56 protein-coding genes and 4 tRNA genes (1 of these 60 cut by a window edge) are annotated in these 55637 nt (G+C 71.8%); 32 read left to right on the top strand and 28 right to left on the bottom strand.

Annotated elements, in window-relative coordinates:
* Positions 1–150: 150 nt before the first annotated feature.
* The 4 genes from ABRQ22_RS16825 to ABRQ22_RS16810 all read left to right on the top strand — a co-directional run bounded on the left by ABRQ22_RS16825 (position 151) and on the right by ABRQ22_RS16810 (position 3654).
* On the top strand, positions 151–654 hold the full coding sequence (locus tag ABRQ22_RS16825; protein WP_353707551.1) for a MarR family winged helix-turn-helix transcriptional regulator: 504 nt from the start codon (positions 151–153) through the stop codon (positions 652–654).
* 151 nt (positions 655–805) lie between these two features.
* Positions 806–2515, top strand: a complete 1710-nt coding sequence (locus tag ABRQ22_RS16820) for an MDR family MFS transporter (protein ID WP_353707550.1) — start codon at positions 806–808, stop codon at positions 2513–2515.
* 151 nt (positions 2516–2666) lie between these two features.
* Positions 2667–3170 carry a MarR family winged helix-turn-helix transcriptional regulator gene (locus ABRQ22_RS16815; RefSeq protein WP_353707549.1) on the top strand — a complete coding sequence of 168 codons (504 nt, stop codon included), beginning with the start codon at positions 2667–2669 and terminating at the stop codon, positions 3168–3170.
* A gap of 19 nt (positions 3171–3189) precedes the next feature.
* Positions 3190–3654: a DUF2809 domain-containing protein gene (locus ABRQ22_RS16810; RefSeq protein WP_353707548.1), complete on the top strand. Its 465-nt coding sequence runs from the start codon at positions 3190–3192 to the stop codon at positions 3652–3654.
* Here ABRQ22_RS16810 and msrB read toward each other — a convergent pair.
* Positions 3623–4051, bottom strand: a complete 429-nt coding sequence (gene msrB / locus ABRQ22_RS16805) for a peptide-methionine (R)-S-oxide reductase MsrB (protein ID WP_253055262.1) — start codon at positions 4049–4051, stop codon at positions 3623–3625. The two genes, ABRQ22_RS16810 and msrB, sit on opposite strands and share 32 nt — an antisense overlap.
* A gap of 137 nt (positions 4052–4188) precedes the next feature.
* Positions 4189–5700 carry a DEAD/DEAH box helicase gene (locus ABRQ22_RS16800; protein ID WP_353707547.1) on the bottom strand — a complete coding sequence of 504 codons (1512 nt, stop codon included), beginning with the start codon at positions 5698–5700 and terminating at the stop codon, positions 4189–4191.
* Between the two features lie 374 nt (positions 5701–6074).
* Between ABRQ22_RS16800 and ABRQ22_RS16795 the strand changes: the two genes are divergently transcribed.
* On the top strand, positions 6075–6791 hold the full coding sequence (locus tag ABRQ22_RS16795) for a M50 family metallopeptidase (protein ID WP_353709567.1): 717 nt from the start codon (positions 6075–6077) through the stop codon (positions 6789–6791).
* A 144-nt stretch (positions 6792–6935) separates the two neighbouring features.
* Here the strand turns inward: ABRQ22_RS16795 and ABRQ22_RS16790 are convergent, their stop codons facing one another.
* Positions 6936–7217, bottom strand: a complete 282-nt coding sequence (locus ABRQ22_RS16790; RefSeq protein WP_253055260.1) for an iron-sulfur cluster biosynthesis family protein — start codon at positions 7215–7217, stop codon at positions 6936–6938.
* A 368-nt stretch (positions 7218–7585) separates the two neighbouring features.
* On the opposite strand from ABRQ22_RS16790, the gene ABRQ22_RS16785 reads away from it, so the two are divergent.
* Positions 7586–7661 (top strand) — tRNA-Lys (locus ABRQ22_RS16785).
* Positions 7662–7736: 75 nt separating this feature from the next.
* Here ABRQ22_RS16785 and ABRQ22_RS16780 read toward each other — a convergent pair.
* Together ABRQ22_RS16780 and ABRQ22_RS16775 are read right to left on the bottom strand one after the other, a co-directional pair.
* Positions 7737–8183, bottom strand: a complete 447-nt coding sequence (locus ABRQ22_RS16780; protein ID WP_353707546.1) for a hypothetical protein — start codon at positions 8181–8183, stop codon at positions 7737–7739.
* Between the two features lie 49 nt (positions 8184–8232).
* Positions 8233–9486, bottom strand: a complete 1254-nt coding sequence (locus tag ABRQ22_RS16775) for a site-specific integrase (RefSeq protein WP_353709566.1) — start codon at positions 9484–9486, stop codon at positions 8233–8235.
* A 175-nt stretch (positions 9487–9661) separates the two neighbouring features.
* On the opposite strand from ABRQ22_RS16775, the gene ABRQ22_RS16770 reads away from it, so the two are divergent.
* The gene (locus ABRQ22_RS16770) at positions 9662–10432 is read left to right on the top strand and encodes a hypothetical protein (RefSeq protein ID WP_353707545.1); all 771 of its coding nucleotides are present in this window, start codon (positions 9662–9664) and stop codon (positions 10430–10432) included.
* Positions 10433–10459: 27 nt separating this feature from the next.
* Here the strand turns inward: ABRQ22_RS16770 and ABRQ22_RS16765 are convergent, their stop codons facing one another.
* Together ABRQ22_RS16765 and ABRQ22_RS16760 are read right to left on the bottom strand one after the other, a co-directional pair.
* On the bottom strand, positions 10460–11521 hold the full coding sequence (locus ABRQ22_RS16765) for a hypothetical protein (RefSeq protein ID WP_353707544.1): 1062 nt from the start codon (positions 11519–11521) through the stop codon (positions 10460–10462).
* A gap of 585 nt (positions 11522–12106) precedes the next feature.
* Positions 12107–12433: a hypothetical protein gene (locus ABRQ22_RS16760; RefSeq protein ID WP_353707543.1), complete on the bottom strand. Its 327-nt coding sequence runs from the start codon at positions 12431–12433 to the stop codon at positions 12107–12109.
* Between the two features lie 274 nt (positions 12434–12707).
* On the opposite strand from ABRQ22_RS16760, the gene ABRQ22_RS16755 reads away from it, so the two are divergent.
* The 6 genes from ABRQ22_RS16755 (at position 12708) to ABRQ22_RS16730 (ending at position 22620) form a co-directional block, all read left to right on the top strand.
* Entirely contained in the window at positions 12708–12887 is a 180-nt protein-coding gene (locus ABRQ22_RS16755) for a hypothetical protein (protein ID WP_353707542.1), read from the top strand.
* A 406-nt stretch (positions 12888–13293) separates the two neighbouring features.
* The gene (locus ABRQ22_RS16750; RefSeq protein WP_353707541.1) at positions 13294–18105 is read left to right on the top strand and encodes a hypothetical protein; all 4812 of its coding nucleotides are present in this window, start codon (positions 13294–13296) and stop codon (positions 18103–18105) included.
* Complete coding sequence (locus ABRQ22_RS16745) at positions 18102–18470, top strand: hypothetical protein (protein WP_353707540.1); 369 nt, start codon at positions 18102–18104, stop codon at positions 18468–18470. Before ABRQ22_RS16750 ends, ABRQ22_RS16745 begins: the two co-directional genes overlap by 4 nt.
* Positions 18471–18845: 375 nt before the next feature.
* Positions 18846–20306 (top strand): DEAD/DEAH box helicase, encoded by a 1461-nt coding sequence (locus tag ABRQ22_RS16740; RefSeq protein ID WP_353707539.1) that lies wholly within the window; start codon positions 18846–18848, stop codon positions 20304–20306.
* An 87-nt stretch (positions 20307–20393) separates the two neighbouring features.
* The gene (locus ABRQ22_RS16735) at positions 20394–22121 is read left to right on the top strand and encodes a hypothetical protein (protein WP_353707538.1); all 1728 of its coding nucleotides are present in this window, start codon (positions 20394–20396) and stop codon (positions 22119–22121) included.
* Positions 22122–22302: 181 nt separating this feature from the next.
* Complete coding sequence (locus ABRQ22_RS16730; RefSeq protein WP_353707537.1) at positions 22303–22620, top strand: hypothetical protein; 318 nt, start codon at positions 22303–22305, stop codon at positions 22618–22620.
* A 63-nt stretch (positions 22621–22683) separates the two neighbouring features.
* Here ABRQ22_RS16730 and ABRQ22_RS16725 read toward each other — a convergent pair whose 3' ends face one another.
* The 3 genes from ABRQ22_RS16725 to ABRQ22_RS16715 all read right to left on the bottom strand — a co-directional run bounded on the left by ABRQ22_RS16725 (position 22684) and on the right by ABRQ22_RS16715 (position 24237).
* Positions 22684–23130, bottom strand: coding sequence for a hypothetical protein (locus ABRQ22_RS16725; RefSeq protein ID WP_353707536.1), 447 nt, complete (start codon positions 23128–23130; stop codon positions 22684–22686).
* 271 nt (positions 23131–23401) lie between these two features.
* On the bottom strand, positions 23402–23644 hold the full coding sequence (locus tag ABRQ22_RS16720; protein WP_353707535.1) for a hypothetical protein: 243 nt from the start codon (positions 23642–23644) through the stop codon (positions 23402–23404).
* Between the two features lie 242 nt (positions 23645–23886).
* Entirely contained in the window at positions 23887–24237 is a 351-nt protein-coding gene (locus ABRQ22_RS16715; RefSeq protein WP_253055259.1) for a hypothetical protein, read from the bottom strand.
* Positions 24238–24351: 114 nt separating this feature from the next.
* Between ABRQ22_RS16715 and ABRQ22_RS16710 the strand changes: the two genes are divergently transcribed.
* Together ABRQ22_RS16710 and ABRQ22_RS16705 are read left to right on the top strand one after the other, a co-directional pair.
* Positions 24352–24591, top strand: coding sequence for a hypothetical protein (locus tag ABRQ22_RS16710; RefSeq protein WP_353707534.1), 240 nt, complete (start codon positions 24352–24354; stop codon positions 24589–24591).
* Between the two features lie 229 nt (positions 24592–24820).
* On the top strand, positions 24821–25108 hold the full coding sequence (locus tag ABRQ22_RS16705; protein ID WP_353707533.1) for a DUF4287 domain-containing protein: 288 nt from the start codon (positions 24821–24823) through the stop codon (positions 25106–25108).
* A gap of 171 nt (positions 25109–25279) precedes the next feature.
* On the opposite strand, the gene ABRQ22_RS16700 is transcribed toward ABRQ22_RS16705, so the two are convergent.
* On the bottom strand, positions 25280–26929 hold the full coding sequence (locus ABRQ22_RS16700; protein ID WP_353707532.1) for a beta-1,3-glucanase family protein: 1650 nt from the start codon (positions 26927–26929) through the stop codon (positions 25280–25282).
* Between the two features lie 198 nt (positions 26930–27127).
* Here ABRQ22_RS16700 and rlmC point away from each other — a divergent pair, with 198 nt between their 5' ends.
* The gene (gene rlmC / locus ABRQ22_RS16695) at positions 27128–28252 is read left to right on the top strand and encodes a 23S rRNA (uracil(747)-C(5))-methyltransferase RlmC (protein WP_353707531.1); all 1125 of its coding nucleotides are present in this window, start codon (positions 27128–27130) and stop codon (positions 28250–28252) included.
* A gap of 104 nt (positions 28253–28356) precedes the next feature.
* Here the strand turns inward: rlmC and ABRQ22_RS16690 are convergent, their stop codons facing one another.
* Positions 28357–28971: a DinB family protein gene (locus tag ABRQ22_RS16690; protein WP_353707530.1), complete on the bottom strand. Its 615-nt coding sequence runs from the start codon at positions 28969–28971 to the stop codon at positions 28357–28359.
* A 48-nt stretch (positions 28972–29019) separates the two neighbouring features.
* Between ABRQ22_RS16690 and ABRQ22_RS16685 the strand changes: the two genes are divergently transcribed.
* A complete protein-coding gene (locus tag ABRQ22_RS16685; protein WP_353707529.1) occupies positions 29020–29646 on the top strand; it encodes a pyridoxamine 5'-phosphate oxidase family protein in 627 nt (208 codons plus the stop codon).
* A gap of 43 nt (positions 29647–29689) precedes the next feature.
* Here the strand turns inward: ABRQ22_RS16685 and ABRQ22_RS16680 are convergent, their stop codons facing one another.
* Positions 29690–30286, bottom strand: a complete 597-nt coding sequence (locus tag ABRQ22_RS16680) for an ASCH domain-containing protein (protein WP_353707528.1) — start codon at positions 30284–30286, stop codon at positions 29690–29692.
* 159 nt (positions 30287–30445) lie between these two features.
* Complete coding sequence (locus ABRQ22_RS16675; RefSeq protein ID WP_353707527.1) at positions 30446–32056, bottom strand: class I SAM-dependent methyltransferase; 1611 nt, start codon at positions 32054–32056, stop codon at positions 30446–30448.
* A gap of 211 nt (positions 32057–32267) precedes the next feature.
* Here ABRQ22_RS16675 and ABRQ22_RS16670 point away from each other — a divergent pair, with 211 nt between their 5' ends.
* Positions 32268–32450, top strand: a complete 183-nt coding sequence (locus ABRQ22_RS16670; RefSeq protein ID WP_353707526.1) for a hypothetical protein — start codon at positions 32268–32270, stop codon at positions 32448–32450.
* On the opposite strand, the gene ABRQ22_RS16665 is transcribed toward ABRQ22_RS16670, so the two are convergent.
* On the bottom strand, positions 32437–33582 hold the full coding sequence (locus tag ABRQ22_RS16665) for a VanZ family protein (protein ID WP_353707525.1): 1146 nt from the start codon (positions 33580–33582) through the stop codon (positions 32437–32439). The genes ABRQ22_RS16670 and ABRQ22_RS16665 overlap by 14 nt on opposite strands.
* Positions 33583–33889: 307 nt before the next feature.
* Here ABRQ22_RS16665 and ABRQ22_RS16660 point away from each other — a divergent pair, with 307 nt between their 5' ends.
* From ABRQ22_RS16660 to ABRQ22_RS16640, 5 genes are all read left to right on the top strand, one after another.
* A complete protein-coding gene (locus tag ABRQ22_RS16660) occupies positions 33890–34948 on the top strand; it encodes a 2,3-butanediol dehydrogenase (protein WP_353707524.1) in 1059 nt (352 codons plus the stop codon).
* 140 nt (positions 34949–35088) lie between these two features.
* Complete coding sequence (locus tag ABRQ22_RS16655) at positions 35089–35652, top strand: TIGR03086 family metal-binding protein (RefSeq protein WP_353707523.1); 564 nt, start codon at positions 35089–35091, stop codon at positions 35650–35652.
* Between the two features lie 91 nt (positions 35653–35743).
* Positions 35744–36607, top strand: coding sequence for a glycerophosphodiester phosphodiesterase family protein (locus ABRQ22_RS16650; protein WP_353707522.1), 864 nt, complete (start codon positions 35744–35746; stop codon positions 36605–36607).
* 9 nt (positions 36608–36616) lie between these two features.
* Entirely contained in the window at positions 36617–37627 is a 1011-nt protein-coding gene (locus tag ABRQ22_RS16645; protein WP_353707521.1) for a PfkB family carbohydrate kinase, read from the top strand.
* A 78-nt stretch (positions 37628–37705) separates the two neighbouring features.
* Positions 37706–38473 (top strand): 5'/3'-nucleotidase SurE, encoded by a 768-nt coding sequence (locus tag ABRQ22_RS16640; RefSeq protein WP_353707520.1) that lies wholly within the window; start codon positions 37706–37708, stop codon positions 38471–38473.
* Between the two features lie 45 nt (positions 38474–38518).
* Here ABRQ22_RS16640 and ABRQ22_RS16635 read toward each other — a convergent pair whose 3' ends face one another.
* Positions 38519–40174: a mechanosensitive ion channel domain-containing protein gene (locus tag ABRQ22_RS16635; protein WP_353707519.1), complete on the bottom strand. Its 1656-nt coding sequence runs from the start codon at positions 40172–40174 to the stop codon at positions 38519–38521.
* 85 nt (positions 40175–40259) lie between these two features.
* Here ABRQ22_RS16635 and ABRQ22_RS16630 point away from each other — a divergent pair, with 85 nt between their 5' ends.
* The 3 genes from ABRQ22_RS16630 (at position 40260) to ABRQ22_RS16620 (ending at position 43831) form a co-directional block, all read left to right on the top strand.
* Complete coding sequence (locus ABRQ22_RS16630) at positions 40260–40676, top strand: hypothetical protein (RefSeq protein ID WP_353707518.1); 417 nt, start codon at positions 40260–40262, stop codon at positions 40674–40676.
* A gap of 32 nt (positions 40677–40708) precedes the next feature.
* A complete protein-coding gene (locus ABRQ22_RS16625) occupies positions 40709–42010 on the top strand; it encodes a threonine/serine exporter family protein (protein WP_353707517.1) in 1302 nt (433 codons plus the stop codon).
* A gap of 357 nt (positions 42011–42367) precedes the next feature.
* The gene (locus ABRQ22_RS16620) at positions 42368–43831 is read left to right on the top strand and encodes a M15 family metallopeptidase (RefSeq protein ID WP_353707516.1); all 1464 of its coding nucleotides are present in this window, start codon (positions 42368–42370) and stop codon (positions 43829–43831) included.
* 87 nt (positions 43832–43918) lie between these two features.
* Here the strand turns inward: ABRQ22_RS16620 and ABRQ22_RS16615 are convergent, their stop codons facing one another.
* The 9 genes from ABRQ22_RS16615 to ABRQ22_RS16575 form a co-directional block, all read right to left on the bottom strand.
* Positions 43919–44788, bottom strand: coding sequence for a prenyltransferase (locus ABRQ22_RS16615; RefSeq protein WP_353707515.1), 870 nt, complete (start codon positions 44786–44788; stop codon positions 43919–43921).
* Complete coding sequence (locus ABRQ22_RS16610) at positions 44785–45129, bottom strand: lycopene cyclase domain-containing protein (RefSeq protein ID WP_353707514.1); 345 nt, start codon at positions 45127–45129, stop codon at positions 44785–44787. The genes ABRQ22_RS16615 and ABRQ22_RS16610 overlap by 4 nt, the downstream gene beginning before the upstream one ends.
* Positions 45126–45467, bottom strand: a complete 342-nt coding sequence (locus ABRQ22_RS16605; RefSeq protein ID WP_353707513.1) for a lycopene cyclase domain-containing protein — start codon at positions 45465–45467, stop codon at positions 45126–45128. The genes ABRQ22_RS16610 and ABRQ22_RS16605 overlap by 4 nt, the downstream gene beginning before the upstream one ends.
* On the bottom strand, positions 45464–47140 hold the full coding sequence (gene crtI, locus ABRQ22_RS16600; RefSeq protein ID WP_353707512.1) for a phytoene desaturase family protein: 1677 nt from the start codon (positions 47138–47140) through the stop codon (positions 45464–45466). The genes ABRQ22_RS16605 and crtI overlap by 4 nt, the downstream gene beginning before the upstream one ends.
* Positions 47137–48051 carry a squalene/phytoene synthase family protein gene (locus ABRQ22_RS16595; protein ID WP_353707511.1) on the bottom strand — a complete coding sequence of 305 codons (915 nt, stop codon included), beginning with the start codon at positions 48049–48051 and terminating at the stop codon, positions 47137–47139. The genes crtI and ABRQ22_RS16595 overlap by 4 nt, the downstream gene beginning before the upstream one ends.
* A gap of 88 nt (positions 48052–48139) precedes the next feature.
* The gene (galE, locus tag ABRQ22_RS16590; RefSeq protein ID WP_253055235.1) at positions 48140–49159 is read right to left on the bottom strand and encodes a UDP-glucose 4-epimerase GalE; all 1020 of its coding nucleotides are present in this window, start codon (positions 49157–49159) and stop codon (positions 48140–48142) included.
* Between the two features lie 66 nt (positions 49160–49225).
* Positions 49226–50149 (bottom strand): cation diffusion facilitator family transporter, encoded by a 924-nt coding sequence (locus ABRQ22_RS16585; protein WP_353707510.1) that lies wholly within the window; start codon positions 50147–50149, stop codon positions 49226–49228.
* 92 nt (positions 50150–50241) lie between these two features.
* Positions 50242–50559 carry a metalloregulator ArsR/SmtB family transcription factor gene (locus tag ABRQ22_RS16580; RefSeq protein WP_204539642.1) on the bottom strand — a complete coding sequence of 106 codons (318 nt, stop codon included), beginning with the start codon at positions 50557–50559 and terminating at the stop codon, positions 50242–50244.
* Positions 50560–50599: 40 nt separating this feature from the next.
* Positions 50600–50944: a metallopeptidase family protein gene (locus ABRQ22_RS16575; RefSeq protein WP_170227325.1), complete on the bottom strand. Its 345-nt coding sequence runs from the start codon at positions 50942–50944 to the stop codon at positions 50600–50602.
* 186 nt (positions 50945–51130) lie between these two features.
* Here ABRQ22_RS16575 and ABRQ22_RS16570 point away from each other — a divergent pair.
* The 5 genes from ABRQ22_RS16570 (at position 51131) to ABRQ22_RS16550 (ending at position 52450) form a co-directional block, all read left to right on the top strand.
* Positions 51131–51203 (top strand) — tRNA-Glu (locus ABRQ22_RS16570).
* A 163-nt stretch (positions 51204–51366) separates the two neighbouring features.
* A tRNA-Asp gene (locus ABRQ22_RS16565) sits at positions 51367–51440 on the top strand.
* A gap of 50 nt (positions 51441–51490) precedes the next feature.
* Positions 51491–51563: transfer RNA gene (locus ABRQ22_RS16560), tRNA-Phe, on the top strand.
* Between the two features lie 159 nt (positions 51564–51722).
* On the top strand, positions 51723–52145 hold the full coding sequence (locus tag ABRQ22_RS16555) for a phage holin family protein (RefSeq protein ID WP_353707509.1): 423 nt from the start codon (positions 51723–51725) through the stop codon (positions 52143–52145).
* Positions 52142–52450: a DUF3618 domain-containing protein gene (locus ABRQ22_RS16550; protein WP_353707508.1), complete on the top strand. Its 309-nt coding sequence runs from the start codon at positions 52142–52144 to the stop codon at positions 52448–52450. The genes ABRQ22_RS16555 and ABRQ22_RS16550 overlap by 4 nt, the downstream gene beginning before the upstream one ends.
* 100 nt (positions 52451–52550) lie before the next feature.
* Here the strand turns inward: ABRQ22_RS16550 and ABRQ22_RS16545 are convergent, their stop codons facing one another.
* On the bottom strand, positions 52551–52763 hold the full coding sequence (locus ABRQ22_RS16545) for a BldC family transcriptional regulator (RefSeq protein WP_024839011.1): 213 nt from the start codon (positions 52761–52763) through the stop codon (positions 52551–52553).
* Between the two features lie 397 nt (positions 52764–53160).
* Here ABRQ22_RS16545 and ABRQ22_RS16540 point away from each other — a divergent pair, with 397 nt between their 5' ends.
* Positions 53161–53370, top strand: a complete 210-nt coding sequence (locus ABRQ22_RS16540) for a DUF3073 domain-containing protein (protein WP_047231363.1) — start codon at positions 53161–53163, stop codon at positions 53368–53370.
* A 279-nt stretch (positions 53371–53649) separates the two neighbouring features.
* On the opposite strand, the gene purM is transcribed toward ABRQ22_RS16540, so the two are convergent.
* On the bottom strand, positions 53650–54783 hold the full coding sequence (purM, locus tag ABRQ22_RS16535; protein WP_253055231.1) for a phosphoribosylformylglycinamidine cyclo-ligase: 1134 nt from the start codon (positions 54781–54783) through the stop codon (positions 53650–53652).
* Positions 54784–54865: 82 nt separating this feature from the next.
* Positions 54866–55637, bottom strand: partial view of an amidophosphoribosyltransferase gene (gene purF, locus ABRQ22_RS16530; protein ID WP_253055230.1) — the end only. 776 nt of this gene lie beyond the right edge of the window; only the last 772 of its 1548 coding nucleotides appear in the window; the start codon falls outside the window, past its right edge; it ends in the stop codon at positions 54866–54868.

Raw genomic sequence — 55637 nt, 5'->3', positions numbered from 1 at the left:
GCTCCCCACGGCGTCCGCCACCTGAGGAGCGACCCCGGGTTCGGCCGTGTCCGGGTCCTGTGAGCCCGGTCGGGAATTCCTTGCTCCGCACAATGGTTGCTGAAAGCAACTGCGAGGAGTATGCTTGCCTGCAGCAACCAAGGAGTGCCCGTGCCCGTCATCACCCCCGCCGCGACCACCGCGGACCCCGAGCTCGCACCCGACCCGTCCCCCGCGGCGGGCCTCATCCGCGCGCTCGACGAGCTGGCCCGCGCCCAGCGCGAGTCGGCCGTCCGCATCGCGCGCGACCTCGACATCCCGCGTTCGTCGTTCGGCCTGCTCCGCATGCTCCAGCGGTGCGGTCCCGTCCAGCTCGGGGACATCGCCGCGAAGCTCCGCGTCGACCTCTCCGTGGCCAGCCGCCAGGTGAGCCACCTGGTCGACGAGGGCCTCGTCCGCCGCACGGTGGACGACGACGACCGGCGCGCCCGGACCGTCGAGCTCACCGACGCGGGGCGCGGGCTCGTCCTGCGGGCGTACGAGCACATCGACTCCCTCGCCGCCACGACGTTCGCCGAGTGGCGCGACGAGGAGATCGTCGAGGCCACGCGCCAGATCGAGCGTGTGGCCTCCGCGGTCGTCGCCGGCCACGGCGCACCCCGCACGACCGGGTGACCGACGACGCCCGGCGGCACCACCGCCGTCGGGCACGTCCCCCGACCGCCGACCGCGCCGCCGCGCGGACCGGCCACCAGACCACCTGACACCGCCCCACGACACGCCGGCCCTCCGACACGGCCCCGTGAGCAAGGAACCTCAGCGCCTCATGACCAGCACCACCCCAGAACGCACCGCCCCGCCCGGCGGCGTCGAGTCGTCCATGACCCGTCGCGAGGTCATGGAGTCCCTCTCCGGGATCCTCCTCGGCATGTTCGTCGCGATCCTCGCGAGCTCGATCGTCTCCAGCTCGCTCCCCAAGATCGTCAGCGACCTCGACGGCTCGCAGTCGTCCTACACCTGGGTCGTCACGTCGACCCTGCTCGCCATGACGATCTCCACCCCGATCTGGGGCAAGCTCGCCGACCTCACCAACCGCAAGGTCCTCATCCAGGTCGCGCTCGTCGTCGCGGTCGTGTCCTCCGCGCTCGCGGGCCTGTCGCAGAACGTCGGGACGCTCATCGCGCTCCGCGCCTTCCAGGGCATCGGCGCGGGCGGCCTCATGGCCCTCGCCACCGTGCTCATCACGGACATCATCTCGCCGCGCGAGCGCGGCAAGTTCATGGGCCTCATGGGCGGCATCATGGCCGTGAGCCAGATCGGCGGACCGCTCCTGGGCGGCGTCCTCACCGACGCCGTGAGCTGGCGCCTCAACTTCTTCGTCGGCCTGCCGTTCGCGATCGCCGCGATCATCGTGCTCCAGCGCACGCTGCACCTGCCGAAGGTCGCGCGCCGCGTCGTCCGGATCGACTACTGGGGCGCGATCCTCATCAGCGCCGGCGTGTCCTCGCTCCTGCTGTGGGTGACGTTCGCCGGGCAGAACTTCGAGTGGCTCTCGTGGCAGACCTTCGCCATGGTCGGCGGCGCGGTCCTCGCGCTCGTCGGTGCCGTGCTCGTCGAGCGCGTGACCCCCGAGCCCCTCATCCCGCTGCACCTCTTCAAGAACCGCACGTTCGTCCTCGCGGTCGTCGCCTCGGTCGCGGTCGGCGTCGCGATGTTCGGCACCGCCGTGTTCCTCAGCCAGTACATGCAGGTGGCGCGCGGCAAGACGCCGACCGAGTCGGGTCTCCTGACGGTCCCGATGATCATCGGCACGTTCGTCGCGTCGACCCTGTTCGGCCAGCTCATCACGCGGTACGGCCGCTACAAGGCCTTCATGGTCACGGGTGGCGCGGTCCTCGTGGCGTCGCTGTTCGCCCTGTCGACGATCGACTACCACACGAGCTTCACGCTCATCAGCGTCTACCTGTTCTTCCTCGGCGTCAGCATGGGCATGCTCATGCAGAACCTCGTGCTGGCCGTGCAGAACACGCTCGACGTCGACGAGATGGGCGCCGGCACCTCGACGGTCGCGTTCTTCCGCAGCCTCGGCGGCGCGATCGGCGTGTCCGTGCTCGGCGCGGTGCTCGCGACCAAGGTCACGACGTCGATCCAGGACGGCCTGACCAAGCTCGGCATCCCGGCCGACTCGATGGGCGGCGGCAACGCCGTGCCCGACGTCTCGACCCTGCCGGCGCCGATCAAGGACCTCGTCGAGAAGTCCTACGGCGACGGGATCGCCGAGATCTTCCTCGTCGCGGTGCCGCTCGCGCTGATCGCGCTGATCGCCGTGGCGTTCCTCAAGGAGGTGCCGCTCGGGACCAAGACCGGCCTGCAGGAGCGCCTCGAGAAGGAGGCGGCGCTCGCCGGCAGCGAGTCCCCGGTCGACGCGACCCCGGACCGCGTGACCCTCACCGAGGAGACGGAGTCCACCCTCCTCGAGGCGTTCGAGCCGGCGGGCGTGGTCGACGACGAGCGGACGGCCCGCTCGTCCCGCTGACCCACCCCGCACGCTGGGTGCAGGGAATATGCGGTCTCGAATCGGTTCGGGGCCGCATATTTCCTGCACTCGGCGTGTTGGTCGGCCGTCCAGCGGGTGAGGTTTTCGGACGGGCGTGACCGTTTGCCGTCCCGGGCGTCATGATGGGCGTGTGCCCGCCGAGACCGCTCCCACCCGCACCGTTCCCGACGCCACGCGCGGCGCAGAGCCGGACGTCGCGTACGTCGACCTCGAACGTGAGCTGCGGGTCCTCCTGCGCCGCGGCGGGGCGGCCGCGACCGCCATGGCACGCCGGATCCACCCGGACCTGGAGGCCAGCGCCTACCCGCTGCTCGCGCACATCGCCGACCACCCGGGCGTCCGCGGCTCGGAGCTCGCCGCGCACTTCGGCGTCGGGCGGGCGACGATCTCGCGCCAGCTCAGCCGGCTCCACGCCCTGGGCCTCGTCGCGCGCGAGGTCGACCCCGACGACTCGCGCGGACAGCTCATCACCCTCACGCCCGACGGCGAGACGCGGCTCCACGCCGCGCACAGCGGTCGGGTCACCTCGATCACCGAGGCGCTGGAGGGGTGGGACCGGCGCGACGTCGCGACGCTCGCGTCGCTCCTGCACCGCTACTCCGAGGACGTCGTGCGCTGGTCCGCGAACCGGTGACGGCTCGCACCCCCGCGGCGTGACCGTGCCCGACGGCGACCGTCCGGCCCGCGGCCTCGTCGCGCCCGCGATCTCAGGGCCTCGGCGACGGCGTCGGATCCTCGTCGCCCTCGTCCTCGGGCTGGTCGTGCTCGCGGGGCTCGTCGTCGCGACGCGCGTGCCCGACCCGTGGGGGGACGTCGGCGGTGACGTCCTGTACGCCGTCGCGACGTACGTCCTGGTGGTCCTGGTCCTCGCGCGCGTCCGCCCCGTCGTCGCGGGCGCCGTCGCGCTCGGCTGGTGCTGGGCGGTCGAGGCGCTGCAGGCGACGGGCCTGGCCGCGGCCGTGAACGACGCGGTCCCGCCCGCGGCGTGGCTGCTGGGCAGCACGTTCGCGGTGCGGGACCTGGTCTGCTATCTGGTGGGCGTCGGCCTCGCGTGCGCGGTCGACACGGGGGCCGGCGCCCGGTCGGCTACTCCGACGCGGCCTGGAAGGTCAGGCTGACCGAGTTCATGCAGAACCGGTCACCCGTCGGGGTCTGGGGCGCGTCGTCGAACACGTGGCCCAGGTGCGACCCGCAGCGCGCGCAGCGCACCTCCGTGCGCACCATGCCGAGGCTGCGGTCGGTGAGGAGCTCGACGCGGTCTCCCGCGAGCGGGCTGAAGAAGCTCGGCCACCCGCAGTGCGAGTCGAACTTGGTGTCCGACCGGAACAGCTCGTTGCCGCACGCCCGACACGCGTAGACGCCGACGCGCTTCTCGTCGAGCAGCTCGCCCGTCCAGGCGCGCTCCGTCCCCGCCTGCCGCAGCACGGCGAACTCCTGCGGTGACAGCTCGGCGCGCCACTCGTCGTCGGTCTTGACGACCTCGTAGGGCTGGTTCTCGTGGGTCTGGCTGGTCATGATCCACCTCCGACCATCCCAACCGCGCGCCCCGCCCCCGTGTTCCCGCCTTCCCCCACCGCTGTGGGCATGAGATGGGCCCGGTCTCGACGAGAAGACCGGGCCCATCTCATGCCCACAACCGGGTGGGCGACGAGTCAGCGCGGGCTGGACGTCGAGTAGACGGTGCTCGAGCCGCCGGCCGGGCGCTGCGCGCGGCCGCGGCCGCCGCGGCGGCGACCTGCGGACTGGCCCGTCGAGCCGTTCCCGGTGCCCGAGGCGCCGCGTCCGTCCCGGCCGCCGCCCTCGGGGCGACCCGCACCCGACGCGCGCTGGCCGCCCTGGCCGCGCTGCGTCGTCGTGCCCTGACCGGCGCCCTGGGCCGCGGGACGGCCGCCGCCCTGGCTGCCGCGGTTGCGGCGCGACGCGCGCGACCCGCCGTTGGTGGACGTGGTGCCGCGCTTCGCCTGCGTCTGCGGCGGCGTGATGTCCGCCGGGCGCACGTACTCCGCGACCTCGCCGACGAGGCCCTTGATCGTCGCGTCGCCGGGCGCGACCGGCTTCGGCTGGGCGGTGATCTTCGCCTTGCGCGTGAGGTCGCGCACGTCGCCGCGCTGCTCCGGGAGCATGACGGTGACGACGACGCCCTCCGACCCGGCGCGCGCGGTGCGGCCCGAGCGGTGCAGGTACGCCTTGTGCTCGGCCGGCGGGTCGACGTGCACGACGAGCTCGACGTCGTCGACGTGGATGCCGCGCGCCGCGATGTCCGTCGCGACGAGCACCTTGACCGCGCCCGACGAGAACGCCTCGAGGTTGCGCTCGCGCGCGCCCTGGCCGAGGTTGCCGTGCAGGTCGACGGCCGGGACGCCGTTCGCGGTGAGCTGCTTCGCGAGCTTCTTCGCCTGGTGCTTGGTGCGCATGAACAGCACGCGGCGGCCCGTGCCGGACGCGAGCTCGTGCACGATCTGCTTCTTCGCGTCCGCGTCGCGCACCGCGAGGATGTGGTGCGTCATCTGCGGGGGCGCCGCCGCGGCGTCGTCCACCGAGTGGCGCACCGGGTTGCTGAGGTAGCGCTTGACGAGCTGGTCCACGCCGTTGTCGAGCGTCGCGGAGAACAGCATGCGCTGACCCTGCTTCGGCGTCTTGTCCATGATGCGCTTCACGCCGGGCAGGAACCCGAGGTCGGCCATGTGGTCGGCCTCGTCGAGCACCGTGATCTCGACGCCGTCGAGCGTGAGCAGGCGCTGGTTGAGGAGGTCCTCGAGGCGGCCGGGGCACGCGATGACGATGTCCACGCCCTTGTCGAGCGCGGCGACCTGGCGCGACTGCGCGACGCCGCCGAAGATCGTCGTCGTCACGAGGCCGAGCGCCTTCGCGACCGGCTCCATCGTGGCGTTGATCTGGTTGGCGAGCTCGCGCGTCGGGCACAGCACGAGCGCGCGGGGGCGACGCGGCTGGCGCGACGACTTGGCCCACGACAGGCGCGAGACGGTCGGCAGCGAGAACGCGAGGGTCTTGCCGGAGCCCGTGCGGCCGCGGCCGAGGACGTCACGGCCCTTCAGCGAGTCGGGCAGCGTGGCGGTCTGGATGGGGAACGGGGAGTCGATGCCCTGGCGCGAGAGCTCGCGCACGACGGGGGTGGGCAGGCCGAAGTCGGCAAAGGAAGTCACAGGTGATGGGCCTCTCGGGGCTCAAGGTCGGGGTCCGCCGCACGCAATCCGGGGGGATCTCCACGACGCGGGGCGCGCGGGATCGCGCTGCCCTCGAACCTCCAGTGTCTCATGCCGGACGCCGGAGCACTGGTGAGGTGCGTCTCGTCGCCGGTGCACGCGCCGGGTCCGCCGCCGAACACGACATGGAGGACGTCAACGGCGTCTTCGCGACCGCCATGTGGTGCTCGACCGCGCGCGGAGTCGTTCTCGGCGGGCTCCGAGCCGTCTGTGGTGGAATGGCGCGCGTGCACGCGCCGACGCCCTCCCTCGCCGTAGCCCGAGCCGTGCTGTCCGACGGCGGGACCACCTCCGGAGGCGACGTCGCCTCCTCCGTGGGGGACGTCGTCGGGCAGGTGTGGGAGGCCGCGACGACACCCGTCGCGCCCCCGGCGACCGCCGTCGTCGTGGCGATGGGCGTGCTCGCCCTGGCGGTCGTGCTGGTCACGCCGGTCTGGCGCGTCGCGCGGCACGTCGTGACGATCGCGCACGAGGCCTCGCACGCGCTCGCCGCGCTGCTCACCGGACGGCGCCTCTCGGGCATCCGGCTGCACTCCGACACCTCCGGCCTCACCGTGTCGTCGGGCCGACCGCGCGGGTTCGGCATGATCCTCACCGCGTTCCTGGGGTACGTCGGACCGGGCCTCATCGGGCTCGGCGCCGCCGCGCTCCTGCGCCAGGGCTACGCCGTCGGGCTGCTGTGGCTGCTCGTCGTGCTGCTCGCCCTCATGCTGCTGCAGATCCGCAACTGGTTCGGGCTGTGGTCCGTGCTCGTCACGGGCGCGGCGCTCGTGGGCGTGTCGTGGTGGGCGTCGCCCGACGTGCAGAGCGCCGTCGCCTACGCGGTCACGTGGTTCCTGCTGCTCGGGGCGGTCCGGCCCGTGCTGGAGCTGCAGAGCGAGCGGTCGCGCGGACGGGCGGCGACCTCCGACGCCGACATCCTCGCGCGCCTCACGCACCTGCCCGGGCTGTTCTGGGTCGGGGTGTTCCTCGTCGTCACGCTGGGCGCCGCCGTGCTCGGCGGCTCGTGGATCGTGGGGCCAGCGGCCTGAGGACGGCGCGAAGAGGCTGCCGCCGTCCGGCACGACGACGGGCCGCCCGCCGGAGCGGACGGCCCGTCGTGCGACCAGAGACGCGCCTGGAGGAGGAGGCGTCGTCGAGATCGTCCGGCGCGGGCGCCGGGAGAACTGGTGGGGTCAGCCCTGAGGAGTCAGGACGAACGCCGGGCCCTGCGCGTTCGGGTCCGTGTCGAGCGTGAGGTTCGCGAGGGTCGGGGCCGTGGCGGACTCCACGAACACCTTCGCCTCACCGTCCTCGACCACCGTGTCGTCAGGCTGCGGGCCGGGCACGAGCGCGAGCTCGAAGCTGCCCGCCTGGTCCGCGGACTCGGCGATCCGCAGACCGCCTCCCTCCGGGACACCGGCCTGGGTCTGCAGGTCGTGGACAGCGGTACGGGCGTTGTCGGTCAGGGTGAGCACGAGAGCTCCTCTCGTCGCCGGGCGGGGCCTGCGGGACACGTCCGTGCGGCTCACGCCTGGCCGGCGTGACCTGCCGTCGGTGCACCCTCCCGCGGGCCCCTCGGTCCACTCCACCGAAACAAGAACGGGCTCGACTCGCAAGCGAATCGCCCGATTCTCACCGAATTTCTCACGGACCAAGACCGCGCGTGACAGCGCCCGACGACGCGCGTAGGGTCCGCGCCCGCGCGCCCGCTACACCCGCGGTCGGCAGCTCCTGCCGAGATCGGCGCTCCCGGTTGCCGATATCGGCAGGGACCGCCGACGTCGTGGCGAACTGCCGACCCGGGCGCGCGGGTAGCCTGTGCCTGGACGCCGCCGGGCGTCCAGGGCCTCTAGCTCAATTGGCAGAGCTGCGGACTTTTAATCCGTAGGTTGTGGGTTCGAGCCCCACGGGGCCCACCAAAGATGGCGGATTCACAACAGTTGCTGCCGCCCATCAGTACGCAGCGAGGCTCTCGTCCCCCGAAAATCCCCCGGTTACTCGCCCTGAACGCTCTTCACGAGCACCAACCGGCCGTCTCGGTGACGCTTCCAGGATCGACCGGCTGCGTCCTGGAACTCGATGTCCACGGGTATGACCCTGAGGACCGGCCGGTCGTACTCAAGGTAATACTCCTGCGTGGTCTCAGGGGCGATGGCCCCGTCGATGGTGCCCAGCGCCCCGTCGTGGAGATGAACTCTCACCCCATAGACCATGGCTCCGGAGTCGTTTCGCAGGAACAACCCAGCATCAGTTGAGCTAGTGCTCACGGTCGCGTCCCCAATCCATGCCGATACGCGCTCGGCCTGGCCCCATTTGCTCTCGCGGCGTCGTCGGCGAACCTCGGCCCCGTACGCGAGCGCTGCGATCAACAGAGCGCCGACGGTCCCGATCGCAGCTACGACGTCGGTCAAGGACGTGCTGACATCGACCTCTATCGCCATGGCGTGACTGTATCCGGACGACCGCTCTCGGCAAGGATTGGGCTTGCGGCTACAGAACCTCGGCCGCACGTGTCGTCGCGGGACGGCGGTCCATGTACACGTCGGTCGTGATCGACGGCGATGCATGCCCGAGCTGGCCCGCAATCTCCCGCGCTGTCAGGCCGCGCTGATCCATGAGCGTCGCCGCCGTTCGACGGAACGTGTGCGACGTCGCCCACTCGAACCCCGCCCGGTCCAGCATGCGCCGGATCGTCTTCGTCGTGTTCGACGGGTCGCGGAGCTTCCCGCCCGGGGACGGGAACACCACGTCGTCCGGTTCGGTGTGCTTCATCGTGTCGCGACGGACGCGCAGCCGGTCCGCCAGCCACTCGGGCAACTGCACCACGCGGCGGCTGGAGTCGGACACATGACGCTTCGTCTTCGTGCCCTCCTGGATCGAGACCCCTTCCCCCGGGACGCGGACAAGGGTGGCGTCGATGCGCGCCGTGGCCTTCCGAGCGTCGAGGGAGACCCGCGACCACCTGAGAGCACACGCTTCGCCCAGACGCGCACCTGTGCCCGCCAGGAACGCCATCAGGTCACCCAGGTCGTGCGCGAGGGCGTGCTCGTCGGTGTCCATGAACGTCAGGACCGCAGCACGCTCCTCCACCGTGAACGCCCGTGTGGTGTCGCGGGTCGCGCCCTTCCGCTTCGGGGCGCCCTTTTGCTTGATGCGGTCGACCTCGCGCACGGGGTTGGCGGGGATGGCGCCGTTGCGAACGGCGAGGCCTAGGATGCCGGACAGGACGGTGCGGGCGGTCTTGGCGACCGCCGGCCCACCCTCCTTGTTGATGTCCTGGAGCGCCCGGTTGATCGCGGCCACGTTCAGCTCGCGCACGGTCCAGCCGGCGAGGGGGCCCCGCGACTTCGGGTCGGCGGGGCTGCCGGTGACGTACCGGTGCAGGATCGAGGAGTACACGGCCTTCGTATTGGGCGAGCGTGACTCGTCGCCCTGAAGCTCCTCCTCCCACGCTGCCGCCAGGTCCGAGAACGTCGTAGCCGGGGTGATCGTGCCCTTAGTCACCGGGGTGACTCGCTCGCGTAGGGCCTCTTCGAGCAGGCGGCGGGCCTCAACCTTCGTCCCGCCGTAGCGCTCGACGTCGCGGACGATGCCGTCTGTGTCGCGCACCTTGGCGCGTGCACGCCAACGATCCGCCTTCCGCGTCCCCGCGGGGGCTGCACGGTACTTGCCGTCATCGGCCAGGAGCTGGGGCGTAGTAGCGACGTTGCCCCACTCCCCGAGCTTCATCCGCGGACGCGCCATACGATCCACCGTAGCAGTATGCGGGGGATGAAAAAAGGTCCAGTTCAAGGGCATAGGCGGCGGGGCACCGGGCACTGAAGAGCTTCGCCCTGGACGCGCCCGGTCGGATAGACGACACTAGCCCCGTGACCAGCACGTTCGTCGTGCAACCAGAGACGCAGGAGAGTGACGCCCCGTGGTTGACCCCGTCTCGACCGTCGCGCTCACCGGAGCAGCACTCGCTACTGGACGAAAAGTGCTCGGTCCCACCATCGACCAGTTCGCCAAGGACCTCGCGGCCGTCTACTCCGCGTGGCGCGCGGAGAACTTCGCGCGAATCCTGCAACGAGTATCGCGAAGGTCCGAGCCGATGCCCGATGGGGAGGCGGTCCATCCGCGGGTCGCACACGAAGTTCTTGACGCGGGCTCGTGGATCAATGACGACGTACAGCAGGAATACCTTGCAGGCCTTTTGCTCACGTCGCGTTCGCCAGGCGGTGCGGACGACAGTGGGACGTATTACGCCGGGATCGCTTCCCGCATGACGGCCGCCCAGACTCGACTGCACTTCCTGATATACGCAAGCCTCGAAGGAACAGCGACAGGCGACCAGAATCCTATTTCCATCGCGTTTAATGAAGCCAAAGAGCTTTGCGTTATAACAGAGACCAGCGAGCTAGAAAAGGCCTCGGGCGTAACGGGCCAGGCGGTCGTGGAAGCTCTGGACGCCCTCTGGCGCGCAGGCCTAATCGGGCAGTGGGGTACCGGCCGCGTCACACCCGACCGACCGGAACCCATGAGTTGGGCCGAACCAACGTCCATCGGCGCACGCCTATACCTTCGCGCTCGTGGAATCAAAGATGTGTTCGTTGACATGGTTCGTTCCAGCGAGTTGAAGTACGAGCCATTCGACCCCGAACCCGAGAGGCTGACTAGCGCAACGCTCGGACTCCCACCCGTCAACTAGGCGGTAACCAATTGCTCCACCACTGACTCAGCGCGGATCGAAAGGCACCTCGGGGCATAGTTCTGCCCACATCTCGCCGATGACAGGTAGAACCTCTTGCTGCGGCAGAGAAGGGAATTGGGTCGCGATGTCGCGCCATCCCTCGCCTGCGGTGAGCGAGTCGCAAGCAAGGTGCCCGAAGCGGAGGAACTCGGCGGCCTGCTCATCCGAAAAGTGAGGATCGACACCGGGCAATCCGGACCGCAACTCTTGAACTGCACGCTTCTCGGCGTCGGTCCAGGTCGCAGGGTCCGAGTATGGCGCAGACGGCTCGGGCAACGGAGTCTCCGGTTGGACACTTTCTGGCGAAGGGGTCGCCTCATTCGCGAGACTGGGGTCAGTGGCGGACATCTGCGGGGGATTTAGTGCCACGGCCACTTGGACCGCACCCACTACCACGGTGACTCCAACCGCCACCCAAGCCGCGACCAATGCGTGCCTTGTCTTGCGAGCGGCATCGCTTGCATCTTTTCTGGCGGCATTGGCTTCGTCCCGCGCAAGGTCGGCCATTCCGCTAAGAATCTCGTTCGCGTCCGAGGCCAAGCCGTTTGCCTTTTGCTGCTCCACAAGCACGTCATAGGTCGGATTGTGCACGGGCTCGAGGTCAAGCAATCGGGAGCCCTCGCCAGCGCCCGTAATAGGCGCCATTGGCGGGGTCGGATAGGCTAAGGCCGCGAGGTCAACGCTGCCGCGGGCAGCCTCCCCCAAGCTATCCAACACCGACTTCGCGGCGGCGGAAGGGGAAGCACCTAAGGCCTCACCGATTCGAGCGGCCCATCTCTTGTTGCGAAGGCCACGCAGCCTTTCATATTCTAGCGCCGCCGCGTGTCGCGGGTCATCTTTGTTCTCGATGATCGCCGCAACATCCTCTTGCTTCAAGAGGCCAATGGCAGCAATCTCGGGGTCGTCGATATCGATTGGAGGCGCCGGTTCAATCTCCTTCCACTCGCCATCTCCCCGCCGAACTCGCAACTTCCGCCGCTTCTCGCCTTCTCCAGCGCCATCCGTTCGGTCGCGGGCATCGCCGGCGCGGTTTGATTCATCTTCCATCTCTATACCTCATTGGCTCCCGGCGTTGATCGCTTCGTGTTTCGACACGCGCGGCACCGACGTCGCGCGTCCGACGGAAAACCGATCGTGTTCTCTTCCGTGTACTCGTGGCCGTGCGGGCAATGCGTCTTGGCGCGCTGATGCTCGGAGCCGTCGCGCTTCTCAGCGGACCCGTGCCGGTCCCACCGGTTGTAGTGCATCCAGTACGACTCAAACACGCTGCGCCACCGGCTCGCGTGTGTAGCGGCGTCCCTGCCACGACCTGCCGCCGGCAACGAACCCGAGAAGAACCACGTCGTACTGGTTCGCCGTCGCGGCCACTGCATCGAACGTGACCCGCGTCCCGGTCGCGTCCGCCTGGGCCAGCAGCGGACCCACCAGTGCCTCTCGCAGTCGCTTCCCGTGACCCTGCCCGATCGCCAACCCGATCATTACGAACGTGACGTTTAGGGAGCCCGGGCGAGCGCACGAGCTTCCACAGTGCGTGGCCTGACAGGCGCATCAGCGCACCGACGTCGGCGGTCGTCCCAACTCGCACGCCAGGTACTAGCTGCGGCAGCGCTGCATCCCCCATGAGCGAGGAGACTACTGGGGTGGCGTGGGTGGGAACAGCACTGCCAAGTAGGTGCGTGCGGGCATGCCGTGGTGCTGGCGACGCACCTGCAACCAGCCCGAAAACAGCTCCTGCGCATCTGTCGCCGTCAGCGTCGACCAGATGCCAGCATCCATGGCAGCGGCACGGAACTCGGCGGCGTCACGACGCCGGCGAGGGTTCAGCAAGTGCCATGGCACCAAGGTCCACGCCCCACCCCCGATGACGAGGAAGGCGATCACAGCCCATACGGGGTGGCCCGAAGTCCAGAGCGCCACGGCCGCAACCCCTCCGACCGCTGCTGATATGAGGACCTTCATGTAGGTGACGGTACGCCGCACCTGGTAACGCACACCAGGTCCAAAGCGGGTGAAAACACACCCTTTCGGCCCGGCCCCCATGGTCATCCAAAATCTTCACAAACGCTTGATTCTCGAGAGTCGTCGCAGGTCGCTCCGCAACGCTGTATTTGAGGCCTCGCGTCGCAGCTCCCAAAGACCCCCAGGAAAGGGGGTCGTGTCATAGGGACCGGCTTAGATGTGTGGTATGGCGAAGTCATCCACAAGCAGTAACGCCGCTCCCATCTCCTCCAACTTGCTGACCGAAAAGGAACTAGCGGCCCGGTGGCAAGTCAACCCGGGCTGGCTCGCCACACTCCGCTCGCAGAGGCGCGGACCCGTCTACCGCAAGATCGGCTTCAACGTCCGCTACCGCGTGTCCGACGTCGAGGCGTACGAGGACAAGCACGCCGTGAACACGAGCGGGACCGTATGACGGAGACGGCCCGCCAGAAGCAGCACGAGACCCCCTCCCAGGCTCGGAACTGGGAGCGGATCAAGAACCTCTACCTCGCCAACGGCCTCTGCAACCGTTGCGCCAGCCAGGCCGCCTACGGCCACCAGCTCGGCTACACCTCACTCCAGCACGAGCCCTGCCCCACCTGCCGACCCAAGGTCGACAGATTCCCTCGCGAGCGCGCCAACGGCTGGCGCTCGCTCTCAAACGCACAGCGCTGATGAGTTTGAAAGTGCGCGCCAGCGTTCGGGGCACCGCAGATACCCGGATGCGCTGAGACGCGCACCAGAGAGCCGTACAGACAGCAATTCGCGGGCCTTTGGCGTGCCCGCACACTCCCCGACAACACGGAGGACCACTCTTGCCTGCCAAAAAGCACGACCTCATGACCCGAATCGGCGCCGCCTTCGAGGCCGGCGCACCCCTCGGTGCGTCCATCGGAATCGCCAAGGTCACCCGAGACCAGGACCAGGCGCGGACAGCCGGAGGGCTGGCGCAGGGTTCGTCGTTCTTCGGTGTCCGGCAGCCGACGCTGCGGCAGTCGTTCGAGGGCGCTGGCGCCCAGGCGTCGTTCCAGCGGGAGCAGGCGAAGGTCGCGGCGAACCCTGAGCTCCGCTCGGATGGTGCGGGGAACTGGCTTCTGGAGGCCATGGGTGCCCCGGTGCGCTGGACGGGCGACTACTACGGCGCGGCCTTCCGCTACCAGAACGACCAGATGACGCAGGGCGGCCCGGTCAACGCGTTGCAGTCGTTGGGTGCGGTGCTGCCGGGGTTCGCGTTCACGGACCCGGAGTTCCGCGAGAACTACTGGTCGCAGGAGTTGCAGAACGAGTCGTCGGTGGCGCAGGCCGTGTGGGAGCAGGGTCGTGCTGCGTTCCAGCCTGAGGGTGAGAACGCTGGTTCGTTCGACCCCCGCACTGGCCGCACGGCCCTGCCGCTGCTGGACGACCCTGCGTTGGTCGGTGCGCGTGCCGAGTATTTCGGTGGCGGGGGCCAGAAGTGGGTTACGGGGATCGCGGACGCCGCGTTCAACATCTACGCCGACCCGCTGGTCCTGGCGACCGCGGGCGGTTCCAAGATCGCCACGGCTGCCCGATCGATCGACGCCGTGGACGTGGCGGCTGCCGCGAACGCTTCCCGCCTGAACCGTGCCGCAACGGAGACGGTCGAGGCCGGGTCGTTCAAGGCGAACCGCTTCCAGTCCGCTGTGGAGCGGACCACGGACCGGTACTACGACGTCCTGAACCAGCCCGGCGGCCTCGCCGCCGTGGCGAAGGACCCGCTGATTTCGCAGACCACGGATGCGGGGGCGGTGGCGTTCATGATGCGCCGCGCCCGCGAGGTCGGCGCGGACGAGGCGGACGCGAAGAACCTGATGGATCAGGTGATCTACGCGGGCGCCGGAGACCGGAAGGCCCTGTCGACGCTGCGCGACCGGTCCGACATGCTGTCCCTGGAGTTGGAGCGCATGGTGGGCCCCAACGCCGACACAGCGGCGGCCGAGATTCTGGGCAACCCCGCCATCTCGCACAAGGACTCCCTCGCCCTGCTGGACAAGGACACCCTCGTGCAGCGCCAGGTGGACCTCCAGCAGCAGCAGATTCGTGACGAGCTGGGTGCGATTCAGCGTGTGATCGACTCGGGCACTGGTGGCCTGGGTGTGGACGCGGTCTCTGCGACGGTGAAGCGCGGGCAGGCTGCGACGGTGCGCGAGACGCCCGGCATGGTGGCGTCGTTCCGCGCGGACCGCAACGCGGCGTCTGTTGTGAAGACGTTGGCGGGTTCGCCGGCCCTGCACCCGGTGCACCTGGTCGCGGGGCGTCACATCCCGCAGACGCTGAAGCTCTCGTCAGATGATGCCTACGAGGGGTTCGAGGCGGCGACGGGTCGTGTGGAGCGCATGCTCCGCAAGGACAAGAACGACGCCGCGCTGGGTGCGCTGGCGGAGTTCCGTGACCGGTTTGTCTCGGCTCGGTCCGCGGTCGACCCGGGCCTGGCCCGTACGCAGCGGCACGAGGTGGTGCGCGACTTCAACAAGTTCGCGGAGGACTACATGGTCGTGCGTCATGGCGGCCGGAACGGTGTGAGCGCACCCGAAATCCGTTGGGCCGTGCGCGACATCGTCGGACGACGCAACGAGGAGATGGCGCGACTTGGTCTCAGCGCCAAGCAGGCGCTGGACGCGGAGCGCGCAACCACCATCGCCTCCGACGATGGCATCTACGCCCTAACCGACGAACTCGCGCGGTCCGTCGCGACGTCCCAGTTCCAGGACGTCGTATCCGTCGTGGACTGGAAGGCGGTCGACAACGCACTCGGGACCAGGCTCACGCCCGGCATGATCCGCAAGACCGCGACCGGCGCATACCAGTGGGCGGAGGCGGGCCTTGCCTCCTTCAATGACCTCTGGAAGTTCGTCGCGCTACTGCGTCCCCTCGGCTACCCCGTCCGCGTCCAGGTCGACACGCAGGCTCGTGCGCTCGCGCACATCGGCGTGATGCGTCACGGCCTGACCGCCATGCGCGGGCTCGGGAACAGCCTCCGCAATCTGGAGCGCGTCGATAAGGCTGCCGTCGAGCTGTTCCAGCAGAAGATGCTGGCGCACGCCCGCCTGGAGGAACTGGACGAGACGATCCCGGCGCTGTCGGGCAAGCGCCTGAAGGCCGCGACCGCGGAGCGGGCACGCCAGCAGGCGATCGTGGACAAGACGCTGGACGACTTCAAGGTGGAGCGCCCCGACATCGAGGGCTCGGTTCGCCGCGGGAAGACGGACCTGAAGGCCTTCCAGGGTTCGACGGCGGGCCTCGACGTCAAGACCGGGGAGTTCACCGCCCCGTCCATCACCGACCCGTACATGGGCGGCCAGGAGGCCTACACCCGGGTGCACGACCTCACCGACGCTCGTGCGTCGATCCTCGGGCTGATGGACACGCGCCGGACCCTCGCGCTCCGTAGCCTCCGAAGCTCCGGTCGCTACGCGCTCGTCGACGCCAAGAACCCCGCGTGGGCTGACGCCTACCTGGATGCGGTGAACCGGCACGTGCGCAACGACCACGTCCTGAAGTCGCTGGCCGGCGGAGCCGACGACCAGACGCTCCTCGCATGGATGCGCGAGACCCCAGAAGGACGCGAGTACTGGGCCGCGTTCGCCACGAACCAGCAGGGCGAGACCAAGTGGCTCAGCGAACTCGACCTGCTCAACGCCCAGCGTGAGCACGTGGACGCGCTCCTCCCCACCGAGGAGATTCGCAACCGCGCCATTGCCGGCAACCTCCGCGCTGACGACATCGACGTCGCCTTTCCCGAAGGGACGCCGCGACCCGTCGTGCCCCACAACCTGAAGGAAGCCATCGACCAGGGCAACCCCCTCGTCAACGGCTACAACAAGGCACGCAGCACCTACTTCAAGTACGCCGCCGAGATCCCCGAGACCGTCATGGGCCGCCACCCCTTCTATCGTGACGCCTTCTCCCGACGCCTCGAACACCTCATCTCCCAGACCGGCCGAGAGTCCGCCACCCTCACCCGCGCCGAGGTGCACCAGCTCCGCAACCGTGCGGACATCTTGGCTCGTCGTGACGTGGCGAAGGTCATGTTCGACACGTCGAGGCAGTCGAACCTGGGTTACCACATGCGGTTCCTGATGCCGTTCTATTCGGCGTGGGAAGACACGATGTCGAAGTGGGCTCGCATCTTCGGTGAGCATTGGGAGGCTGCGCCTCTGATGCTGAAGGCGTACCAGGCTCCGAACAAGATGTTCGAGGTGACGGACGAGGACGGTAACCGCATCCTGCCGAACGGCGACGTGGTGCGCGTCAACGAGGATGGGTCCCTGGGTGAGGTGATCGGCCACGAGGCCGACCCGACGAAGGGGTACATCCACATCCCGATCCCGAGGGCTCTCGCTGACTGGGCCGGTGTCGACGACAACGTGCGCGTGTCCAAGGGGTCGATGAACGTCATCTTCCAGGGTGAACCGTTCTGGCTCCCGGGACCCGGTCCGCTGCTGTCGATCCCGGCAAACGAGGCGCTGGTGCAGGCGTTGCCCAGCGAGTGGGCCGATCACCCCATCGGGAAGTGGCTCCTCCCCTACGGCCCCACGGCCGACAGCCCAGCCGAGCAGGCGCTACCCCAGTGGGTGCGCAACGCGCGCACCGCCATCGACCAGTCCATGAGCGAAGACCGGTTCGCGCAGACCTACGCGCAGCTCCTGGCCGAGGAGATGCAGGCCCAGACCACGGGCGAGAGCGAGCCCAAGGCGAAGGCCGACACCATGTCCCTCGTCGCCCGCCGAACCCGGAACTTCTACATCATGAAGGCGTTCGGCTCGCAGGCACCGTTCTCCACCAGCCCTCAGGGCCGGTTGGAGTGGTACCGGCAGGAGTGGAACCGGTACATCGAGGAGTACGGGTCTGACGCGGAGGATCGTTTCCGTGAGGACTACCCGGACTATTTCGACATGACCATCTCGCTGTCTCTGAACGAGACGGGGGTGCGTGCGTCGGATGCCGCGATGGACGAGGTGAAGAAGTACCGGGACCTGGTCGCGCAGACACCCGAGTACGGGTGGGCGTTCGCTGGTGCGGCGAACCTGGGGGGTGAGTTCTCCCAGGGGGCGTACCAGCAGCAGAAGCGTCAGAAGATCGGTGTGGGCACGTCGAAGACGTGGCGCACGATCAAGGACCCGGGGGACGCGTACAACGAGGTTCAGGTCTCGAAGGGCTGGGCCGAGTGGAACAAGTTCTCCACGGAGATGAACCTCCAACTGGAGGACGCCGGACTGACGATCCGCTCCAAGGGGGCGGAGAGTGTCCGAGAAGTCAAGGCGCAGTTCCTGTCAGACCTGAAGCGGGAGAACCCCGCATGGGCTGACGCGTACGAGTCCGGTTTCACGGGCGACAACGCGGTCCGGTTCCTGTCGACCATGGGCACCGCGATCCGGGACAACAAGTCCCTGGCCGGCCGATCCGACATGAAGCAACTCGACCTCTACCTGGAAACGCGCAAGATGATGCGCGATGCCATGGCACAACTCGGTATCTCGTCGCTGGACTCTCAGAAGGCCGAGGACTCCGGACTCGCTGAGGTCTGGGCCGAGTGGGTCCAGGCACTCGCCGCTGAGGACGTGGGGTTCGAGCAGATGGTGAACCGCACGATCGCCGCAGACGACCTGTCGGCAGAGGTGGTGATCGGTTGACCGCCCCGAAGAAGACGTCCCGCACCGAGGCCGACCGGCGGGCGGTCCAGCCGCTCGTCTGGCTCACGAAGCTCCGCGACCACCGCGTGCCAAACAAGTCGCCCACGCTGCTCGGGACCGCCGCCGTGCTCGTCACATACGCCGACTCGTCCAACCCGGGGCGTCCGATCTGGGCGGGGAACAAGACCATCGACGACCGGATGGGGCTCTCCGCCGGCGGGCGGGGCAAGTCCGCCGAGGCCTCCATCCGCAAACTCCGCGACTGGGGGTTCCTCGTGGCCGTGAACCCCCGCGACTACCCCGAGGTGTCGGAGCTCCAGGCACTCGATCGGCGCAAGCTCGTGTACGTCCTCACCACCCCCTAGCGGGGATCACCCCCAAAATCGGGGTAGAAGATCACCCCCAGAATCTGCCCACTAATCTCTCCATAGTGAATCTCCCCAAAGAGATTCACTCTATGTAGAACTACATGTTAGATAGACCCCCAATTCTGGGGGTCATCTCCGGGACCGGTCGCGGACCACAAGGTGATGGGTGTGTCTTGGGGCCACCCATCACCGTCCCGGGTCAAGCGGCGAAGCCGCTACCTCGACCCATCCCGTCACGGGAATCAGAGCGGCCGGCGGAGCCGCCGCTCCCCCACCACCCACCGTCACGGCCTACAGCGTCGCGCCCACGCGACGCCACTACATGGTCGGCGGCACGCGGCACGCGCGTGCCCACACACCCGTAAGGAACCCATGACCAACCAGACGTTCGGCGTCGTCCCCCACCCGCACCAGGTCGCGGGTGCCGACTTCCTCGACACCCACCCCCGCGCGATCCTGGCCGACGAGGTCGGCCTAGGAAAGACCATCCAGGCTGCGCTCGTCATCGAGCGCGCCTCCCACCACGGCACGTTCTCGGCACCGGGCCGACCCGACGGCCCGGCCGTCGTTTGGGTCACCGACGCCTCGCTCATCAACCAGACTCTCGACGAGCTGCGGCGCCTCCTGCCCAACCTCACCATCGACGCATCCACCCACCGCGCGTGGTCCACCAACCCATCCAAGAAGGCCACCCAGGAGTGGGCGGCCCTCGCCGCCAACCTGCACGTCGTCGTCATCTCCTACGACACGCTCCGCACCCGCCTCGACACCGCTCTCGTGTCGCACTGGCGACCCCACATCCTGGTGCTGGACGAAATCATGGCTGTGAAGGGTGGCAAGACGAACTGGGAAGCCGTCCGCACCCTGTCAGCCCGCGCCCACCGGTGCATCGGCCTCACAGCCACCCCCGTCGAGACCGTGCCCCCCGAGACATGGGCCGCCCTCGCCGCCGTCGGCACACCCAACCTCTGGGATCAGGAGACGTTCGACCGCGAGTTCGTCGAATGGGCACCCACCGGGACGAACATCCTCGGTGATCCCATGCCACCCCGCGCCGTCGGATTCCTCCCCGGCGCCGAGACGCGCCTACGCGAGTACCTCAGAGGCGTGACGCTCCGCCGCACCGCCGAGGACATCGGCCTTTCGCTCCCGACCCTGGTTCGCAAGACCACATTCGTGCCGCTCACCCCACCCCAGCAGAAGCAGCACGACCGGTACGCCACCATGCCCGGACTCCACGGCCACCAGAAGCGAGCCAAGGCCGCCCGGTACGTCGCAGGCAGCTCCGCGACAGCGAATGAGTTCATACGTCTCGTTACGACTGCTGACTATCACCAGACTCCGAAGGTGATTGTGTATTCGGAATTTCAGGATGTGTTGAATGTGGTGTGTGAACGTCTGCGTTCGGTGGGTGTGTCGTTTGTTCGAGTGGATGGTGGCGTGGATCGCGCGGGGCGTGCAAGCGCGGTGGCTGCGTTTCGTGATCCGGTGGGGCCGCGGGTTTTGGTGGGGTCGTCGGTGTTGGAGCGTGGGCTGAATCTTCAGACGTGTGGGGTCTTGGTGTCGTTGGATTCTTCTTGGAATCCTGCGCGTGAGGTGCAGCGGGAGGGGCGTATCCGGAGGTTGGGTTCGTCGTTTGCGTGGGTGCTGCATCACACGGTTCTGCCGGACGTGCCGGATGCTCGGCGGAAGGCTGGGGTGGTGGCTGGGCGTGAGGCGGTGGCGTCGCAGGTGCTGGCTGGTGCGCCTCGGGAGGAGCGGTGCGGGCGGGATTGGTGGGCTGAGGAGCAGGACCGCATCCTCATGCACGAGGTGATGGGCGTGTGGGGTTGAGCATGTAGGGGTGTAGGGGGTCGTTGTAGGGGGTGAAGTTAGGGGGTCTGTGCTGATGTAACCCTGCCAGTGGCTATCCTCGTCGCCATGGCATTCGACTGGGCGAAGACAGACCGTCCCACCTTCGAGCGAACTCTGTGCCTTCTGCTGGAACGGAAGCACGAGAAGGCCAAGGTGACGTTCGCACCGGACGGACGAGGGGGCGACGGCGGTGTGGACTTTCTCGCTAAGATGCCACGTCACAAGATCGTATATCAGTTCAAGCACTACCTCGACGGATTCAAGTCGAGCACAAAGAGTCGGAAGCACTGGACTAAAGACTCATTCGAAAAGGCGGTCACGACTCACCAGCCGCGGTACTGGGTTCTTGTGGTCCCGTCACAGCTCACACCTCCCGAGCGCGACTGGGTAGAGAAGCTTGAAGCACCCGACGGCTTAAGTGCGCCCCGAATCCAAATACTTGATCTTCCCAAGCTCGAACTCCTTCTATCCAAGTACCCTGACATCGTGGCTTATCTGGATCGTGAAGATATTCTCGATCAAATTGAGGGCCGCAATATTGAGGTAGCTGAGGCGCGAAACTCCGAAGAGGTTGTCGAGCGCGCCCAAGCGCTTGCACATCGCGCAAGCAATCTCGACCCAGATTGGGCCGTAGACATATTCGCCACCGGCGAAGAAACTTGGATTATGCCACGCGCGAAGCATCCAAAGGCCGCAGAAAAGTCGCCACTAGGATTGGAAGTCGTGTTTGACGCCGGGCGGTTCACACCAGAAATCAAGGCGACGTTCGACCGCTTCGTAAGGTTTGGGTCGTTGGAATCTGTGTTGATTCCACGCGAGTCGATCGTTTCTCAGAAGTCAACCGGTCCATCGTTCCAGTGGGGTCCGCGATCCGGCGACTTGCTCTTCGAACCCGTCGCGCAAGGATCGTTCGATCGGCCGCTTGAGATAGAGCTCTTTGACTCGGAAGGAGCGTCACTGGGATCGCACCAGGGGCAGGTATTGGGCGCGGGCAAGGGCACCGAAGGGGCCACGGTCAAGGCGCTCTACTACCAAGGGCTAACGATGAACTGGATGCTACCGAGCAAGCAGGGCGCGGCAGGTAGTTGTGACATCGACGTCTCGGTGCATCGGCTCGATGTCCGCGACGCCCGGGACTCGCTTGCACTGAACCATGACCTGTTGACCCGCGCCCACCGAATTGACATCAGCGTGGATGGGAATCTGGTCGCTGTCGGTGATGTCGCGCCGACCAAAGCACTGCGAGACAGCGACCTCGAAATACTGCGCGAGTTTACGCGGGACTTTCAACAACTGCTCGATCACATCGGCACCAGGAGGATCATTCCCCTGGAGATAACACCGATGGACCGCGTGCTCGCGCGCGCGGCTTGCAGAATCCTCGACGGGCAGTGCGTTTTCCTTCCTGCCCAAATGAACTTCAACACAAAGGTCGATGGCGACTCAACGGATCCGGCGGCAGTTTCAGAGCTTCGCGAGCTTGTGGATCGGCCCCACGCGATTTACTCAAGGCGGCCTGATTTCGCGCTGGAAATCGCCGGCCTTACTGTCCGCCTCGGTCCTGTTGGGGTCTGTTCCCCGTCTGTCACCGTGAAGGACGGGTCTGAGCTACTCGATGCGATCCAGAACGACGATTTCGACGGTCGCACGATCACCTTTGTTGCGGGCGGCGACGCTGGGTGGCGCGCCGCCCAACTCGGTCCGGAGGGCGCGCCTCCCGAATCCTGGGCACCGACACCATGGTCCCTCTACGGCATCGAGGAGCACCGGGCGTTCTCAACGGTTGAATCATAACCGGCTAGCTGCAAGCAAATTGCCGCGGCGACAGTACCACCCCTTAGTGGAGTCGCGGATTTAACAAGGGGCCGGTCAACCCGAGATGGGAAAAGAGGCCCCCACCCCTCGCCGAGTGTTCGGTGTGGACGGCACGGTTTCACCCTTCCCGCCGTGGGTGGTCGGTGGGACGGTGGTGGGCATGGATGCGGTTGAGCACAGTGATCTGGACGAAGCGGCGGTGGCGCGTATCCGGGCCGATGTTGCCGCGGACCGGCGCCGTAGCCGGCGCGCGTGGTGGTGGGGCGGCCTCGCAGGGTTCGTCACGGTCCTGGTGTGGCAGCTCTCTTCCGAGATGGTTGGCCTGGAGAACGTCGGCCAGTTCGCCGGAGCGCTTGCGTGGTCCGCGCTGCTCGCCTGCCTGTTGTGGCCCGTCGCAGGCATCCCGTACGCCCTTCTGGTGCGCGCCTTGGGCGCACCCCTGGACCGGTGGGAGGACCGCCGCCAGCACGCGCACTAGAGGCGCACACACGAAGCCCCACACCAATGCGGTGTGGGGCTTCGTTCGCTGTCTTGGGGCCGGCTACTCAGCAGTGACGATCTGACATTCCGCGTCGAGCCCTTCCAGGCTCCGAGCATCGAGGTCGAACCCTTCGAGCGTGTCCGGCTGCCGATCTGCGAGAGGTAGGTACCTCGGGGCCTGCCCAAACTCCATGGGAGCAAGGTTCACGGCGAGCCGATCCTGCAAGTCTTCGTACCACCTGGCGGCCTCGCTTGCGGCGAGGGAGAGCTCCCTGAAGCCTGGATTGCGCTTCGCGGCACTAGCAGCCAGCGCCCGCGCCCGGTCGGCGTTGCTCTTGTCTTCAGCAACTTGGGCCGGGGTGATGTCCTCCGGATCGTCCGCCATGGCCAAGTCGGCCGCAGCTAGGGCGCAGGCGTCTTCCGCCTGTCGCGTGCCGTCGTCACCGGCCCCGCAGGCAGCAGTGACTAGAACGACGAGCGCAAGTGACGCGCGGACCCTGAACCGCATGCTCTGACCGTAGGGCGGCTGCTCTGCAAGCGTCACCACCTGGGACATCACTTCACCCGGGCCGAACGGAAGTCACCCCGCCCCTGCGGTGGTGACCGTGGGTGCGGGGTGACGTTGTGCCGGCGGTTGCTAGGGAGCCTGCCAGCACGGGCGGGCGGGCCGCGTGTGGCCCGCGTCAGCGTGGTGGTGATGATGACGGGTGCTGGTGCGTGTGGTCCACGGCCGTTCCCCTTCCTGGTGTCGGTGGACTAGGCGGTCTTGGTGAGCTGCGTCAGCGGCTCAGGACGTACATGTCGACCAGGCCGGCAGGCGAGCCCGCGGCGACGATGCCGAGGAGGTTCCAGCCGTCGGCCTGTGCGAGGGCGAGGTCGTCGGGCGTCGCGCCCACCGGAATGGGCAGGACGGGTGACCCGTCCTCGTAGTGCTCCACGATCGGGGCTGTGCCGAACACGAGCACCCCGAGGTTGCCGGCGGGGTTGGTGCGGAGGGCTGATGAGGAGGGCGAGAGGTCCATGACTGCTCCCTGCGTAGGTGGCTGGGCGGGTGCCGTTTGCCTGTCCCCCTGTTATCCCCCTCTTACGTGCTCACTGTCAAGCACCCTCGATGAGACACCCCGATATTCACCCGCGGTGTTACGTTGCGTGGAACCGGACATCGCAGGACAGGCGCTTGCTACCCTTTAATCCGTAGGTTGTGGGTTCGAACCCCACGGGGCCCACTCTCCGCGCGCGCCGCCCCGCGGGCGAGCGACCGCGGTCAGCGTGCACGACGGCGGACCACGACGTGCTCCGCTGCCACCAGTGCCGCGCACCCGAGCAGCACGACGGCGATCGTCGTCCAGCTCGCCTGGACGCACGCGTCGGTCGCGTCGGACGACAGCGGGTTCAGCCCGCCGAGCGGCTCCTCGATGCACGTGTACCGCTGTCCGTCGTCGGTGACGTCGCGAGGCGCCACGGTCACGAGCATCAGGCCCAGGACGAGCGTCGCGGTCGTGGCTGCGAGGACGGCACGGAACCGACGACCCGGGGCACCACGGCGCCGCACCGCCGGCCACACCGCGGCGGCCAGGAGTGCGAGGAACGCGCACAGCACGAGGATCGTCCACATCGGTTGCCCGAGCGTACCGGGATCCGAGGACCGCATGCGGGCGGCGCGGCGCGTGCGCCTCGTGTTCATCCGCTGTTGGTTGTGCCCCGCACCGTAGGGCCGGAACGTCGGGTCGTGGCGATGGAGGACGAGGACCGCGAGATCGACGTCGTGGTCGAGCGGATCAGTGCGCGCTTCCCGGAGGTGCCGGTGGACGACGTCCGCGACCAGGTGCTCGCGGAGCTCGGGCGCTACCAGACCGCGCACGTGCGCGACTTCGTGCCTGTGCTCGTCGAGAACGCGGTGACGGACGTGCTGCGGTCGGGTACCCGGCCGGCCCGCCCGGCGCGGAGGACGCCGCGACCGGACCGATGAGTCCGGGTGTGACGCAGCCCCGACCCGTCGGGGTCGTATGCGACGAACGAGAGCTCGACCGCGCCGTAGTAGGCGAGCACGTCGATGCCGAGCGCCGCCGCGCGCGACCGCGCCCCGGCGGCGAGGGACGCCCCGCCGACGACCGCGTGCCGCAGCCGGGACGGCGCCCCCGCCGTCGGTAGGTTCACCGGCGGGTCGAGCGGCCCGCCCCCGACGACGAGGAGCACGCATGTCCTTCCAGGCCTATCTCGACGCGGTCGAGGACAAGACCGGCCTCACCCCGCGCCAGCTCGTCGACCTGGCGCACGAGCGCGGGTTCGACGAGTCCACGAAGGCGACGCCGATCCTCGAGTGGCTGAAGGACGACTACGGGCTCGGTCGGGGCCACGGCATGGCGATCGTGCACGTCATCACCAAGGGCCCGCGGATCTCGTCGAAGCACGTGGGGTCCGACGGCACGCACCGCGACGAGTCCGACACCCTGTGGCTCGACGGCAAGGCGACCAAGCCCGCCTGACGCACCGCGGACACCGCCCGGGTCGCCCCGCGCACCGCGGGCAGGGAGACCTCGGGGTCGCCCGTCGCCGGCCCCGGTGCACACTCGACGAAGCCCCGGGTGCCCGACGACGTCCCGCGAGCGGGCGGCGTCGGGCACCGGGCGTGCTGCCAGGTCAGGGACCGGGCGGCGTCAGAACGACCAGCGCTGGGCCTCGGTCTGGTTGCAGGTCCAGAGCTGGACCTTCTGGCCGTCGTGGAGCGGCGCCCCGCCCTGGGCGTCGAGGCACTTGCCGGACTGCGGGTTGCGCAGGGCCTGGGTGCCGGCGTCGTAGACCCACTGCTGGGCGCCCGTGCCGTTGCACGTGTAGATCCACACGACGGTGCCGTCCGCGGTCCCGCTGCGGGCGACGTCGAGGCACTTGCCCAGCGCGCGCACGGTCCCGTCGGACCCGCGCGTCCACTGCTGCGCCGTGTTGCCGCTGCACGTCGCGAGCTGGACCTGGTTGGTGTCGGTCGGGTCGGCCCACGGCACGTCGAGGCACAGCGCGGCGCCGGCGCGGATCGTCCCGGTGCCGGTCGGCAGGCCGCCGCCGGGGTTCGGCTGCTCGGTGCCGCCACCGTCGTCGCCGATGGGCGTCGCGGCGCCCGTGAACGGGTCCAGCTTGATGAAGGCAGCCTGAGGGTTGCCGTCGTGGACGAGCGACTCGTGCGCGCCGACGTCGTCGAACGCGAAGGCGTACGCCCGGCCGTTCGCCATCTGCTGGTGCGCGAGCTTGGCGTAGACGTTGGTGCGCGCGTCCTGGTAGAAGCCGGCGTCGCTCGCGTCGGGCTGGTTCGGGTTCGTCAGCGCCGTGGTGCGGATGAGCGCCGCGCACAGGGTGCGGGCGATCGGCCCGACGACGTGGTCGTTGGGCGCCTGGAGGTCCTTGTGGCACCCGTACACGCTCGACGCGTCGGGCTTCGTAAAGGCCGCGACCTCCTGCCCGGACGCGTTCCTGAAGCGGAACCAGTCGCCGTCGACCCGGCCGCGGAACTGCGTGCCGGGCTCGTGGGAGAACGGCGTGACGACCATGTCGCGCGTGCGGTAGGAGTTCCACACCTCGGTGACGTACGAGTCGATCGACGCCGAGGAGATCTTGCCGACGTCGATCCCGTGCGACGGGTTGAGCGCGCGCAGGCGGCTCCCGTCAGGGGCGCGCTGCACGAGGCCGCCCCACCCCGCGCTCTCGAGGGCCGTGTAGAACGCCTCGTAGCCGTTCGGCGTGAGCATGCCCGTGCTGAGGACCTGCCCGTCGGCGCGCTGGACGCCCACCTGGTACGGCGCGGACCAGTGGTCCACCTGCGTGCTGTTGATCCACAGCCCGCCGTCGTTGAGCGTGTACTCGGTCCAGTTGAAGAGGATGTTCCGGTTGGGGTCGGAGTCGTTCTGGACCGCTGGCTGGACGAGCCGCCCGTCGAGCACGATCTGGAACGTCATCTTCTGGCCGTACGAGTAGTAGACGCGCCCGGACAGCTTCGGGAGCCGGATCGTCACGGACTGGCCGGGGCCGGGGCCCGCGATCGACGCGTCGGGCGCCGGGACGGGCACGGGCCCCACCCCGCCGGGCCACGGGTGGAACGTGCCGCCCGCGTCGGCCCAGCCGGCGACGCCGTCGCGCTCGCCGAGGACGTACAGGTAGATCGGCCCCTTGCCCGAGTCGTTGGTGATCGTGAGCGGGATGGTCGCCGGGACCGCGCTCGCGGGGGCCGCCGCACCGACGACCGCCCCGCTCACCGCGAGGACCGCCGCGCACAGGGCGGCCCACGCTCGTCTGCTTCTTCTCCGCCTGTCGAGACTCATGCCAGGTCTGCTCCTTGTTCGGTTGCTCCGTCGAAACCGCACTCGCCGGACGGCCCGGCGACGGCACTGCCGCACGAGGTGTGGGAGCGCTGCCACGACCGTAGCGGACGGCACGCCGACGCGCCAGGGAGCGCTCCCACGACGTCGCCGCACGGCCCCCACCGCACCCGGGCCCGCCCAGCACCTAGACTCGAACGAGTGCAGTGCCACCACTACGACGCTGGCCGGTGCCGCTCGTGCAGCCTCCTCGAGCTCGCCTACCCGGCGCAGCTCACCGGCAAGCAGGAGCACTGCGCCGACCTCCTCGCGCCGCTCGCGCCCGACCTGACCTGGCTGCCCACGGTCGAGTCGGCGGAGTCGGGCTTCCGCAACAAGGCGAAGATGGTCGTCACCGGCACCACGGACGCCCCGGTGCTCGGCATCCTCGGCGAGGGCGGCGGCGTCGACCTCACCGACTGCCCGCTCTACCCGGCCGCGCTCCAGGCGTCGTTCCCGGCGTTCGCGGACTTCGTGACCCGCGCGCGGCTCGTCCCCTACGACGTGCGCGCCCGTCGCGGCGAGCTCAAGTACGTGCTGGTGACGCTGTCCCCCGACGGCGACCTCATGGCGCGGTTCGTCCTGCGGTCCACCGAGTCGCTCCCCCGGGTCCGCAAGCACCTGCCGAGCCTGCTCGACGCGCTGCCGTCGCTGCGCGTCGTCTCGGTGAACCTGCACCCGGAGCACAAGGCCGTGGTCGAGGGCGAGACGGAGATCCTCCTCACGGACGCCGAGACGCTGCGCATGCGCGTCAACGGGATCGACCTGCACCTGCGCCCGCAGAGCTTCTTCCAGACCAACACCGACGTCGCCGCCGCGCTCTACCGCCAGGGCCGCGAGTGGGTCGACGACGCCGCGCCCGCCACGGTCTGGGACCTCTACTGCGGGGTGGGCGGGTTCGCGCTGCACGTCGCCGGTCCGGACCGGGACGTCGTCGGCGTCGAGACGAGCGCCGAGGCCGTCGCGAGCGCGCGGCTCACCGCGCACGACGCGGGCCTCGACCGCACGACGTTCCTCGCCCAGGACGCGACGGCGTTCGCGCTGTCGCGGCACGTCGCGCCCGACCTCGTCGTCGTCAACCCGCCACGTCGCGGGATCGGGGAGACGCTCAGCACGTGGCTCGAGGAGTCCGGCGTCGGGCACGTCGTCTACTCGAGCTGCAACGCGACGTCGCTCGCGCGCGACCTCGCGCGCATGCCGTCCCTGCGCCCGCGCGCCGCCCGGGTGCTCGACATGTTCCCGCAGACGTCGCACTACGAGGTCGCGGTCCTGCTCGAGCGCGGCTGACCGCGCTCGTACGGCTGCCGTTCACCCCGGCGCCGAGATCGACCCGAGCGTCCGAGATCGACCCTCCGGAGGTCGATCTGGCGACGGGCGGGCCGATCTCGCGGTCAGGGGCGCTCGCCCGCGCGCCGCGCAGCCTCGACGGCGGACGCCTCCAGCCGCTCCCGGTAGGCCGCCCACTCGGCCTCGTCGAGCGCGGGCAGGTTGCCCCGGCCGTCCCCCGCAGCGCCGTCGACGAGCTCCCGCACGATGTCCGCGTGGCCGGCGTGGTGCGCCACCTCCGCGAGCACGTGCACGAGCACCTGGTGGAGCGTGACGTCGCGGTTCTCGGGGCGCCACCACGGCACGTGCCCGGGCGCGTCGAGGTCGAGCGACGCCACGGTCGCGTCGCACAGCTCCGACGACCGGCGGAAGAGCTCCAGGATCTCCTCCCGGCTCTCGTCCGCCGTGGCCCACATGTCGGCGTTCACCTCCGCGTCGTCGGCGAACCAGGGCAGCTCCAGGTCGTGCGTGCCGCCGAACGCCTCGTGGAGATAGCCGAGCTGCACGCTGCCCACGTGCTTCACGAGTCCCAGGACGTTCGTGCCGGTGCGCGTGAGCGGACGGCGGACGTCGTACTCGCTCAGCCCCTCCGCCTTGGCCAGCAGCGCGTCCCGCTCCCGGCCGAGGTACCGCAGCAGCGTCGCCTTGGGGTCGTGGTCTGGTGCTGTCCTCGTGCTCATCCACCGGACGTTACCGACGCCCTCCCACGCCGGTGCCAGACTCGCCCCATGGGCACCGTGCACGCAGAGATCACCGACCGGCTGGCGGCGTTCGTCCTCGCGCAGCCGGTGTTCTTCGTCGGGACCGCCCCGCTCGCGGCGGACGGCCACGTCAACGTCTCGCCCAAGGGCATGGCGGGCACGTTCGCCGTGCTCTCGCCGCACCGCGTCGCCTACCTCGACTACACCGGGTCGGGCGCGGAGGCTCCCGCGCACCTGCGGGAGAACGGGCGCATCGTCGTGATGTTCTGCGCGTTCTCCGGGCCGCCCACCATCGTCCGGTTCCACGGCACCGGACGGTACGTCGAGGCCGGGAGCGCGGAGTTCGACGCGCTGCGCGGGCACTTCGCCAAGACGGAGACCGCCGGGCAGCGCGGCGTCGTCGTCGTGGACGTCACGCGCGTCTCCGACTCGTGCGGGTTCTCCGTCCCGCACCTCGAGCTCGTCGAGGACCGCGACCTGCTCGACCGCTGGGCGGGTCGCAAGACGCCCGAGCAGCTCGACGACTACCGGGTCACCAAGAACTCGACGAGCATCGACGGCCTCCCCGCGATCGGCGAGCCCGCCGAACCTGTCGGCCCGTCGTCGCCGTCGAGCGCGACCCCTCGCCGACCGGTCGAGGCGTCCGCCACCTGACGTCGCGCGACGGCGCGACAGAGGCTGACGGCCCACCGGCTCGTCAGGAGCCGGTCGAGGTCGCGTCGAGGTAGGCCCGGCCGCGCGGGGAGAGACGGTAGCCGACGTCCAGGCTCTCGGTGAGGCCGAGCTCCTTGAGCCGGCGCACGCGTACCTTGAAGTCGTCGCGCGCCATCCCGAGGCCGGCGGCGAGCTCGCGCGCGACGACGCCCTCGTTCGCCGCGACCAGCTCGAGGTACTGCCGGGTCCACGGCGCGGCGGCGGCGCGGTCCTTGCGGTCCAGCGCCGCGCGGATCTGCTCGACGGCGGCCGCGTCCAGGTCGGCGTCCTCGCGCAGCGCGACGCGCGGGTCGGGACCCGCCAGGCGGATGCCCACACGGTAGAGGTCGCCCTCGCGCGCGGCTCCCCGGGCGAGCACGCGCTCCGGTGAGGCCATCCCCGCGAGGCGCGCCTCGTCGTCGGACACGAGCGGTGCGCCGTCCGGCCCGACCGCGACGCGCTCGACGGACGTCACCTCGACGACCCCGATCCGCGTCCGCTGGAGCGTCCCCACCTTCACGCGCGGCGTCGTCCAGCGGCGGAACGCGAGCGTCACCGTCCCGTCCTGGAGGCCGCGCAGCGTGCGGGCGTCGAGGAGCACGTCTCCGAGCGTACGACGCCGCCGCCCCGATCTCCCGAGGTAGAGCCCTGGTCATGACCAGGGCTCTACCTCGCGTGACCAGGGCTCTACCTCGCGTGACCAGGGCTCTACCTGGGCGCACCAGGGCTCTCCCTCGGCGGGGTCGGGCCCGGGGCCGGGTCAGGCGAGCTCGGGGCGGCGGGCGACGGTGAGGACGTGGGTGTCGGGCCAGTCGACGGGCTCGCCGGTCGCGGCGTCGTGCAGCGCGGCGACGGGCGCGAGGGCGTGCTGGACGACCCACTCGTTGCGCCACGCGCCGCTGCCCGGCTCGAGCTCGAAGCCGGCGTCGGCGAGCAGGTCGGCCCACCGCGGGCCGCTGAGGTCGCAGAACCGCTCGTGGCACTCGGACAGCCAGTTGTCGACGTAGTCCTTGCGGGTCAGGAACTCCATCGCCTGGCGCAGCGTGAGCCGCCACGACCCCGGCGCCAGGCGCTCGGGCGCGAACGCGGCGCCGGACAGGCGCGGGAAGTCGTGCGCGAACTGGACCAGGCGCGCGTCGGTGGACAGCGCGCCGACCCACGCGGCGACGTCCGCGCGCGCGAGGCCGTCGAGGTCGGCCCGCGCCCCGCCCGGCCCGTCCCCGGTGGCGGCTGCGCCGTCGTCGGTCCGCAGGGTGAGCACGACGACGCGGTCCGGCTCGGCCGGGCCGCACACGTCGGAGTTGATCCACACCCCGCCGGGCCGGGTGTGGGCGTGGACGCGGCGCGCGAACGTCTCGACGTCGCGCACGCCGTCCCCGTACGACGAGACCTCGTGCGTGAGGGCGATCGTCAGGGTCGTGTCGACGGTCGCGTCGGGCATCACGGACCGGTCGAGGATGTTGGCCTGCACGAACCACACGTGCGGGTTCGCGAACGCGCCCTGGGCCTTCTTGTGCTCGGCCTCGGCCACGAGGTGCCGCGCGACGTCGACCCCGAACAGGTCGGACTCGTGCAGGCGCGGCTCGCGCGCGACGTGCTCCAGGAGGCCGCCGGTCGCGCAGCCGATGTCGACGATCCGCCCGGGCCGCACGTGCGGCGCCACCTGGGCCCACTTGCGCGCGGACGCGTCCTCGAACGCGGCGGCGTACGTGCGGTAGTCGCGCGTCGAGGTGAGGTCGCCGTCGCCCGAGACGACGGGGTCGGCGAAGATCCGCCGCACGTCCTCCACGAACCGGTAGCGCGCGTAGAACTCCGGGACGGCCGGGTGCGCGACGTCGCGCCAGCGCTCGTCGCCCGCGGCGATCTGCTCGACGACGTCCCACGGGCGGGCGGGCAGCTCACCGCCCGGCTCGGCGGCGTCGAGCTCCACGCCCGCGACGCGGTAGCCGAGCGCGCGGTACGCGTCGACGAGCGCGGGCGTCGAGCACGCGACGACGGTGTCGGCGGGGTCGGGCGCGACACCCGTCGCCGTGGCGACGCTCGTGACGACGAGGTGCGCGAACCGGTCGTCCGGCGCGACGTCGGGCACCGGCACGACGACGGACCGGAGCCCCTCCCGGGTCGTCACGTTCTCGACGAGCGCCTCCCGCCGGTGGCCCGGCAGCGGGTTGCGGCGCGTGCCCGCGTGGTTCGCGGACGTGACGACCCAGACCACCTCGACGTCGGGCGCGCACCGCACGCGGTGCCCGTCGAGGTCGCGCACGAGCCCGGCGCGCAGCGCCCGGAGGTAGTCGATCTGGTAGCGCGTGACGACGTGGTGACGCCCCGGGAAGAGGACGCGACGGACCGGCGGGGACGCAGGAGGGTGCACGCGCACACCGTGCGGGGCGTCACCCCCTCGACGCAACCCGTCTCACCGCTCGGTCCCCCTCGGCGACCGCGTGTTCGCTCTCCGTGAAGGCCGCCCAGCGGGGAAACCCGCTGGTCGCCGGGGCGCCCGCCCCTGAGCGCTCCCCGATCCGGCTGGCCTGGACGCACGTCCACGATGCGGAGCACAGGGGACGTATGGGACGGTGTTCGCGATGTTCTGGATCGTGGCAGGGGCTGTGCTCGTCGTGTCCGGCCTCGCGATCGCCGCGACGGCCGCCCGCGGCGCGCGCCGAGCCGGGTCGACCGGGGCGAACGGGATGGCGATCGCCGTCGGCGGCGGACTCGTGATCTGGGGCGCGATCGCCCTGACCGTCGGGCTCCTCACGCACGACTGAGCGCTGCCTCCCGCGCGTCGACGACCTCCGCCCCGGTCACCGCCCCGGAGAGCCCGCGCCGTCCGCGCGTGAACGGGACCGCGGCGACCGACACCACGGCGAACAGCCACGCGACCGGCGCGGCCACGTCGCCCACCACCGCGAGCGCCGCCGGGACGCCCGTCGGCAGGTCGGCGAGCAGGCCCAGCGCCCCCCACAGCGCGCCCCCGGCCGCCGCGCGGGCGACGCGCTGCGCCGTCGTGCCGGGCCGGCCCGCCCAGCGCGGCGCGAGCCACACGGTCCGCTGCCCCCAGGACGCGCCGCTGCCGAGGAACGTCGGCACGACGAACACGAGCGCGAACGGGACGAGCGTGCCGAGCAGCCACTGCGGCCAGTCCGTCCCGTCGGGCAGCGGACGCCCGAGCAGGAGGAGCACCGTGCGGTAGCCCACCTGGAGCACCACCCCGAGCGCGGTGACGAGCAGCGCGTCGAGCAGCATCCCCAGCCAGCGGCGCCACACCGTCACGGGTCGCGCCTCGTCCCGGCGCGCCTCGAGCTCCGCGGCGCGCGGCATCCACCGCAGCACGAGCGGCGCTGCGAGCGCCCCGAGCAACGCGCCGAGCGTGTTGGTCAGGACGTCGTCGACGTCGGCGACGCGGTACGAGCACGGGATGAGCCCGAAGATCCCCGTGTACTGCGTGGTCTCGACGAGCAGCGACGCGGCCAGCCCGGAGAGCGTCGCGACGACGACGCCGCGCCCCAGGTAGCGCCGTACGAGCAGCCCCCACGGGACGAAGAGGACGACGTTGAACACGACCTGGAGCACGGCCGCGCTCCGCAGGGTCGCGCCGGCGCCGAGGCCGGCGGTGTCGCGCCGGATGTCGGCCAGGGAGTGGAACGGCACGAGCTCCGCCCCTGCGACGCCGTACCGGGCGCACCACGCGGCGAGGTCGCCGGCGGGCAGCGGCAGGAGCGTGTACGCGACGAGCGCCACCCCGTACACGGCGACGGCCGCGGCCCCGACCAGGCGCCGGCCGCTCAGGCCGCCGTACCGGCGCGACTGCCACGCGAGGGCGGGCACGAGGACCGCCGCGAAGACCAGCGCGCCGCCGATGACGCCGACGTACGCCGGCCACGTCCACCTGTCGATCACGCGCGGCTCCCGCCGTGCTGAGGGGCGGGTCGGCGTGCGCGGGTGCGGGTCGTGGTCACGGGCTCCAGTATCGCGGCGGCGCCCGCGGCGCTGCCCTCCGGCGCCCGCTGCCCGCCTCCCGGACGAGCGCCGACGACGACCGGCCTCGTCCCCGAGGACCTTCGGCGCGGCGTGCGGGCCGGACCGCGGCCTAGCGTGGAGGTGCGGTCGGTCGCCACGGCCCGCCGAGGGCTCACCGAGGACCGGTCCGGGGACCGCCCGCCGCGCACCGACCGGTGCGCGCGGCCCGACGGACGAGGTGAGGACGATGAAGGCGGCGCGGTACCACGGCAAGGAAGACCTCCGGATCGAGGACGTCCCGGAGCCCGAGACCAGGCCGGGCACCGTGAAGATCCGGCCCGCGTGGACGGGCATCTGCGGGTCCGACCTGCACCTGTACCTCGAGGGCCCCTTCCCGCCCGCGCCGTCGGAGACCGAGCCGCACCCGCTGTCGGGCGAGACGCTGCCCGTCGTGTTCGGCCACGAGTTCTCCGGGGTCGTGGAGGAGCTCGGCGAGGGCGTCGACGGGCTCGCGGTCGGGGATGCCGTGGTGGTCGAGCCGTTCATGGTGTGCGGCGAGTGCCCGCCGTGCCGCGACGGCCTGTACAACGCGTGCGTGAAGATGGGGTTCATCGGGATCTCCGGCCGCGGCGGCGGGCTGTCCGAGCACATCGTCGTCGAGCGCCGGTGGGTGCACCCGGTGGGCGACGTCCCGCTGGACCAGGCCGCGCTGATCGAGCCGCTGGCCGTCGCGTACCACGGCGTGCGGCTGTCCGGGGCTCAGGCGGGCGACACCGTCCTCGTGGGCGGGGCGGGGCCGATCGGCCTGCTGACGTGCGCCGTGCTGCACGCGATCGGGGCGCGGACGATCGTCACGGAGGTGAGCGGGGCCCGCAAGGCCAAGGCGCTGGAGACGGGCGTGGCCGACGTCGTGCTCGACCCGCGCGAGGTCGACGTCGCCGCGCGCGTGCTCGAGATCACCGACGGCCGCGGCGCGGACGTCGCGATCGAGTGCTCGGGCGCGCAGCCGGTGCTCGACACCCTGACCCACGCGCTCAAGGCGGGCGGCACGCTCCAGATCGTGGCGCTGTTCTCCGCGCCGCCGACGCTCGACGTCATGACGGTGCTGCTGCGCGAGCTCACGATCAAGGGCGCCATCGGGTACGCCGACGACCACCCGGCGGTCATCCGGCTCGTGCAGGAGGGCAAGGTCGACCTCGCCCCGTTCGTCACGAGCCGCATCGCCGTCGAGGACGTCGTGGAGAAGGGGTACCGCGAGCTCATCGACCACAAGGACGACCACGTGAAGATCGTCGTGTCGGTGTGAGACGGCGGCCCGCGGCCCTCCCCGTCCCCGGGGGCCGCGGGCCGCGCTCGACCCGTGCTCGTCGACGCGCCGCGCTCGACCTGCGGCGCGCCGCCCGGCGTGCCACGGTGGAGGCTCACGAGGCCTCCGGGAGGTGCCGCATGGACGTCCTCGCCGCCCACGGCGACGCGATCGGCGCGTTCGACGCCCTCGTCCGCCCGCTGCGCGACGACCAGTGGGCGCTGCCCACCCCGGACGCCGACTGGACGGTGCGCGACCTCGTCAACCACCTCACCGCCGAGCAGCTCTGGGCCCCGGAGCTGCTCGCCGGGCGCTGGATCGAGGACGTGGGCACCGTCTTCGAGGGCGACGTGCTCGGCGACGACCCGGTGGACCGGTGGGTCGACGCGTCCGTCCAGGCCCGCGAGGCGTTCCTCGCTCCCGACGCCCTGGACCGCCGCGTGCACCTGTCCTACGGCGACGAGTCGGGCGCGGAGTACTGCGCCCAGATGACGTTCGACCTCGTGGTGCACGCCTGGGACCTGGCCCGCGCCGTCGGGGCGGACGAGACGGGCGAGCCCGCGCTGGTCGCGTGGGCGCTGCACTACGCGGAGTCGCGCTCGACGTTCCTCGAGCCGGGCCCGCTGTTCCGCGGCCCGCTCGACGTCGACGACGGCGCCGACGACCTCACGCACCTCCTCGCGCTCACGGGCCGCCGCCGCTGACGGTCGCACGCCGGGTGAACGTTCGCGGAACGGTCTGCCCGGAGGCGGCCCCGGCAGGACGGGCGCGCGGGTCGCGCGCGAGACTGACCCCATGCCACCCACCGCTCCGGGTCGCACCCCGGACCAGCGCACGACGCACGCGCCGCCCCTGCTCCGGGCCGCGGCCGACCGCGGGGGCCGTCCCCTCGTCGTCGGGCACCGCGGCAACTCGTCCGTCGCGCCGCAGAACACGCTCGCGGCGTTCGAGGCCGCGGTGCGCGCGGGCGCCGACGCGATCGAGCTCGACGTGCACCTCACGGCCGACCGGCAGGTCGTCGTGCTGCACGACGACGTCGTGGACGAGACGACGGACGGGACCGGCCGCGTGGACGGGCTCACGCTCGCCGAGGTGCGCGCGCTCGACGCCGGCTCGTCGTTCTCGCGCGCGTACGCGGGCCAGCGCGTCCCGACGTTCGCGGAGGTCGCGCGGTTCGCCGTCGCGCACCCGGGTGTCGGGCTCCTCGTCGAGCTCAAGGGCGTCTGGTCGGTCGAGGACGTCCTGCTCGTGACCAAGCAGGTCGACGACGCCGGGCTCGCGGACCGGGTGCTCGTCCAGTCGTTCTGGCCCCCCACGGTCGCCGCGCTGCGCGACGCCGCCGGTCACCTCGACCGCGCGCTCCTGCTCGCGCTGCACCCCGACAGCCTCGCCGAGCTCGTCAGCGTGTGCGCGGACCTGGGGGTCGTGGCCTGCAACCCGGAGGTCGCGCTCCTCGCACACGAGCCGGGCCTCGTGGACACGCTCCGCGGCGCGGGGCTGCGCGTGCACGCCTGGACCGCGAACACGACGGACGAGTGGGACGACCTCCTCGCGCAGGGCGTCGACGGCATCATGACGGACCGGCCGGACCGGCTCGCCGGCTGGCTCGACGCGCGGTTCGAGGATCCTCGGCGGGTGAACCGGCCGCCGCGCCCCTAGCGTGGACGGATGAGCGCCACCCCGACGCCCTCGCCCGGTCCGCTCCCCACCCCGCCCGACCCGTCCGACCCGTCCGGCCCGGGACCCGCGCGCGCCCCGGCGGTGTGCGTGCTCGCGCTGACGCCGCTGCTCACGGTGGAGATCGAGCCCGCCGGGCCGTACGAGACCTCGCCCGAGGTGCACGTCCACCCCGGCGGCCAGGGGCTGTGGCTCGCGCGCATGGCGTACTCGCTCGGTGCGCAGGTCGTGGTCTGCGGCCCGTTCGGCGGGGAGACGGGCACGGTCGCGGCGCACCTCGCGCGCGCCGAGCACCTCGACCTGCGCGCGACGACGACCGGCGGCAACGGCGCGTACGTCCACGACCGGCGCAGCGGCCACCGGGAGGAGGTCGTGACGATGGACCCGTTCCCGCTCAACCGGCACGAGGTCGACGACCTCTACGGCACCGTCCTCGTGTCCGGTCTCGACGCGGCGGTGACCATCCTCACCGGGTCGGAGACCGCGATCGGGGTCCCGGCGTCGTTCTTCGGGCGGCTCGCGCGCGACCTGCACGCCTCGGAGCGCCAGGTGGTCGCCGACCTCTCCGGGGAGCAGGCGCGCGCCGTGGCCGACGCGCCCGGCGCGGTGCTCAAGATCAGCCACGAGGAGATGGTCGACGGCGGGTTCGCCGACGACGACACCGAGGCGGCCCTGCTCGCCGCCGCGCGCGGCATGGTCGACGCCGGGCCGCGCGCGGTCGTCGTGTCGCGCGCGCACGACCCCTCGCTGCTCGTGACGCGCGAGCACACGTACACCGTGCGCACGCCGCGCATCACGACCGTCGACCACCGCGGCGCGGGCGACTCCATGACGGCGGGCATCGCCGTCGGGCTGGGCCGCGGCCTCGAGCTCCCGGACGCCGTGCGCCTGGGCGCCGCGGCGGGCGCGCTCAACGTCACGCGGCGCGGGCTCGGCACGGGCCGGCGCGACCAGATCGAGCGCCTCGCGCGCCGCATCACGGTGCGCGAGGCCCGCACCTGAACCCGGCCGCCGGGCCGGCTACCCCCACCCCCACCCCCCCGACCCCGACCCCGACCCCGACGACAGAGGAGAACCACCGTGCGCGCCCTCGTGACCAACGACGACGGGATCGACTCCCCCGGCCTGGCGGTCCTCGCCGGGGCGGCGCTCGACGCCGGCTACGAGGTCGTCGTCGCGGCCCCCGCCCGCGAGTCGTCGGGCGCCAGCGCGTCCCTGCTCGGCGCCGAGCGCGACGGGCGGCTCGCCGTCGAGCCGCGCCGCGCGCCGGGCCTGCCCGACGACGTGACCTCCTACGCCGTCCGCGCCGCCCCCGCGCTCATCGCCTTCGTCGCCGCCTACGGCGGGTTCGGACCCCGGCCGGACCTCCTGCTCTCGGGGGCGAACAAGGGCGCCAACACCGGCAACGCGATCCTGCACTCCGGGACGGTCGGCGCGGCGCTGTCCGCGATGACGCACGGGATCCGGTCGCTCGCCGTCTCGGTCGACGCGGCGGAGCCGCAGCACTGGGACACCGCGCGCCTCGTCACCGACCACGTGCTCGCGTGGATGGACGACGCCGCGTCGCGGGACGTCCCGCTCGACCGCCGCACGCTCAACGTCAACGTCCCCGACGTCCCGCCGGACCGGCTGCGCGGTCTGCGCCAGGCGCCGCTCGCGACGTTCGGGCTCGTCCAGGCGAACATCCACGAGGACGGCGACCGGCACCTGGTGCTCCAGTACTCCGGCACGGAGCGGCACTCCGAGCCCGACTCCGACACCGGCCTGCTCACGCGCGGGTGGGCGACCGCGACTCTCCTCGTCGCGCCGTACGCCGACGTGACGGTCGAGGTCCCCGGCCTGACCTGATCCGCTCGCCGTCGGGCGCGCCGGGGACGCGTCCGGGTCCCGTCCTCAGGTACCGGGTCGGCGGTCGTCCTCGCGGACGCCGTCCCCGTCGTCGGCGGGGTCGCGCGGCGCCCCCGCGTCGGGCGCGTCGCCCGGCGCGTCGTGGTCCGGCACGGCGCCGTGCTCGGCCGTGCGCTCGCGCTCGTCGATGACGTCCTGGCCCGGTCCCGCGAAGGCGCGCGACCGCTCCTCTCCCTCGGGCGTCCCGCTGAAGAAGGCGGACTCCGCGGCCTCGGGCGTCGCGTCGCCGTGCACGTCGTGCCCGACGGCGGGGAGCGGCCGGGTCCCGCCCGGCACCTCGGCGTCGTGACCGGCGCGGTCGTGACCGGCGCCGGCGTCGACGTCCCGCTCGTCCGGGCGCCCCGCCGGGCCGGGCACGACCCCGACGAGCCGTGTCGGGTCCTCGCTCGGCGCCGCGCCGGCGCCCTTCCCCGCACGCCGGATCGTCCCGAGGACCACGGGCGCGTCGGCCCGCCGCGACCCGCGCTCCGCGGGGAGGCGCGGCGGTCGCGCCGGGGCCACGGGGACCCCGTCGCCGCCCGTGCCGGTCCCGTCGGGCCGCTCGGCGTCCGCCGCGGCGGGCTCGCCCGGCTCCCCCGGCAGGAGGTCGGCGGCGTCCGCGGCGCGCTCGAGCCGGGTCCGGGGCAGACCCTGCGGGGCGGCGCGCTGCAGCCAGTCGACCAGGCCCTCCCGGACGAAGCACCGCAGGTCGAACAGCGTCGGGGCGTCGTGCGCGCTGACGAGGGCGCGGACCCGCACGAGGCCCCCGACAGCGTCGGTCACCTGGAGGATGCCGACGCGCCCGTCCCACAGGTCGGTGAGCGCGAGGAGACGCCGCAGCTCGGCCCGCATCGGCCCGACCGGCACCTCGAAGTCGAGGTCGAGCTCGACCGTGCCCAGCAGGTCGGCGGCGCGGCGGGTCCAGTTCTGGAACGGCGTCGTCGTGAAGTACGTGGACGGCATGATGAGGCGGCGGTCGTCCCAGAGGTGCACCACGACGTACGTCATGGTGATCTCCTCGATCCGCCCCCACTCGCCCTCGAGCACCACGACGTCGTCCACGCGGATGGCGTCGGTGAACGCGATCTGCATGCCCGCGAACACGTTCGCGAGCGACGTCTGCGCGGCGAGGCCCGCGACGATCGAGATGAGCCCCGCCGACGCGAGCAGGCTCGCCCCGGCGGCGCGCGCGGCGGGGAACGTGAGCAGGATGCCCGCGACCGCGCACACGACGATCACCGCGACGGTGAGCCGGCGCAGCACCGTGATCTGCGTCCGGACGCGGCGCGCGTGCCGGTTGTCCGCGGTGTCCATGCGGTAGCGCTGCAGCGCGGAGTCCTCGAGCACGAACGCGATGGCGCCCACCCACCACGCACCGGCCAGGATGAGCGCGATGAGCAGGAGGTGCTCGACCGCCGGGCGCCAGGGCGTCGAAGCGTCGGTCGTCAGACGGACTGCCACCCACACCGCGACGACGGTCAGGACCGCGCGGTCCGGTCGGCGCAGCCGCCGCGAGAGGTCGCGCGCGAGCTCGCTGCGCCGGCCGGCCCGGCGCACGACGGCAGAGATCACGGTCCCCAGGACGAACGCGACAAGGACTCCCGCCGCGACCGCGCCCAGGGTGACGAGCACGTCGGTCGTGTTCTCCAGCTCGGTGTCCATCACCTCAGGCTAGGCAGGGCGCCCGGCGGTCACCTCCGGGCCGTCGCTCGTGCGGGGCGTGCGGGCCGGGCCTACCGTGGCAGGCATGATCTCGTGGGAGCTCGCGCTCGCGCTGCGCGACGCGGGCGTGCGGTGGTCGCCGGCGTCGGGCGACCGCTTCCGCCTCCTCGCCACGGGCGGCGACGGCGACGTCTTCACCGTGAGCGACATGACGATCGAGCCGCACGAGTTCGACACCGGCGTCGTGCTCGGCTTCAACGGGACGACCGAGTGGGCGCTCGACTCGGTCGCGCTCGAGGACGCGCTGTGGCACCCGCTCGAGGAGCAGCTCCGGGAGCTCCTCGGGGGCACCTTCCGCGCGCTCGAACGGTCGGACGCCGGGTACGTCGTCCGCACCGAGGTGCTCCACGACCTCGGCACGTTCGCCGCGGCGGACGCCGCCGACGCGTACGCGCGGGCCCTGCTCGCGCTCGTCGCCGCGAGCACCGAGGACCCGCCCTGACCCGCGGGCGCAGGGCGAGCTGGCTCGACGACGTGCGACGCGCCCCGTCCGTCGTGCGCCGCGTGCTGCGCGCGCTGGGCGACGAGCCGCCCCCCGCGGTCGATCCCGAGCCGCCCGAGGTGTCCCCCGACCTCGTCCCGCTCCTGCGCGAGCTGGGGACGGCGCTGCTCGACTCCGGACGCTCCGTGACCGACGTCGAGGACGACCTGGAGGCCGTCGCGCGACGCTCGGGCACGTCCACCGTGGGCACGCTCGTCCTCCCCACGGGTGTCTTCGTCCGGGTGAGCACGGCGGGCGGCACGGTCGCCGACTTCGCGGGTGCTGCCGCGAGCGGTCTCAACCTCGACCAGATCGGGGCGCTCACCACCCTCGTGCGCCGCCTGCGCACGACCGACGTCCCGCTCGCCGACGCGCGGGCCGAGCTGCGCGCGATCGTGGAGCGGCCGCCCCGCTTCGGCGCGGTGCTCACGATCGTCGGCCACGGGCTGCTCACGGTCGGGTTCGGCCTCGTGCTCAACCCCACCGCCCGGCTCCTGCCGGTCTACCTCGCGCTCGGGATCCTCGTCGGCGCCCTGCGCTGGCTCGGGACGCGGTGGCCGACGCTCGCCACCGCCCTGCCCGTCGTCGCGGCGTTCGTCGTGACGCTCCTGGCGGTCGACGTCGTCCACCCCTGGCTCGGCGACGACCCGCTCAGCGTGCTCGTGCCGCCCCTCGTGTCGTTCCTGCCCGGCTCGGTGCTCACGGTCGCCGCGATCGAGCTGACGGGCAACCAGATCGTCGCCGGCGCGAGCCGGCTCGTCTACGGGGTCGCGCAGCTCCTGCTGCTCGTGTTCGGCGTCGTCGCGGGGGCCGCGGTCGCGGGCCCGCTCGTCGCCGCCCCCGCCGCGGACCAGCTCGGGTGGTGGGCGCCGTGGGTGGGGATCCTCGCCGTCGGGCTCGGGCAGATGTACTTCGCGTCGTCGCCGCGGGGCTCGCTGCCCTGGGTGCTGCTCGTCCTGCTCGGCGCGTACGCGGCCCAGCTCGCCGGGGCGCTCGCCGCCGCCCCGCTCGCGGGGTTCGTGGGTGCCCTCGTCATCGCGCCGCTCGCCGCGCTGGTCGAGCGGACGCCGCACGGACCGCCCGCCGCCGTCACGACCCTCCCGGCGTTCTGGCTCCTCGTGCCCGGGGCGCTCAGCCTGCTGGGCCTCTCGGACCTGGTGAACGGCGGCCCGGAGGCGGCACAGGAGATCGCCAACGCGGTCGTCGCCGTGTTCGGGATCGCCCTCGGCACGCTCGTCGGGTCGGCCGTCACGCGGGACGCGGGACGGGTGACACGTACCCTCTTCACATCCTGACCACACGGTCGGCACCCCATTCCCGAGGCTTCCCCCCGTCAGAGGGTCCCGCTGGACGCACGTCTAGTTGAAGATGGAACAGCCGACCGGTCTCCGTGGTCCACCCTGCGACCAGACCAGCCGGCGTCGTGGTGAGAGGGCGCACGCGTCCCGCCCCGACCGCACGCCGTCGTGGTCACCCAGCGCTCCGTCCTGCGCAGGTGCACCAGGGATGGGAGCGCTTCCGCGTTCGACCGCCCGCGACCACGACCCGATGATCGGATCGCTCGCTTGACCACTGCCCAGCACCAGAAGACCGCACCGCACACGTCCAGCACCACCGGCGCGTGCCCCGCCGCCCCCGGCGAGGCACGCTAGATGGGCCGCCACACCGCGAGCCGGGCCTCGCTCCCCGCAGCCCTCGCCTCCGCCGCGCGCCGCGGCGCGCAGGGCGCTGCCCGCGTCGCTCCCGGCCGTCGCCGGACCCTCGGGACCGGTGCCGCCGTGGCGGCCGTCGCGCTCACCGCGAGCACCGCCGCGGCCGCCTTCGCCGACGGCGGTGCGCCGTCGGCGGATGTGCCCGCCGACTCCTCGTCCGCGGCACCGACCACGTCGACCGCTGCCGGCACGGCGCCGGTGACCCTGGGCGCGATCGCGGCCGACCCCGCCACCGTCGACGCGGCGAGCGACGCCCTCGTGCGGGCACAGTTCCTCACCGGGGAGGGCGCCGCCGGGCTGACTCCCGAGCAGATCGCCCAGATCGAGGACGCGCGCACCCGGCTCAGCACGGCCGTCACCGCGGCCTCCCCGACCGACGGCTCGTCGGCGTTCGCCGGCCTGCCCTCGCTCGCCGACTCCGGGCTGGGAGGGACCGCCGACGACACGGCAGCCGACACCGCCGACGACGGGTCCGCCGACGACAACGCCGCGGTCGACACCGAGGGCGACGCGCTGCTGACCGCGTCCGACACCCTCGAATCGAGCGTGCCTCACCTCGCCGAGCGCGGCTCCGACCGTGCGAGCCGATCCTCGGCCCGCACGTCCCTCGAGGACCTCGCCGCCCTCCCGACGCTCGAGCCGACCGTGCCGGACCTGGCCACGGCGTCGGACGAGTCGTCGGACGAGGCGGAGACCGCGGCGGCACCCGACGCCGCGACGAGCGCTGACACCTCGACCGAGTCCCCCGAGGAGGACGCGGCGGCCTCCGAGGCGGCGACCGCGTCGCCCGACCTCACCACCGGGACGGCGACGGACGCCACCACCGACGCCGCCGAGACGCCGGCGCCCGCGGGGTCCACCGAGGAGATCGCCGCGCTGACGGCCGAGCTCTCCACGCTGCTCGACGCGGCCGGCTCGGGCGTGACCGTGCAGGTCGTGCCCGGTCCGCCGTCGGCCGAGGAGATCGCGGCACAGCTCGACCAGTGGGCCGCCTCCACGGCGGGCTTCGGCAACGGGCAGATCCCCGCGAGCGCCCTGTGCGAGCTGTCGTTCGCGCCGGGCGAGCAGCTCCGCTGCGACGCCGCCCACCAGATCGAGGCGCTCAACCAGAAGTTCCGCGAGACGTTCGGCGCGAACCTCTCCGTGACGGACTCGTACCGCTCCTACGCCTCGCAGGTCGCGGTCAAGGCGTCGCGCGGCTACTTCGCCGCGCCCCCGGGCATGTCGAACCACGGCTGGGCGCTCGCGCTCGACCTCGGCGGCGGCATCCAGGGCTACGGCACCGCGCAGTACGAGTGGATGCGCGCCAACGCGCCGGCCTACGGCTGGGACAACCCCGAGTGGGCCCGCGCCGGCGGCTCGAAGAACGAGCCCTGGCACTGGGAGTACGGCGACCTCTCCTGACGAGCCGCTCCCCCGACGACGGCCCCGGCACCGCGAGGACCTCGCGGACCGGGGCCTCGTCGTCCGTGCCCGGCGACGCGGGGCGCGTCAGGTGAGGGCGTCCGCGAGGAGCAGCATCGTCACGAGGAACCCGGTGACGAGGTTGAGCCACAGGAACGCGCGCCAGCCCGCGTTGGCGCGCTCGCAGTCGTCGTCGCGCACGTCGCGGAACCGCAGCACGTTGACGGCGTACGGCAGCGGGAGCAGCGCGGCGACGACGCCGGGCCACGGGAGCACCGCGAGCACGACGGCCGCCGCGACGTACGCCGCCGCGGCGGCGAGCACGGTCGCGTGCGCGCCGATCGCCGTCGCGACGGACGCGATGCCGCCCTCGCGGTCCGCGCGCACGTCCTGCACCGCGCCGAACGCGTGCGACGCCATGCCCCAGAGCACGAAGCCGACGAGCACGGGCCAGACGGACCGCGCGGAGAGGTCCGCGTCGACGAGCACGAGCGCGTACAGCAACGGCCCGACGAAGTGCATCGCCGACGTGAACGAGTCGAGGAACGGGCGCTCCTTGAACCGCAGCCGCGGCGCCGAGTACGCGACGACGCCGAACACCACGAGCGCGAGGACCGCGCCCGCGAGCGGGTCGCCGAGGAGCAGGAGCGCGACGAGGAACGGCACGTTGGTCGCGACGCACGCGCGCAGGATGCGGCGGTGCGTGACGCGGGCCGTCGCCGGGTCGGCCAGCGCGCCCTCGATCCCGCCCTTGCGCGGGTTGCGCAGGTCGCTCGCGTAGTCGAAGACGTCGTTCACGCCGTACATGAGCAGGTTGTACGGGACGAGGAAGTACAGCGTCCCGACCACGAGCGCGAGGTCGGCGCGCCCGCCGGTCGCGACGAGGTACCCCGCGGCGAACGGGTACGCGGTGTTGATCCAGGAGAAGGGCCGCGACGCGGCGAGCACGTCCTTCACCGCTCGTCCTCCGCGGCACGACCGTGCTCGGACCCGCGGCCCGCGGTGCGCTCGCGACCGCGGGCTCCGAGCACCGTCCACAGCACCGGCATCCCGAGCGCGGCGGCGAACGCGTACGCGAAGTCCTCGAGCGGCGCGCCCCACAGGTAGACGCCGAGGATCTTGTCCGGGTGGTAGACGTACAGGTCGGCGGCGATCATCAGCGTGTCGAACACGAGGGTGAGCACGCACATCACGACGGCCGTGCACACGAGCGGCCCAGGTCGCAGCCGGCGCAGCACGCGCCACGACACCGCGACGAGCACCGCGAGGACGACGACGTTGAGCACGAGGTTCGTCACGCGTCGCCCTCCGCCCGGCTCCGTCGCGCGGCGAGCACGCGCTCGGCGCCGCGCCAGCCCAGCAGCGCGGTGTAGCACAGGAGCGTCAGGAAGACCGCCTCCTCGACGGGCAGGTCGGGCGCGAGCAGGAGCCCCGTCATCCACGGGCTCTCCCCGCGCGCGAAGATCCCGAGCGCGAGGCCCGCGACGTCCCACGCGAGGAAGCCGACGACGCCGAGACCGACCGTGAGCGCGGCACGGCGCCGGTCCGCCCAGAACGCGAGGCGGAAGCGCCGGTCGAGCACGGCGAGGCCGCCGAGCGAGACCGCGAGCGCGCCGAGGTAGACCAGACCCGTCACCGGCGGACCTCGACCGGTCGCGCACCCGACGGCCGGATCCGCTCGGGCCGACGGCTCGCCGCGAGGTAGCCGGGGCGCAACGGCGTCGGCAGCGGGCGTGCCGACGTCTCACCGAGCAGGCGCTTCGCGACGAGCTCGGCGCTGATGAGGCACATCGGCAGTCCCACGCCCGGGATGCTCCCACCCCCGGCGTGGTAGAGCCCGTCGACACGGCGGGCCGCCGTGCCGGGCCGCCACAGAGCCGACTGCCGGAGGGTGTGCTCCATGCCGAGCGCGCCGCCGCGCCACGACGAGAGCTCGGTCGCGAAGTGGGCTGGCCCCAGCACGCGCCGCGTGACGACCCGACCCGGGAGGTCCACGACCCCGGCCCAGCGCCCGACCTGCGCGAGGTAGCGGTCCGCGAGCGCGTCGAGCGCGCGGCGCGACGCGGCGTCGGCGCCGAGCGTCGGGTCGGCGGGGAACGGGACGAGGAGGAAGAGGTTCTCGTGCCCGGGCGGGGCCGCGGGCGCGGACGACGACGGCCCGTCGGTCGCGGAGGTGCGCGACACGTAGAGCGAGGCGGGGTCCGGGACGCGCAGCCCCGCGGGGTCGCTGCGCCGGTCGGTGCCGAGCACGGCGTCGAAGTTCGCGGGCCAGTCGCGCGTGAAGAAGAGGGAGTGGTGCGCGAGCTCGGGCAGCGCGCCCCGCACTCCCGCGAGCACGAGCAGGGCCGAGATCCCCGGTCCCTTGTCGTCCCACGCCGCGGCGGGCAGCTCCGCCCACCGCGGGGCGAGGAGCGCGGTCTCCGTGTGGTGCCGGTCGGCGGCCGACACGACGAGGTCCGCCTCGACGAGCTCGCCCGAGGCGAGGCGGACGCCCGTGACGCGCCCGCGCCGTCGGGCACCGGGGGCCACCTCGATCCCGGCGACGTCCGCGCCGGTCCGGAGCTCGGCCCCCTCCGCGCGCGCGAGCCGCGCCACGGCCTCGATCAGCGTGTGCATCCCGCCGCGGGGGTACCGGACGCCGTCGACGAGGTCGAGGTGGCTCATGAGGGAGTACAGCGCGGGCGCGCGGTAGGGCGAGGAGCCGAGGAAGACGGCGTGGTACCCGAGGAGCTGGCGGAGCCGCGGGTCCTCCACCGCGCGCGCGGCACGGTCGGCGAGCGGCTCGCGCAGCAGCGCGGCGAGGCGCGGGAGACGGCGCAGCACCTCCGGCGCGAGCGCGCGGTCGGGCCGCTCGAACGTGGTGTAGAGGAAGTGGTCGAGCGCGAGCCCGTAGGCCTCGCTCGCCTCGGCCGAGTACGCGGCCACGCGGTCGCCGGCCCCGGGCTCGATCGCGTCGAGCCGGGCGCGGTTCACGCCCGGGCTCGCCGAGAGCTCGAACGTGGACGCCGCGCCGCCCGGTGCGTCGGGCTCGAAGAACACGCGGTAGGCCGGGTCGAGCGGCACGAGGTCGAGGTGGTCCTCGACGCGCGCGCCGAGGAGCGCGAAGAAGTGCTCGACCACCTCCGGCATGAAGTACCAGGACGGCCCGGTATCGAAGCGGAACCCGTCCAGCTCGAGCGTGCCGGCTCGGCCGCCCAGGTCCGCGTGGCGCTCCAGCAGCGTGACGGCCGCGCCCCCGCGCGCGAGCAGCGCCGCGGTGGCGAGCCCGGAGATCCCGCCTCCGACCACGACGACGCGCGGTGCCCTCACGCGAGCACCTTCCGCGGGCGCGCGGGTCGGCCCGACGCCATCTGCCCGAGGAGCTGGCCGCCCGCCGCCCGCGCGGCCAGCGCGACCTTCACGGTGTCGGGGACGCGCACGCGCGCCCGCAGGATGTCCTCGGGCGGCGTCGCCGCGAGCCGGGCGAGCAGCCGCTCGTACACGGCGACGGTCGCGGCGACCGCGACGCGGGGTCGCACCGGGAGCCCCGGGAGCGCCGCCCGCGCCGCCGCGAGGTCCCCCTCGACCTCCCGGCAGAACGCCTCGACGTCGCGACGGCGCAACCGGCCCGGGACGACGCCGGGCAGGTAGGCGCGCCCGAGCTCGTCGTGGTCGGTGCGCAGGTCGCGCAGGAAGTTGATCTTCTGGAACGCGGCGCCGAGCGCACGTGCCCCGCGGACGAGGACCGGGTCCGCGACCCGCAGGGGCTCCCCGGGGCGACGGCGCGCGTTGAGGAAGACCGCGAGGCACATGAGGCCGACGACCTCCGCCGAGCCGTACACGTACCGCTCGTAGCTCTCGCGGTCGTGCACGCGCACCGTGAGGTCGGTGCGCATCGACGCGAAGAAGGGGTCGACCTCGCCGTGGCCGATGCCGCACCGGCGGGCGGTCAGGGCGAACGAGTGCACGACGAGGTTCGTCGACCACCCGCGGTCGAGCGCCTTCGCCGTCTCCGCCTCCAGCTCGTCGAGGAGGTCGGCCGCACCGTCGCCGCGGCGCGTGTCCACGACCTCGTCGGCGATGCGGACGAGTCCGTAGACGGCGTCGATCCCGTCGCGCGTCGGGACGTCGAGCAGGCGCGCGCCCAGCCCGAACGAGGTCGAGTAGGACGCGAGCACGACCCGGCTCGTGCGCGCGGCGGTCAGGTCGTACAGCCGTGCCGGGTCGTTCTGGTCGCCCACGTCCTCGTCCCGTCTCCCGTCGCCGGGGCACCTCCCCGGACATTCCTCAGCATGCTGAGGAATGTAGGGTCGCACGGGACGCGCAGACTCACACCTCGGGAGCGCCCTCCGCCGCGTCGTGCGCCGCGACCTCGATGCGCCGCGGGCCCGCCTGCCAGGCCTCCCACGCCGACGCGATGATCTCGGGCAGCCCGTTCGTCGCCGTCCAGCCGAAGAGCTCGTTGATCCGGCGCGGGTCGCCGACGAGCTGCGGCGGGTCGCCCGCGCGCCGCGGCAGGACCTCCGGCGTGACGTCGAGCCCGCTCACGCGCCCGATCTCGTCGATGACCTCGCGCACCGACGACCCCTGCCCCGTCCCGACGTTGAACACGTCGAAGGGGCGCTCCGCGACGTCGAGGTACCCGAGCGCCGCGAGGTGCGCGTGCGCGAGGTCCAGGACGTGGATGTAGTCACGGATGCACGTGCCGTCCGGCGTCGGGTAGTCGTCGCCGAAGATCTTGGGCTGCTCGCCGCGCTCCAGGCGGTCGAGCACCATGGGGACGAGGTTGAGCACGGCGGGGTCGCCGAGGTCCGGCCAGCCGGCGCCGGCGACGTTGAAGTAGCGCAGCGCGACGAACCGCAGGCCCCAGGCGCGGCCGGCCGCGCGACCCAGCCACTCGCCGACGAGCTTGGTCTCGCCGTAGGGGTTGATCGGCTCGGCGTGCAGCTTCTCCTCGACGAGCGAGACCGAGGGCATCCCGTACGTCGCCGCCGAGGACGAGAACACGAGGCGGTCGACGCCGGCCGCCTGCATCGCGGTCACGAGGTTCGTGAACCCGCCGACGTTCTGCTGGTAGTACCAGGCCGGCTTCTCGACCGACTCCCCCACCTGCTTGCGCGCCGCGAAGTGGATCACCGCGCGGACGTCGTGCTCGGTGAGGGCGCGCGTCAGCACGTCCACCGCCTCCGGGGACGCGACGTCGACCTCGACGAGCGTCGCGTCGCCGACACGGTCCGCGCGACCGGTGCTGAGGTCGTCGACCACGACCACCTTCTCGCCGCGCTCCTGCAGGAGGCGCACCACGTGCGCGCCGATGTACCCGGCTCCGCCGGTCACGAGGATCGTCATGGCACCCACCCTAGTGGGGCCGCCCCGCTCCCCCGCCGAGCTGCCGGACCCGTGGTGGCCGCCGCCCTACGCGTGGCCGTGGGCCTCGCGGTCGCGCAGGGCCGCCGTCTCGAGCTGGAACGTCGAGTGCTCGACGGAGACCGGGAAGTGGTGCGCGACGCACGCACGGACGCGCTCCGTGATCTCGAGCGCGTGACCGTCCCGGAAGCACGCGGCGTCGACGACGACGTGCGCGGAGATGGTCGGCAGCCCCGTCGCGACGGTCGACGCGTGGAGGTCGTGCACGTCCTCGACGTGGTCGAGCGAGAGGATGTGCGCCCGGACGTCGTCGAGGTCCAGCCCCTCCGGCGTGAACTCCATGAGCACGGCCGTCGCCTCGCGCAGGAGGCGGAAGGCGCGCGGGACGATGAGCAGCGCGATGAAGAGCCCGGCGATCGCGTCGGCCTGCTGGTACCCGGTCGTCGCGATGACGACGGCGGCCACGATCACCCCGACCGACCCCAGGGCGTCGTTGACGACCTCCAGGAACGCCGCGCGCAGGTTGAGGTTGGCGCGGCGCCCGGACGCGAGGACGGCGATCGCGACGACGTTGCCGACGAGGCCGACGATCCCGAAGACCAGCAGCTCGGACGAGGGGACCTCCGGCGGCGAGAACAGCCGTCGTACGCCCTCGACGACGGCGTACGCGCCGACCGCGAGGAGGAGCGCCGCCTGCGCGAGGGCGGCGAGCACCTCGACGCGGCGGAATCCCCAGGTCCGGCGTTTGGTCGCGGGCCGCAGCACGAGCGACGCCGCGACGAGCGCCACGGCCAGCCCCGTCGCGTCGGTGAGCATGTGCGCCGTGTCCGTGAGGAGCGCGAGGCTCCCCGTGAGGACCGCGCCGACGGCCTGCGCGACGAGGATCGTCGCGGTGATCCCGAAGGCGACCGCGAGCCGCGCGCGGTGGTCGGGCGCGGCACCCCCCGCGCCGTGGTCGTGTCCGGCTCCCATGAACCCTCCATTCATCGTCAGTTACCGATGATATCGGTGCGCGACGATGAATACCAGACCGGCTGCGCCGTGAGGCGCGTCACCGCGCGGGGTCAGGGAGCGAGCGCGACGTGCTCCGCGTCGGCGAGCAGGTGCGCCACCTCGGGCCGCACGAGCCGGTACCAGGACGAGCGCCCCTCGCGGCGGACCGCCACGACCCCGACGTCGCGCAGGGTGGTCAGGTGCGCGGAGACCGTGGACTGCGCGAGCCCCAGCTCGCGCGTGAGGTCGACGACGCGCCGCTCCGCGCCGGTGAGCAGGTGCACGATGGCGAGCCGGCTCGGGTCCGCGAGCGCGTGGAGCAGGCGCGCGACCGCCTCGTGGTCGTGCGCGCCGTCGTGCCGGGGGTCGCTCGCGGCGCTCGTCGTCACCAGCCGATCGTAGCGATCGGCGCCCCCGCGCCGTGCGACCTCAGTCCCAGCCGAGCTCGTGCAGGCGGTCGTCGTCGATGCCGAAGTGGTGCGCGATCTCGTGGACGACCGTCACCGCGACCTCCTCCACCACGTCCTCGCGCGTCTCGCAGATCGCGAGGGTGGGGTTGCGGAAGATCGTGATGCGGTCGGGCAGCGCCCCCGCCGCCCACATGTGGTCCCGCTCGGTGAGGGGGACGCCCTCGTAGAGCCCGAGGAGGTCGGGGTCGTCGGCGGGCGCGTCGTCCTCGACGAGCACCACCACGTTGTCCATCTGCGCCGCGAGGTCCTCGGGGACCAGGTCCAGCCCGTCGCGCACGGCGTCCTCGAACTCGGCCCGCGTCATCTCCACCACGCGACCATCCTCCCCCGTCGCGGGCACCGCCCGTGGCGTCGTCCCGCTGCACCGTCCCGCTGCACCGTCCCGCGGCACCGTCCGCGGGCAGGCCCGGCCGAGGAGGCGACCACGGGTCGACCACGACCCGACCAGGAGGTCACGGTCCCGCCGCTGTACACTGGCGCACGTTCCTGAGCCCCCATCGTCTAGCGGCCTAGGACCCCGCCCTTTCACGGCGGTAGCACGGGTTCGAATCCCGTTGGGGGTACGCGAGATCGCACCGGGACCGGTGGCCACCAGCGGATTTACGGATCGGCTCATCGGTACGGTACGATCCTCTCGGTTCGAAAGCGGGCCACCACACCACCAGGTTCACTGGTGAAAATCACCGGGTCCCCTGGTGTTAAGGTGTGTCTCGCGAAGAACAGCAAGGCCCTGTAGCGCAGTTGGTTAGCGCGCCGCCCTGTCACGGCGGAGGTCGCGGGTTCAAGTCCCGTCAGGGTCGCGTGAGGCGAAGAGCCCGGTCGGCATCGGCCGGCCGGGCTCTTCCCCCATGGCTCTGTAGCTCAGTTGGTAGAGCGTTCGACTGAAAATCGAAAGGTCACCGGATCGACGCCGGTCGGAGCCACCGAAGAGACCCCCGCCCGGGATCCGGGCGGGGGTCTTTCTCGTCGCGGCGGCGGTGCCGTCCGGCCCTCCCTCTCCGGCACCTCCCAGGCCCGCGGGGAGTTGCGCACCGCCCCGGGTGCCGGTTGAGTGGTGGGGTCACCTGCGGAAAGGCGGAGAGATGAGCGACTGGATCGACGGGCGCATCCCGCCCGAGGAGCAGAAGCCGACGGTCGGGCAGCTCGTCGAGCGGCTGTCCGAGCAGGCGACCCGCCTCGTCCGGTCCGAGATCGCGCTCGCGAAGGCCGAGCTCACGACGAAGGCCAAGCACGCCGGCATCGGCATCGGCCTGCTCGTCGTGGGCGGGGTGCTCGTCCTCTACGGGCTGGGCTTCCTCTTCCACTCCGCCATGGAGGGGCTCGCGACCGTGATGCCGCTGTGGCTCGCCGCGCTGATCGTCGGCCTGGCCCTCGTGCTCGTCGCCGGTACGCTCGCGTTCGTCGGCGTCAAGCAGCTCCAGCGCGGCGTCCCGCCGAGCCCGACCGGGGCGGTCGACAGCATCAAGGAAGACGTCGCGACGATCAAGGAAGGACTGCGCCCGTGAGCGGAACCGACGGGGCCCCGGTGCCCCCGCTGTCCCAGTCCCAGCTCGAGGACGAGATCGCGCGCACGCGCGCCGAGCTCGCGGGGACGATCGACGAGCTCACGACCCGCCTGGACCCGCGCGTCCAGGCGAAGGCCGCGGCGCAGCAGGCGAAGCAGGCGGCCTCGGACACGCGCGCGTTCCTCACCGGTGGCGGGTTGCCGGAGGAGGACCCCGACCGGTCGCGCAACGTCAAGCTGCTGCTGGGTGCCGTGGTGGCCGGCGTCGCGCTCGTCACGGCGGCGATCCTGCGCCGGCGCTCGTAGTCTCCGACGAGCGCTCGCCCCGGTGCGTTCTCGCCGGGGCGTTTTTTCTGCCTGCCGATCCGACGCGCCGACCGTGCCGGCGGCGCGGCGCGCGGTCGGCTCAGGACTTGTCGGTGCCCTCCGCGGGCTCGCTGGCGGCGCCGAGCAGCGCCCGGACCTCGGACTCGCGGTAGCGGCGGTGCCCCCCGAGCGTGCGGATCGACGAGAGCTTGCCCGCCTTCGCCCACCGGGTGACCGTCTTGGGATCGACGCGAAACAGGCTGGCGACCTCGGCGGGCGTGAGCAGAACCTCGGACTCTCCGTGCATGGACATCACGACACCTCCTCCTGGTACGCGCTGGTCCGGCAGATACCCCGGATCACGACGACAGCACGACGCCAGTACCCTCCATTGTCGCAGCATGCGGATTTCGGGCGACTTGACGGACGGGTGAATTAGGCCGCCTATGGTCGTATCGGCCGGATAGGCGCTCGTGCGGCTTACGGGGCGTGCTCCCCGTGCCCTGCCCGGCCTCGCCTGAGGCGGGCCCGCTCCCCCGCTCGTGGAGAGTGTGTGACGGTAGGCACGTCCGCGGTCCGTCACGGCCTTCTGAGTGGATGGAATAGGCCCCGAGCATGTACCGTTGGACCCTGAACAGACGAAACTACACCCCGGGGCCGCACGTCTGAGCACGTAGCCGCCCCGCTTCTACGTTGAGGGGGTCGGAGCCATGGGCCGCGGCCGTCAGAAGGCAAAGCAGACCAAGGTCGCTCGCGCGCTGAAGTACTACAGCCCCGAGACGAACTACAGTGCGCTCGAGCAAGAGCTCACCGGTCACAGCCACACGGATGTCGTGACGGACTCGCGCTTCGGCGCCGAGTCGTCGGACGACCTCGAGCGCTACGACCAGCGCTACAACGACTGGTCCGACGACCGCTGACGGTCGTCGACCTCCTTTGATCGCCGCGGTCTTCCGCGGAAGCGTCTCGACCTCGACTGCGCCGTCGCCTGCCCCCCCCGGTAGGCGACGGCGCGGTCGTTCGTGACCTGTGCACCGGCCCACCGCGCCTCGTTCGCCCGAGGCCTCCGCCGGGCCCCGTTGGCCCCGAGGCCTCGGCACCCATGACCGCCGCCGCACCCTGACGTCGTCGTGCCCGCCGCGAGAGCGGCCTCCCCCGAGCGGATCGGCAGGAGCCCACCCGCCCGGGGGCACCGTCGGTCAGGCGCGGTAGTCGCCGACGAGCCGCACGGCGCCCGCCTGGACGCCCTTGGTACCCGCGACGAGGTCGCCGTCCGCGACGTCCCGGGCCGCCGCCGGGTCAAAGGCCTCGACCGAGCCGAGCACCCACGCGGGGACGCCGAGCGCGGCGCAGCGAGCGAGCGCGGCGTCGACGCCGTCCGCGCCGACCACCGCGACCATGCCGACGCCGAGGTTGAGCGTGTTCTCGAGATCGCCGCGCGGGACGCCGCCCAGCTCGCGCACGAGCCGGAAGACCGGCGGGACGTCCCAGCTCGCGCGGTCCACGACCCCGACGAGCCCGGCGGGCAGGACGCGCGCGAGGTTCGCGGCGAGCCCGCCGCCCGTGACGTGCGTGAACGCGTGGACCTGCGCGGCGTCGTCGGCGGCCAGCGCGAGGCAGTCGCTCGCGTAGACGCGCGTCGGCTCCAGGAGCTCCTCGCCGACCGTGCGCCCGAGCTCGTCGACGTGCCGCTCGAGGCCCCAGCCCGCGTGCTTGAGCACGGCACGCACGAGCGAGTAGCCGTTCGAGTGCAGGCCCGACGAGGCCATGGCGACGAGCACGTCGCCCTCGCGCACCCGCTCGGGGCCGAGCAGCCGGTCGGCCTCGACGACGCCCGTCGCCGCGCCGGCGACGTCGTACTCGTCCGCGCCGAGAAGACCCGGGTGCTCGGCGGTCTCGCCGCCCACGAGCGCGGTGCCCGCGACCTCGCAGGCCGCCGCGATGCCGCGGACGATGCCCGCGATGCGCTCGGGCACGACCTTGCCGCACGCGATGTAGTCCGTCATGAACAGCGGCTTGGCGCCGACCACGACGATGTCGTCGACGACCATGCCGACGAGGTCGAACCCGATCGTGTCGTGGACGTCGAGCGCCTGGGCGATCGCGACCTTGGTGCCCACGCCGTCGGTCGACGTCGCGAGCAGGGGGCGGCGGTACGTCGCGACCTCGGAGAAGTCGTAGAGCCCCGCGAAGCCGCCGACGCCGCCGAGGACCTGCGGCCCGTGGGTCCGGCGCACCGCGTCCTTCATGAGCTCGACGGCCTTGTCACCGGCCTCGGTGTCGACGCCCGCGGCGGCGTAGGTGAGGCCCGTCTGGGGCGAGTCGGCAGTCACGGTGTCGGCTCCAAGGAGGTCGTGCGGCGCACGCGCCGGTGGTGCGGGTGCTGGGGTCTCGGGTTCGGGCGCAGGGGTGGTCTCACGGGTGCTGCAGCGCGCCGGCACCGCCGGCGGTCACCGACAGGCTGCGCAGCCCGTCCTCGGGCGCGCCGAGCGGGAGCTCGGCCTGCTCGAGGAGGTGCTTGCCGAGCTGGTCGTCCGGCGGCAGCTCGATGGGGTACTTCCCCGTGAAGCACGCCGTGCAGAGCTGCGACGACGGCTGCTCGGTCGCCGCGATCATCCCCTCGGTCGAGATGTAGCCCAGGCTGTCGGCGCCGAGCGACTGCCCGATCTCGTCCGGCGAGAGGCCGTTCGCGATGAGCTCGGCGCGGGACGCGAAGTCGATGCCGTAGAAGCACGGCCACTTCACGGGCGGGGAGCTGATGCGCACGTGCACCTCGGCCGCGCCGGCCTCGCGCAGCATGCGGATGAGCGCGCGCTGCGTGTTGCCGCGCACGATCGAGTCGTCGACGACGACGAGGCGCTTGCCCCGGATGACGTCGCGCAGCGGGTTGAGCTTGAGCCGGATGCCGAGCTGGCGCAGCGTGTCGGACGGCTGGATGAACGTGCGTCCCACGTAGGCGTTCTTGGTCAGGCCCTGGCCGAACGGGATGCCGGACTCGGCGGCGTAGCCGACCGCCGCGGGCGTGCCGGACTCGGGGACCGGGATGACGAGGTCGGCCTCGACGGAGTGCTCGCGCGCGAGCTGGCGGCCCATCTCGACGCGGGCGGCGTGCACCGAGCGGCCGTTGATCGAGGTGTCCGGGCGCGCGAGGTAGACGTACTCGAAGACGCAGCCCGCACGCTCGGCC

The sequence above is a fragment of the Cellulosimicrobium sp. ES-005 genome (genome assembly GCF_040448685.1).
GTDB classification, from domain to species: domain Bacteria; phylum Actinomycetota; class Actinomycetes; order Actinomycetales; family Cellulomonadaceae; genus Cellulosimicrobium; species Cellulosimicrobium cellulans_G.
The sequence above is the reverse complement of the archived record's forward strand: the minus strand, read 5'-3'. Positions and strand labels throughout refer to the sequence as shown.

What these genes read in the sequence shown, in the direction of transcription:
- ABRQ22_RS16545 (WP_024839011.1), bottom strand. Translation starts at nt 52,763, where the DNA reads ATGTCCATGCACGGAGAGTCCGAGGTTCTGCTCACGCCCGCCGAGGTC.
- ABRQ22_RS16820 (WP_353707550.1), top strand. Translation starts at nt 806, where the DNA reads ATGACCAGCACCACCCCAGAACGCACCGCCCCGCCCGGCGGCGTCGAG.
- ABRQ22_RS16740 (WP_353707539.1), top strand. Translation starts at nt 18,846, where the DNA reads ATGACCAACCAGACGTTCGGCGTCGTCCCCCACCCGCACCAGGTCGCG.
- ABRQ22_RS16645 (WP_353707521.1), top strand. Translation starts at nt 36,617, where the DNA reads ATGAGCGCCACCCCGACGCCCTCGCCCGGTCCGCTCCCCACCCCGCCC.
- ABRQ22_RS16650 (WP_353707522.1), top strand. Translation starts at nt 35,744, where the DNA reads ATGCCACCCACCGCTCCGGGTCGCACCCCGGACCAGCGCACGACGCAC.
- ABRQ22_RS16685 (WP_353707529.1), top strand. Translation starts at nt 29,020, where the DNA reads ATGGGCACCGTGCACGCAGAGATCACCGACCGGCTGGCGGCGTTCGTC.
- ABRQ22_RS16620 (WP_353707516.1), top strand. Translation starts at nt 42,368, where the DNA reads ATGGGCCGCCACACCGCGAGCCGGGCCTCGCTCCCCGCAGCCCTCGCC.
- ABRQ22_RS16655 (WP_353707523.1), top strand. Translation starts at nt 35,089, where the DNA reads ATGGACGTCCTCGCCGCCCACGGCGACGCGATCGGCGCGTTCGACGCC.
- msrB (WP_253055262.1), bottom strand. Translation starts at nt 4,051, where the DNA reads ATGACCAGCCAGACCCACGAGAACCAGCCCTACGAGGTCGTCAAGACC.
- ABRQ22_RS16750 (WP_353707541.1), top strand. Translation starts at nt 13,294, where the DNA reads ATGACCCGAATCGGCGCCGCCTTCGAGGCCGGCGCACCCCTCGGTGCG.
- ABRQ22_RS16705 (WP_353707533.1), top strand. Translation starts at nt 24,821, where the DNA reads ATGTCCTTCCAGGCCTATCTCGACGCGGTCGAGGACAAGACCGGCCTC.
- ABRQ22_RS16630 (WP_353707518.1), top strand. Translation starts at nt 40,260, where the DNA reads ATGATCTCGTGGGAGCTCGCGCTCGCGCTGCGCGACGCGGGCGTGCGG.
- ABRQ22_RS16760 (WP_353707543.1), bottom strand. Translation starts at nt 12,433, where the DNA reads ATGAAGGTCCTCATATCAGCAGCGGTCGGAGGGGTTGCGGCCGTGGCG.
- ABRQ22_RS16730 (WP_353707537.1), top strand. Translation starts at nt 22,303, where the DNA reads ATGGATGCGGTTGAGCACAGTGATCTGGACGAAGCGGCGGTGGCGCGT.
- ABRQ22_RS16715 (WP_253055259.1), bottom strand. Translation starts at nt 24,237, where the DNA reads ATGTGGACGATCCTCGTGCTGTGCGCGTTCCTCGCACTCCTGGCCGCC.
- ABRQ22_RS16780 (WP_353707546.1), bottom strand. Translation starts at nt 8,183, where the DNA reads ATGGCGATAGAGGTCGATGTCAGCACGTCCTTGACCGACGTCGTAGCT.
- ABRQ22_RS16700 (WP_353707532.1), bottom strand. Translation starts at nt 26,929, where the DNA reads ATGAGTCTCGACAGGCGGAGAAGAAGCAGACGAGCGTGGGCCGCCCTG.
- ABRQ22_RS16635 (WP_353707519.1), bottom strand. Translation starts at nt 40,174, where the DNA reads ATGGACACCGAGCTGGAGAACACGACCGACGTGCTCGTCACCCTGGGC.
- ABRQ22_RS16660 (WP_353707524.1), top strand. Translation starts at nt 33,890, where the DNA reads ATGAAGGCGGCGCGGTACCACGGCAAGGAAGACCTCCGGATCGAGGAC.
- galE (WP_253055235.1), bottom strand. Translation starts at nt 49,159, where the DNA reads ATGACGATCCTCGTGACCGGCGGAGCCGGGTACATCGGCGCGCACGTG.
- ABRQ22_RS16735 (WP_353707538.1), top strand. Translation starts at nt 20,394, where the DNA reads ATGGCATTCGACTGGGCGAAGACAGACCGTCCCACCTTCGAGCGAACT.
- ABRQ22_RS16720 (WP_353707535.1), bottom strand. Translation starts at nt 23,644, where the DNA reads ATGGACCTCTCGCCCTCCTCATCAGCCCTCCGCACCAACCCCGCCGGC.
- ABRQ22_RS16765 (WP_353707544.1), bottom strand. Translation starts at nt 11,521, where the DNA reads ATGGAAGATGAATCAAACCGCGCCGGCGATGCCCGCGACCGAACGGAT.
- ABRQ22_RS16555 (WP_353707509.1), top strand. Translation starts at nt 51,723, where the DNA reads ATGAGCGACTGGATCGACGGGCGCATCCCGCCCGAGGAGCAGAAGCCG.
- ABRQ22_RS16775 (WP_353709566.1), bottom strand. Translation starts at nt 9,486, where the DNA reads ATGGCGCGTCCGCGGATGAAGCTCGGGGAGTGGGGCAACGTCGCTACT.
- ABRQ22_RS16575 (WP_170227325.1), bottom strand. Translation starts at nt 50,944, where the DNA reads ATGACGCGGGCCGAGTTCGAGGACGCCGTGCGCGACGGGCTGGACCTG.
- ABRQ22_RS16725 (WP_353707536.1), bottom strand. Translation starts at nt 23,130, where the DNA reads ATGCGGTTCAGGGTCCGCGCGTCACTTGCGCTCGTCGTTCTAGTCACT.
- ABRQ22_RS16540 (WP_047231363.1), top strand. Translation starts at nt 53,161, where the DNA reads ATGGGCCGCGGCCGTCAGAAGGCAAAGCAGACCAAGGTCGCTCGCGCG.
- ABRQ22_RS16670 (WP_353707526.1), top strand. Translation starts at nt 32,268, where the DNA reads ATGTTCTGGATCGTGGCAGGGGCTGTGCTCGTCGTGTCCGGCCTCGCG.
- ABRQ22_RS16585 (WP_353707510.1), bottom strand. Translation starts at nt 50,149, where the DNA reads ATGGGAGCCGGACACGACCACGGCGCGGGGGGTGCCGCGCCCGACCAC.
- ABRQ22_RS16690 (WP_353707530.1), bottom strand. Translation starts at nt 28,971, where the DNA reads ATGAGCACGAGGACAGCACCAGACCACGACCCCAAGGCGACGCTGCTG.